Raw genomic sequence first — 50176 nt, 5'->3', positions numbered from 1 at the left:
ATCTCGGGCGGGGCGAGACCTACCGGCTGGTCCTCAAGGAATCGCTGGTCGGCCTGTTGAACGGCGGAAGCTTCCTGCTGGTCGGGCTGGCCACCGCGTTCATCTGGTTCTGGCAGGGCGAGCTGGCCCTGGTGTTCGGCGCTGCGATGCTGATCAACCTCGCGGTGGCCGGCCTGGCCGGTGCCGCGATCCCGCTCTGCCTGCAGCGCATGGGGCTCGATCCGGCCGTGGCTTCCACCGTGTTTCTCACGACCGTCACCGACGTCGTCGGATTCTTCAGCTTCCTGGCCCTGGCGACCCTGGTACTTCTCTGAAAGGAGGTTCCGATGCTCGACCACGACCTGCCTGAAGAGATCCAGGCGCTGCGCGACATGCTGCGCCGCCTGGCCGCCGACGAGATCGCGCCCATCGCCGCGGCGATCGACCGCGACGACCGCTTCCCGCGCGAGCTCTGGCCGAAGCTGGGAGAGCTCGGCCTGCTGGGATTGACCGTGCCAGCCGAGGAGGGCGGCAGCGGGATGGGCTACCTCGCCCATGTCGTGGCCATGGAGGAATTGTCCCGCGCCAGCGCGTCGGTCGGCCTGTCCTATGGCGCGCATGCCAATCTCTGCGTGAACCAGATCCGCCTGAACGGCAGCGTGGACCAGCGTGCGCGCCACCTCCCCGGCCTGATCGACGGGCGGCATGTCGGTGCGCTCGCCATGTCCGAGCCCAATGCCGGTTCGGATGTCGTGTCGATGCGCACGCGCGCGCTCAAGGCCGATGGCGGCTGGCGCCTGACGGGCGAGAAGATGTGGATCACCAACGCGCCCGAAGCCGACCTGCTGGTCGTCTATGCGAAGACCGACCCGGCGGCAGGGCCCAAGGGAATCACGGCCTTCCTGGTCGAGCGCGGCACGCCGGGCTTCACGGTCGGGCCGAAGCTGGACAAGCTCGGGATGCGCGGGTCGCCCACGGCACCGCTGGTGTTCGATCACGCGTTCGTGCCGGACACGCACGTGCTGGGCTCGGTCGGCGGCGGCGTGCGGGTCCTGATGTCGGGACTGGATTATGAGCGGATCGTGCTGGCCGGCGGGCCGCTCGGCATCCATCAGGCAGCCTTCGACCTGGCGCTGGACTATGCGCGCAGCCGGCATCAGTTCGGCCAGCCGATCGGGTCGTTCCAGCTGATCCAGGGCAAGCTCGCCGACCTCTACACCCGGCTGCAGGCATCCCGTGCCTTCGTCTACACCGTGGCGCGCGCGGCCGATTCAGGCCGGACCAGCCGGGAGGATGCCGCCGGCTGCCTGCTGCTCGCGGCGGAGAGTGCGACGGCTGCGGCGCTGGATGCCATCCAGATCCTCGGGGGCAACGGCTATACCCGTGACTACCCGGCGGAGCGGCTGATGCGCGATGCGAAGCTTTACGAGATCGGCGCCGGCACGTCGGAGATCCGCCGGGGGCTGATCGGTCGCCAGCTCACCGGGCTGGGGGGTGCATGAACGAGCCACTCGACTTCTACTTCGAGTTCGCCAGCCCCTACGCCTACCTGGCGTCGCTCAGGATCGGCAGCATCGCAGGCGCCTACGAGCGCGAAGTGCGCTGGCGGCCGATCATGCTGGGCGCCATGTTCAAGCTCACGGGATCGGTCCCGAACGTCCAGGCTCCGCTGCGGGGGCCCTACTTTCTCCGCGACGCGCCTCGCTGCGCCCGGCTGATGGACGCTCCCTTCACCCTGCCGCCGAACCTGCCGATGAACTCGCTTGCCGCCAGCCGCGCCTTCTGGTGGCTGCATGGCGCCGACCCGGACATGGCGCGCGGCTTTGCGGAAGCAGTGTTCTTCGCGCACTGGGCCGAAGGCCGGGATCTGTCGGCCATCGAGCAGGTGGTCGAGGTGGCAAGGACGCTCGGGATCGACGAGACGGCCCTGCGCGAAGCGGTCGCTGATCCCGCGATCAAGGAGCGGCTGAAGGCCGAGACCGATCATGCCATCGAGCGGGGCGTGTTCGGCTCGCCGTTCATCTTCGTGGATGGCGAGCCGTTCTGGGGTGCGGACCGCCTGGACCATGTCGAGCGGTGGCTGGCCAGTGGCGGCTGGTAGGCTGGACTCAGGGGAACCTGAGGTGCCGAGGTCAGGCCGGTGACGGTACTCCGCTCGACGCTGGACGGGCGCAGCGAGACCTTCCGCCGCCGCGCAGCCCATAACCGGGCCCTCGCTGCCAACCTCAGGGAGCGGGTCGCTGCCATCGCGCAAGGTGGCGGTGCCGGTTCGCGCGCGCGGCACGAAGCGCGTGGCAAGCTGTTCGTGCGCACCCGGATCGACCGCCTCCTGGACCCCGGCTCCGCCTTTCTCGAGGTCGGGCAGCTCGCAGCTTTCGGGGTTCATGACGAGCCGGTGCCGGCAGCCGGGCTCGTCGCCGGGATCGGCCGGATCGAGGGGCGCACTTGCATGGTCGTCGCCAACGACGCGACCGTGAAGGGCGGCACCTATTTTCCGCTTACCGTGAAGAAGCACCTGCGCGCGCAGCGGATCGCCTGGGAGAACCGGCTGCCCTGCGTCTATCTCGTGGACAGCGGCGGCGCGTTCCTGCCGGCCCAGGACGAGGTGTTCCCGGACCGGGAGCATTTCGGCCGGATCTTCTTCCACCAGGCACGCATGTCCCGGGACGGCGTCGCGCAGGTCGCGGTGGTCATGGGCTCCTGCACGGCCGGCGGCGCCTATGTGCCGGCCATGGCCGACCTGACCATCATCGTGAAGGAGCAGGGCACGATCTTCCTGGGCGGCCCGCCCCTGGTGAAGGCTGCCACCGGCGAGGTCGTGAGCGCGGAGGAACTGGGCGGTGCGGAGATGCACACGCGGCAGTCCGGCGTGGCCGACCAGCTGGCGAGCGACGATGCGCATGCCCTCCTGCTGGCGCGCGCAGCCATCCGCGACCTGACGCCGCCCGCGGACAGGGTGATCACGCAGGAACCCGAGCCACCGCTCTATCCGGAGGAGGACCTCTACGGGCTGATCGCCGAGGATGTCCGCGAGCCCTGGCCCGTGCGGGAACTCCTGGCCCGCATCCTGGACGGCTCCCGCTTCGAGGAGTTCAAGCCGCGCTACGGCGCCACGCTGGTGACGGGGTTCGGCCAGTTGATGGGCATGCCGCTCGGCATCCTCGCGAATGACGGGATCCTGTTCGCCGAGAGTGCGGCCAAGGGCGCGCACTTCATCGAGCTTTGCTGCCGCCGCCGGATCCCGTTGGTCTTCTTGCAGAACATCGCGGGCTTCATGGTCGGGCGTTCCTACGAGCAGGGCGGCATCGCGAAGGAAGGGGCCAAGCTCGTCCATGCCGTGGCATGCGCCGAGGTGCCGAAGATCACCCTGCTGGTCGGCGGCAGCTTCGGGGCCGGCAACTATGCCATGGCGGGGCGGGCCTATGATCCGCGCTTCCTGTGGTCCTGGCCGAACGGGAGGATTTCGGTGATGGGGGGCGAGCAAGCTGCTTCCGTGCTGTCGACGGTTCGGCGCGATGCGCTGGAGGCACGCGGCGAGCACTGGTCCGCCGATGACCAGGCCGCCTTCGAGGCGCCGGTGCGCGCGCAATATGGCCGCCAGGGTGATCCCTACTATGCATCGGCGAGGCTTTGGGATGACGGGATCATCGACCCGGTGGACACCCGCCGGGTGCTGGCACTTTCCCTGGCAGCCTCGCTTTCGGCGCCGATCGGGGACACCCGGTTCGGCGTGTTCCGGATGTAGGCGATGACGCTGCTGGTCGAGCGGACGGGTTCCGCCGTGCATATCACCCTGAACCGGCTGGCGCAGCGCAATGCGCTGGACGAGGGGATGATCGCGTCGCTGCACGACCAGTTCGTGGCGCTGGCTCATGACGACGACGTGCGGGTGGTCGTACTCAAGGGGGCGGGCCCGGCGTTCTGCAGCGGCGCCGACCTCGCCTGGATGCGCCGTGCTGCCGGGTTCACGCTCGACGAGAACCAGGTCGACGCCGGCCGGCTCTGCGAGATGCTGGTGGCCTTCGACCAGCTGCCGCAGGCCACGATCTGCCTGGCGCATGGGGCGGCCATGGCCGGCGCCCTGGGGCTGGTATGCGCTGCCGACATCGCGATCGCGGCGGAGGGCTGCCAGTTCGGCCTGACGGAAGTGCGGCTGGGCCTGGTGCCGGCGATCGTGGCGCCCTTCGTGATGCGGGCCATGGGCAGCCGGCAGGCGCGCCGCTGGTTTCTGACGGCCGAGCGCTTTGACGCCCATACGGCCCAGCGGCTGGGCGTGGTGCACGAGGTGGTGCCGCCGGACCGGCTGGATGAGCGCGGCGGCGAGTTCATCGACCTCGTGCTGCAGGGAGCGCCCGGCGCCATCGCCGAGGCCAAGCGCGTGATCGACCTCGTCGCCACGAGCCCGCAATCCGGCAGCCTCGTCGCCGCCGCGACCGTGGAGGCGATCGCGGCGCGGCGCGTGAGCGAGGAGGGCAGGGAGGGTATCGCCGCCTTCTTCGAAAAGCGTGCGCCCTGCTGGAAGCCCCCCTCGTGAGAAAGCTCCTGATCGCCAATCGCGGCGAGATCGCATGCCGGATCGCGCGGACCGCGCACCGGATCGGGATCAGGACGGTGGCCGTGTTCGGCCAGCCCGACCGCGACGCCCCGCACGTCGTGCAGTGCGACGAGGCGATCGATCTTGGCGGCGAGACGGCCGCCGAGACCTACCTGGACATCGGCAAGCTGATCGATGCCGCCGCCCGCACCGGCTGCGACGCGCTGCATCCGGGCTACGGCTTCCTGTCCGAGAGCCCGGACCTGGTGGAGGCGGCGGTGGCGGCCGGCTTGGCCTATGCCGGACCGTCGGCAGAGGCGATGCGCCGGCTGGGCTCGAAGGCGGCGGCCCGACAGCTGGCCGTGGACCATGGCATTCCGGTCGTGCCGGGCTATGACGGAGCGGACCAGGAGCGGCTAGAAGCCGAGGCCGCGCGGATCGGGCCGCCGCTGCTGATCAAGGCCAGCGCCGGCGGGGGCGGGCGCGGCATGCGGGTGGTCCGGAACATGGCCGACCTGCCGGAACTGCTGCAGGCGGCAGCGGGCGAGGCGCTGGCGGCGTTTGGGGACGGCACGCTGATCCTGGAACGGCAGGTCGAGCGCCCACGCCATGTCGAGGTGCAGGTGCTGGCCGACAGCCATGGCAGCGTGATCCATCTGGGCGAACGCGACTGCACGCTGCAGCGCCGCCACCAGAAGGTCATCGAGGAGGCCCCGGCGGCCTTCCTGCAGGCGGAGACCCGCGCCGCCCTGGGCGCGGCGGCGGTGCGCCTGGTGCGCGAAGCCAGCTACACGAATGCCGCAACGGTCGAGTTCCTCGTGGCGCCGGACGGCTCCTGGTACCTGATCGAGGTCAATACGCGCCTGCAGGTCGAGCATCCGGTGACCGAGCTGGTGACGGGCCTGGATCTGGTGGAATGGCAGCTGCGGATCGCCCGGGGCGAGAGGCTGGCCATGGGCCAGGAGCAGGTGCAGATCCGTGGCCATGCCGTGGAGCTGCGGATCTGCGCGGAGGACCCGGATCAAGGGCTTCGGCCGACCAGCGGCACGATCCGCAACGTTGCCCTTCCGCCCGACATGCGGGTCGATCACGCCCTGGCGGACGGGATGGTGGTGGGCGCCCATTTCGACAGCTTGCTGGCCAAGCTGATCGTACACGGCCGCGACCGGTCTGCCGCTTTGCGCCGGGCACGTGCCGCCCTGGCCTGCACCAGGATCGACGGCGTCGCGACCAACATGCGGCTTTTGGACCGTGTGCTGGCCGACCAGGAATTCGTGGATGGCGGGATCGACACGAACTGGCTGGAAGGTGCCTTGTCGACGCTCGTGCAGCAGCCGGCGCCGGGCACGGAAGATCTCGTGGTCGGAGCAATCGCCCGCCTGCTCACCCGCCCCGTCGACGGCCGGGACCCATGGCTGTCTTCCCGAGAGCCTTGGCGCCTGAACCTGCCGGCCGAGGAGACGGTCAGTTTTGTGGCGGGCGATGTCCGCGTCCGCCACCTGCATGACGGTTTCGACGTGGAGGCCGCCGGCAGCACGCTCAGGCTCCGGGCGGCCTGGACCTCCACGCCGGACCTGCTGGCGGTCGAGATCGACGGGCATCGCCGCCACCGGCTGGTTCGGGTCGATTCCGCCGGTGTCACGCTGCTGGACCGCCAGATCCACCTGGCGATGAGCCACGTGGCCGATCGACAGACCGAACAGGACGGGGGGCCGGTGCTTCGGGCACCATTGCCCGGCAAGATCATTGCGGTGCCGGCCAGGCTGGGAGATCAGGTGGTCAAGGGTGATGTCCTGGTGATCCTGGAGGCCATGAAGATGGAGCACCGCCTGTCCGCCAGCATCGGCGGCCGCGTCACGGCGCTCATGGTGGCGCAGGGAGACCGGGTCCTGGCCGGCGACGTCCTGGCGGAGCTGGCGCCATGACCGACCTGCTCGCGGCCATCCCTGCCGAGGTCAGGATCGTGGAGGTGGGACCCCGGGACGGCCTGCAGAACGAGGCCACCATCCTCGACGTGGAGAACCGGATCGCGCTCATCCGCGGCCTGGCAGCAGCAGGCCTTCGCACGATCGAGCCCGGCGCCTTCGTCCGGCCCGACCTCGTGCCGGCGATGGCCGGCACGGAAGACGTCCTGGCCGGGCTGCGCGACCTCCAGCAGGTGCGGCTTCCCGTTCTCGTGCCGAACAGGCGGGGGCTGCGCTCCGCGGTGGATGCGGGTGCGACGGAGATCGCCGTGTTCGCAGCGGCCAGCGAGACCTTCTCCCAGCGCAATGGCGGGGCCGGCATGGACGAGACGATGGCCCGGCTGGACGAGGTCGTGGCCAAGGCCAAGTCGCAGGGCCTGGCCGCACGTGGCTACGTATCCTGCATCGCCGGTTGCCCCTACGAGGGAGAGGTGCCGCTGGAGCAGGTGGTGAAGGTCACCGAGGCGTTGATCGGGATCGGCTGCACCGAGATCTCCTTGGGCGACACCACCGGCACCGGCACGCCCCGCCAGATCGCAGGCATCGTCCAGGCCTGTGCGGCAAGCGCCGGCCTGGAGAACCTGGCGATCCATGCACATGACACGATGGGGCAGGCGCTGGCCAACGTGCTGGCCGCCCTCGAACTCGGCGTCCGCACGGTCGACAGCAGCGTGGCCGGACTGGGCGGCTGCCCCTTCGCACCGGGCGCTGCCGGCAACCTGGCGACGGAAGACCTCGTGTTCATGCTGGACGGCATGGGCATCCGGCACGGCGTGGACCTGGACCGTCTCGTGCTGGCTGGCGAGACCGTGACGGCCTTGCTCGGGCACCAGGGTGCGAGCCGTGCTGCCCAGGGTTGGAGGAAGCGGCAGTTGCGCGCATAGGGTTGTGCTAGCGTCGTCGCTGCCATCCAATCCGGGCGCACGACAGGAAATGCTGCCATGGCCCTCGCACCCATTCTGACCGATCTTCCGCCCGTCGATCCGTCGCCGCTGCGCGATGCGATCAGGCGCGCCTACCACGAGGACGAGGACAGGACGGCCGTCCGGCTCCTGGCTGCCGTCTCGTTCTCGGTCGACCAGCGCGAGCGGATCACGGCCTCGGCCCGCTCGATGGCGGAGCGACTGCGGGAAGACGCGACCTCCTCCGGCGGCGTGGAAGCCTTCATGCACGCCTATGCGCTCGACACGGAGGAAGGCGTGGCGCTCATGTGCCTGGCCGAAGCACTCCTGCGCGTGCCGGATGCGGAGACCGCCGACCTCCTGATCAAGGACAAGATCGGCGATACGGACTGGCAGAAGAACCTGGCGTCGTCCGAGAGCTTCCTGATCAACGCCTCGACCTTCGGCCTGATGCTGACCGGCCGGCTTCTGAGCCTGGACGATGACGGGCCGGGCTTCGTCGGCCGCATCTCGCGCATGGTCGGGCGGCTCGGCGAGCCGATTGTCCGCGAGGCGCTCAAGCAGGCGATGAAGGTGCTGGGCCACCAGTTCGTGCTGGGCCAGACGATCGACCAGGCAGCCGCGCGCGCCAGGTCCGCCGAAAAGCAGGGCTTCCTCTACTCCTACGACATGCTGGGCGAGGCCGCCCGCACGGACGACGACGCCAGGCGGTACTTGGCCAGCTACCTGCATGCCCTGGAGCGGGTGGCGGCCAGCGCGCCGCCGTCACGCCAGCTCCTCCGACGCCCCTCGCTCTCGATCAAGCTGTCGGCGCTGCACGCCCGCTACGAATATGCCCAGCACCGGCGCGTGATGGGCGAGCTGTTGCCGCGGCTGGGCCAGCTTCTGGAGCGTGCCCGGCAGCTGGACGTCGCCGTCACCATCGACGCGGAGGAAAGCGAGCGGCTGGAGCCGTCCCTGGACATCATGGAGCACCTGGCCGGCATGGAGGTGCTGCGCGGCTGGAACGGGCTGGGCCTGGCCGTGCAGGCCTACCAGAAGCGCGCGTCGCACGTGATCCACTGGCTGGCCGATCTGGCGACGCGGACATCGCGGCAGATCCCGGTCCGGCTGGTCAAGGGCGCCTACTGGGACGGCGAGGTGAAGAAGGCCCAGTCGATGGGCTACAGCGACTACCCGGTCTTCACCCGCAAGGTCGCAACCGATGTCAGCTACCTCGCCTGCGCCAAGGCGCTGTTCCAGGGCGGCCAGGCCTTCTATCCGATGTTCGCCACCCACAATGCCCAAACACTCGCCGCCATCCTGGAGCTTGCAGGGAACAACCGGAACTTCGAGTTCCAGAAGCTGCACGGGATGGGCGATTCGCTCTATGGCGACCTGATGAAGGCCGAGCGGCTGCCGGTCCCCTGCAGGGTGTACGCGCCGGTCGGCAGCCACAAGGACCTGTTGCCGTACCTGGTGCGCCGGCTCCTGGAGAACGGCGCCAACTCCTCCTTCGTCCACCAGGTTGTGGACCGCTCCGCGTCGCTGGACGATCTGGTCAGCGATCCGGTCGAGCGGCTGCGCAGCCTCCACGTCAAGCGCCACCCGGCGATCCCGAAGCCGGGCGACATCTACCAGCCTACGCGCAAGAACAGCGACGGCATCGACCTGAGCGATCCGAACGAGCTGGCAGCGCTGGCACGGAGCCTCGCCAATGTTCCGGCCATGCATGCCGTGCCAGGCGTCGGCTGCACGGCGGCGCCCCGGCCGGTGCACGACCCGGCCGACCGGCGCCGCGAGGTCGGCAGCGTGGTGTTCGCGGATGCGGATGCAGCAGGCCGCGCCATGGCGTTCGCCCAAGGTGGTCATGCCCGCTGGTCGCGCCGCCCGGTCGACGAGCGGGCATCAGCGCTCGAGCGCGGTGCCGACCTGTTCGGCCGCCACATGCCGGAACTGGTGGCGCTCTGCGTGCGGGAAGCCGGCAAGACGATCCTGGATGCCGTGGCCGACGTGCGCGAGGCCATCGACTTCCTGCGCTACTACGCAGCCGAGGCCCGCCGCCTGCTCGACCGGCCGATCGACCTGCCTGGCCCCACCGGCGAGCGCAACCGGCTCACCCTCCATCCGCGCGGCGTGTTCGTGACGATCGCACCCTGGAACTTCCCGGTCGCGATCTTCACCGGACAGCTGGCAGCAGCGCTGGTGACCGGCAACAGCGTGATCGCCAAGCCGGCCGAGGCGACCTCGCTTACCGGCAAGCTGTGCTGCGATCTGCTCCACCGGGCAGGGGTTCCGGAGGACGCGCTGGTCTACCTGCCGGGCGAGGGCGGCGTGATCGGCCCGGTGCTGGTCACCGATCCCCGCTGCGTCGGCGTCGCGTTCACCGGATCCACCGCGACGGCGTTCGGGATCAACCGGGCCATGGCGGCGACCGAGCATGCCATCCGTCCGTTCATCGCGGAGACCGGCGGCATGAACGCGCTGGTCGCCGACAGCTCCGCGCTGCTGGAAGCCGTGGTCCAGGACACGATCGACGGCGCGTTCCGCTCGGCCGGCCAACGCTGCTCGGCCCAGCGCGTCCTATTCATCCAGGACGAGATCGCCGACCGGACGATCGAGATGCTCAACGGCGCGATGGAGGAGCTTGCGGTCGGCGACCCGGGCGAGATCAGCACCGATGTCGGGCCGGTGATCGACGATCGTGCGAAGGCGAAGCTTGTGGCCCATGCGGAACGGATGGCGCGCGAAGGCAGGATGCTCTTCCGCTGCCCGCTCCCCGATGCTTGCGCCCATGGCAGCTACGTGCCGCCCATGGCATTCGAGATCGACCGGATGGGCCGTCTGACCGAGGAGGTGTTCGGACCGATCCTCCACGTGGTGCGCTGGCGCACGGGCGACCTGCCCAAGGTGGTCGAGGCGATCGAAGCCAGCGGCTTCGGCCTGACCTTCGGCGTGCATTCCCGGATCGACGAGACCGTGGAGACGCTGACCTCGCGGGTGCGGGCCGGCAACATCTACGTCAACCGCAACGTGATCGGTGCCGTGGTAGGCACCCAGCCGTTCGGTGGCGAGGGCCTGTCCGGCACCGGGTTCAAGGCCGGCGGCCCGCACTACCTGCTGCGCTTCCTGACGGAACGTACCCTGACGGTGAACACGGCAGCCGTCGGGGGCAATCTGCAGCTGATGGGAGCCCTCAAGGACGAGGGCTGAGGCAGGGACCCGAGGGGCTGTCCACAAGGGGCGCCGTGCCTATCCGATCTGCTGGCGGAACGGATGGGCCGGGTAGACGCCCAGGATCTCGACGGAGTGGCTGAAGAATCCCAGCTCCTCCAGGGCGAGGTGGACCCCGTCATGCGAGGGGTGGCCCATGATGTCGGCGTAGAACTGCGCCTGGGAGAAGGTGCCGTCGATGTAGCTTTCCAGCTTCACCATGTTGACGCCGTTCGTGGCGAAGCCGCCCAGCGCCTTGTAGAGCGCGGCCGGGCGGTTCTTCACGGTGAAGGTGAAGGTCGTCATCACCGGATCGGTCGCGGGTCCGGGATCCTCCGGCTCACGCGCCAGGACGAGGAATCGGGTCGTGTTGTGCTCGGCATCCTCGATGTTCGAGGCAAGCGACACGAGGCCGTAGAGCTCGCCGGCGAGTTGCGAGGCAATGGCCGCGCGGGTGGGATCGCCCGCCGTCGCGACGTCCTGCGCAGCGCCGGCCGTGTCCGCGACCACCAGGGCCTGCAACTGGTGGCGTCGCAGGAACTGGCGGCACTGGCCGATGGCGTGGACGTGGCTTTCGGCCGAGCGGAGCCTGTCGATGCTGGAGCCGGGCAGGCCCAGCAGATGATGGTTCACCCGCACGAAATGCTCGGCCACGATGTGAAGGCCGCCGCGCGGCAGCAGGTGATGCACGTCGGCGACCCGGCCGGCGACCGTGTTGTCCACCGGGATCATCGCCAGCCTCGCTGTCCCCTCGCGCACGGCGCCGAACGCGTCCTCAAACGAATGGCAGGGCAGCGCCACCATGTCGGGGAAGGCCTGGTGGCAGGCCAGGTGCGAATAGGCCCCGGGCCGTCCCTGGAAGGCGATGGTGTTCGCCGGGTGCGGTGCCACGGGAGCGGTCGGTTCAGGCATTCTTCAGCTTCTGGCCAAGGTCACGATCTGGCGGGCGCGGTCGAGGTCATAGGGGGTGTCGACGCCGAACGGAACCGTCTCCACCAGCTTCACGCCGATCGCGATGCCGTTCTCCAGCGCGCGGAGCTGTTCCAGCCGTTCCCGTCGCTCCAGCGGCGAGGGCGGCAGGGTCGCGAACCGCTCCAGGGTCTCGCGGGTGAACGCGTAGATGCCGATATGGTGCAGGATCGGCCCGTCGCCGGAAGGGCAGGTCGCCCGCGTGAAGTAGAGGGCGCGGCCAAGGCTCGGGTCTGCCGCATCCTGGGAGACCACCGCCTTGACCACGTTCGGGTCGGCCTTCTCGCGCGGATCCTCGGTGGCGCAGGCCAAGGTCGCCATCGGCGTTCCCAGCCGTTCCACCGGCTCCAGGACCTGGCCCAGCACGCGCGGATCGAGCGTCGGCAGGTCCCCTTGCAGGTTGACCACGCGCTGGAACCGGCGCTCCGGGTCGATCGTCGCCAGGGCCTGGGTGATCCGGTCGGTGCCCGAGGGAAGCTCGGGATCGGTCATGACCGCTTCGCCACCGGCCGCCTGGACCGTGGCGGCGATGGCGGGTTCCGCGCAGGCGACGACGACACGCCCGACCCTGGCCTCCATGGCGCGCCGCCACACATGGACGATCATCGGCACGCCCGCGATGTCGGCGAGCGGCTTGTCGGGAAGGCGGGATGCCTTCATCCTCGCCGGGATCAGGACGACCGTATCGCTCAAGGTGCTGCTCCACGCAGACAGGCCAACGGGAACGAAACCTGGTGCCAGCCGCTTGCGACGAAGCGGCGCGGGTGCTGGTCAACTTGACGGCAGCCGATCATGCTCGCTAGAGCCGCACGCGGCCGACGCGGCATCTCGACCAGCCGGCGGCCAGCGCCGCGCGCGGCGACCGGTTGAATGGAAAGGCTCGCTACCTGATGGCATCGTCGCTCGAAAGCAACAAGCTCATGGCGGGCATCCTGACCGCCGGCATCATCGCGCTCGGCTCGGGCGTCATCTCCCGGATGCTGTACAGCCCGGAGATGCCCGAGGAGAACGCTTACCATGTCGAGGTTGCGGATGCGGAGGCGAACGCGCCGACCGAGCAGCCGGACGAGCCGATCGCGGTGCGCCTGGCCTCGGCCAGCGTGGAGGCCGGTGCCACCTCGGCCAAGAAGTGCGCGGCCTGCCATGCCTTCGACGCCGGCAACGAGAACAAGATCGGGCCCGGCCTGTACGACGTCTACGGCCGTCCCGCCGGCGCCCATGCGGGCTTCAGCTATTCCGCGGCCATGACCGAGCACAAGGCGCCATGGGATGCCGAGGAGCTCGACCAGTTCCTGAAGGCGCCCAAGGTCTATATCCCCGGCACGAAGATGGCGTTCGCCGGCATTGCCAAGCCCGATGAGCGCGCCAACGTGATCGCCTACCTCCACTCGCTCAATCCCGCGGCACCTCCGCTGCCGACGGCCGAGGCCGCTCCGGCGGAAGCTGCGCCGGCAGAAGGTTCGGCGGCGCCAGCTGCGCCAGCGGAAGGTGCCGCCCCAGCCGCTCCCGCGCAGGGTGGCTGACGCCGTTCAGGAACTGCTGGCCTTCGGGCACCGGCTGGCCGACGCCGCCGCCGAAGTCCAGCGGCACTGGTTCCGGGCTGAACTGACGATCGAGAGCAAGCTCGACGAGAGCCCGGTGACCATTGCCGACCGGCAGGCCGAGCTGCGCATGCGGGAGCTGATCGAGGCGCAATACCCTGGCCACGGGATCCTCGGCGAGGAGTACGGCCAGCAGGATCTCGGAGCAGAGTTCGTCTGGGTCCTCGATCCGATCGACGGCACCAAGTCGTTCATCTGCGGCCGGCCGCAGTTCGGCACCCTGATCGGCTTGCTGCACCGCGGCCAGCCGCTGCTGGGCCTGATCGACCAGTCGATCCTGCGCGAGCGCTGGGTGGGTGTGTCCGGATCGCCGGCGATGTTCAACGGCAGGACGATCCGGACCCGTCCCTGCCCAGGCCTGGAGCGGGCGGTACTCGCGTCCTATTCCCGTCGGATGTTCGCGCCGGGGCCCGAGCGCGAGGCCTTCGACGCGCTGGAGGCGAAGGTCTATCTCTCGCAGTTCAATACCGACTGCTACGGCTACGGCCTGCTGGCGGCCGGCTTCGTCGACCTGGTGGTCGAGCAGGGACTGCAACCCTACGACTACCTGCCGATCCTGCCGATCCTGGCCGGCGCCGGTGCGATCGTCAGCGACTGGAAGGGCCGCCCGGTCGGTCTGGGCTCGGCTGGCCGCGTGATCGTGGCCGGCGATCCGCGCGTCCATGCCGAGGCCCTGGCCATGTTCGAGCCGCTTTCCGACTGAGCGGCTGGTCCGGACGGCAGTGGCGCGTTAGCTTCATGCGCAAGAGATGACAAAAGCGTCAGGACGGACCGGATGATTGATCGCCGCGGCTTCGCCAAGGCCGGCCTCGGGCTCTTGGGCTCTTCGCTGATCCTGCGGCCCGGGTTTGCAGCCGCACAGCAGGCCACGCCGTCTCACGGCCTGTCCATGTATGGCGACCTCAAGTACCCGCCAGATTTCACTCATTTCGACTATGTCGATCCGACGGCGCCCAAGGGCGGATCCCTGGTCCTCTCCGCGATCGGCACCACCTTCGACACGCTGAACCCGTTCGTCCTGCGCGGCGTGCCGGCGGCGGGCGTGGCCCTGGTGTACGAGACGATCGTCGAGAGCGCGCTGGACGAGCCCTTTACCGAGTACGGGCTCCTGGCCAAGACCATCGCAACGCCCGACGATCGCAGCTTTGTCGAGTACGAGCTGCGCGAGAATGCGCGGTGGCATGACGGTCGCCCGGTCACGGCGGAGGACGTCATCTTCAGCTTCGAGACGCTGCGGACCAGGGGCGCACCGGTCTTCCGCGTCTACTATGCCGACGTCGCCAAGGCCGAGAAGGTGGGGGAGGGCAAGGTCCGGTTCGTGTTCTCCGGGCCGATGAACCGCGAACTGCCCCTCATCATGGGCCAGTTGCCGATCCTGCCGGCGCACTGGTGGGAGGGACGCGACTTCGAGGCGCCGTCGCTCGAGCCCCCGCTGGGCAGCGGGCCGTACCGCGCTGCGAGGGTGGAGCCCGGGCGTTCCATCACCTACGAGCGCGTGGTGGACTGGTGGGGCGCGGACATCCCGGTCGCCAAGGGCCGCTACAATTACGGCCAGATCCGGTACGACTACTACCGCGATGCCAACATCGCGTTTGAGGCCTTCAAGGCTGGCGCGTTCGACTGGCAGGTCGAATCGTCGGCCCAGAAATGGGCCACGGGCTATACCGGACCGGCGGTGGAGAAAGGCCTGATCATCAAGGAGGAGATCCGCCGGGAAAGCGGCGGGGTCATCCAGGGCTACTGGTTCAACCAGCGGCGGGACTTCTTCAAGGACAAGCGGGTCAGGGAAGCGATCGGCTACGCCTTCGACTTCGAGTGGGCGAACCGTACGCTGTTCTATGACCAGTACACCCGCTGCAACAGCTACTTCTCCGGCTCGAATGTCTTTGCAGCGACGGGGCTGCCGCAAGGTCCGGAACTGGCCCTCCTGGAGCCGTTCCGCGACCAGCTGCCGCCGGAGCTGTTCACCGAAGCGTTCAAGCTGCCGGTCACCGACGGCTCGGGCAACAACCGAGAACAGCTGCGCACGGCTTTGGCACTGCTGAAGTCCGCGGGCTGGGAAGTCCAGGACCGGCGGATGGTCGAGGTGGCGACCGGCCGTCCGATGCAGTTCGAGATCCTGCTGGACAACCCCTTGTTCGAGCGGATCACCGGGCCGTTCGTGAAGAGCCTGGAGCGGCTCGGCATCGGCGCGCGCATCCGCACCGTGGACTCGGCGCAGTACCAGAACCGGGTGACCGAGTTCGACTTCGACATGATCGTCGAGATCTTCGGCCAGAGCCTGTCGCCCGGCAACGAGCAGCGGGAATACTGGGGCAGCAAGCCAGCCGCGCAGCCTGGCAGCCGCAACTATGCAGGCATCGCCGACCCGGTGGTGGACGCGATGATCGACAAGGTCATCTATGCGGCGAGCCGCGAGGAACTCGAGACGGCCTGCCGGGCCATGGACCGCGTCCTCCTCTGGGGCCACCATGTCGTCCCGCACTGGTACTCGGGCTACGACCGGCTGGCGCGCTGGGACAAGTTCGGCCGGCCGTCGGTGATGCCGCGCTACGGCATCGACCAGTATGCCTGGTGGATCAACGAGGCGAGGGAACAGCAGGTGGACCAGGCGAAGACCAGCCTGAAGTCCGGCTGACGCTGCGTGCTGGCCTATATCGCGCGTCGCCTTCTGCTGGTCATCCCGACCCTGCTCGGGATCATGCTCGTGAACTTCGTGATCATCCAGGCTGCACCGGGCGGGCCGATCGACCTGATCACCCGGCAGCTGCAGGGACAGGCGACGGAGGCGACGGCCCGGCTGGCGGGAACAGGTGGCGATACAGGGGGCAGTGGCCGCAACGAGGCCATGTCGCGGGCCTCGCGCGGCATCGATCCGGCGCTGCTGGAAGACCTGAACCGCCAGTTCGGCTTCGACCGGCCAGCGCCTGAGCGCTTCCTCAAGATGCTGGGCGACTATGCCCGGTTCGACTTCGGTACGAGCTTCTTCCGCGGCCGCCCCGTCACCGAGCTGATCGTGGAAAAGCTGCCGGTCTCGATCTCGCTGGGCGTGTGGACGACCCTGTTGACCTATCTGGTGTCGATCCCGCTCGGCATCCGCAAGGCGGTGCGGGATGGCACGCCCTTCGACATCTGGTCGAGCACGCTGGTCTCGATCGGCTACGCCATCCCGAGCTTCCTGTTCGCGGTGCTGCTCATCGTCCTGTTCGCCGGCGGCAGCTACTTCCAGTGGTTCCCCCTGCGCGGCCTGACCTCGCAGGGCTTCGAGCAGATGCCCTGGTGGCAGCAGGTGCTGGACTATGCCTGGCACCTGGTCCTGCCGGTGACCGCGATGGTGGTCGGCAGCTTCGCGTCGCTCACGCTGCTCACCAAGAACGGCTTCGTCGAGGAACTCGGCAAGCAGTATGTCCTGACGGCCCGGGCCAAGGGCCTGCCGGAGCGGCGGGTGCTCTACGGGCACGTGTTCCGCAACGCCATGCTGATCGTGATCGCGGGCTTCCCGGCGACGCTGATCGCCATGCTGTTCACCGGCTCGCTGCTGATCGAGATCATCTTCTCCCTCGACGGCCTAGGCCTGCTCTCCTACGAGGCCGCGATCAACCGCGACTACCCCATCATCTTCGGCACCCTGTTCATCTTCACCCTGGTGGGGCTGATCCTGAGCCTCGTCGCCGACCTGACCTATGTGCTGGTCGACCCTCGGATCGATTTCGCGCGGGTGCGGGTTTGAGCAGGCGCGGCTGGTTCAGGCTCTCGCCGATCGGGCAGCGCCGCCTGGCGCAGTTTCGCGCCAACCGTCGCGGCTTCGTCTCCTTCTGGCTGTTCCTCGGGGTCTTCTGCATCTCGATGGCGGCCGATCTGATCGCCAACCACCGGCCTCTGCTCGTTCGCTATGACGGCGCGTTCTACTTCCCGACCTTGGTCTCCTATCCCGAGACAACCTTCGGGGGCTTCTTCGAGACGGAAGCCGACTATGGCGATCCGGCGGTGGTGGAACTGATCGAGGAGAAGGGCTGGCTGCTGCGCGCGCCGGTGCCCTACCGCTACGACAGCGTCGTGCACGGCGTGGAACGTGCGCCCTCGCCGCCGTCGCGCCAGAACATCCTGGGCACCGACGACCAGTCGCGCGACGTGTTCGCCCGGGTGATCTATGGCCTGCGCCTGTCCATCCTGTTCGGGCTGCTGCTGACGGTCTCGGCCTCGGCCATCGGGATCACGGTAGGCGCGATCCAGGGCTATTACGGCGGGGGCATCGACCTGGTCGGCCAGCGGCTGATCGAGGTCTGGAACGGGCTGCCGCTGCTCTACCTGCTGATCATCCTGGCGAGCTTCATCGTGCCGGGCTTCTGGACGCTCCTGTTCATCATGCTGCTGTTCTCCTGGATGGCGCTGGTGGACATCGTGCGGGCCGAGTTCTACCGGGCCCGCTCCCTGGACTATGTCCGCGCCGCGCGTGCGCTTGGGGCCACCGACTTCACCGTCATGCGCCGGCACATCCTGCCGAACGCAATGGTAAGCTCGCTGGCCCTGATGCCGTTCGTGCTGTCCGGCGCGCTGACCACCCTCACGGCGCTGGACTTCCTCGGCTTTGGCCTTCCGCCGGGCTCACCGTCGCTGGGCGAGCTCCTGGCGCAGGGCAAGAACAACCTGCAGGCTCCGTGGCTGGGGATCACCGGCTTCGTGGTGACGGGCGTGATCCTCACCCTGCTGATCTTCGCGGGCGAGGCTGTGCGCGACGCTTTCGACCCACGCCGAGCCTCCCAGGTGCCAATCGAATGACGTTGCTGGAGGTTCGCGACCTCGGTGTGCGCTTCAGGGGCAGCCGCGAGGTGATCGCGGCCGAAGGCGTCTCGTTCACGCTTGACCGCGGGGAGACCCTGGCGATCGTGGGCGAGAGCGGGTCAGGCAAGTCGGTGACAGCGCTGTCGATCCCGCAGCTGCTTCCCTATCCCAAGGCCTATCATCCCAAAGGTTCGATCCGCTTCGAGGGCACCGAGATGATCGGGGCTCGCGAGGACCTGCTCCTGACGCTGCGGGGCAAGCGGATCGGCATGATCTTCCAGGAGCCGCTCAGCTCCTTGAACCCGCTGCATTCGATCGAGCGGCAGATCGGCGAGGTCCTGCAGCTTCACGAGGGACTGAGCGGCGCAGCGCTGCGCCGGCGGATCCTGGACCTGCTGCACGAGGTCAGGATCAAGGAGCCCGAGATGCGGCTGCAGAGCTTCCCCCACCAGCTCTCGGGCGGCCAGCGGCAGCGCGTGATGATCGCCATGGCGATCGCCTGCAAGCCCGACCTGCTCATCGCGGACGAGCCGACCACCGCACTCGACGTCACGGTGCAGGCTGCCATCCTGAAGCTCCTGGGCGAACTGCAGGCGGCCATGGGCATGGCAATCCTGCTGGTCAGCCACGACCTGGCGGTGGTGCGCAAGCTGGCGAACCGCGTCGCCGTGATGCGCCATGGCCAGATCGTCGAGCAGGGGCAGATCCGCGACGTCATGGAGGCGCCGCAGCATCCCTATACGCAACAGCTCATGGCGGCGGAGCCCAAAGGACCCCCGGCTCCCTCCAGGCTCGATGCACCGATCCTGATCCGGACCGAGGGCATCAGTGTCGACTTCCCGATCGGCGGCGGCTGGTTCAGCAAGCCCAAGCGGGTCGTCGCGGCCGTCAGGCACGTCAGCATCGACGTACCGGAAGGGACGACGCTGGGTGTCGTGGGAGAAAGTGGGTCGGGCAAGACCACGCTGGGCCTGGCCTTGTTGCGCCTCGTCGCGTCCAAAGGCCCGATCGTCGTTGCCAGCGAGCGGATCGATCATCTTGCCCGCGACGAGATGCGACGTCTCCGCCGCAAGCTGCAGATCGTGTTCCAGGATCCGTTCGGCTCGCTCAGCCCGAGGCTCAGCGTCGGCGAGATCGTGGGCGAGGGGCTGTTGATCCATCGGATCGGGATGAACGAGGAAGAGCGACGCCAGCGGGTGACGGCAGCCCTGTCCGAGGTGGGGCTCGATCCCGAGGCGATGGAGCGTTATCCCCACGAGTTCTCTGGTGGCCAGCGCCAGCGGATCGGGATCGCCCGCGCACTCATCCTCGACCCCGTCTTTGTCGTGCTGGACGAGCCGACATCGGCGCTGGACGTGTCGATCCAGGTCCAGATCGTCGACCTGCTGAAGAGACTGCAGGTACAGCGCAACCTGACCTTCATGTTCATCAGCCATGACCTGCGGGTCGTGCGCGCCGTGGCGCACCAGGTCGTGGTGATGAAGGACGGCCTTGTTGTCGAGGCTGGGCCTACCGAGCGCGTGATGACCCGGCCAGAGCATCCCTATACGCGGGCCCTGCTGCGCGCAGCCGTCGACCTGGAACCGGTCGACTGAGGCAGCTGGCGCTGCCTCAGTCGTCACGGTCAGTGGTTGCGGCGCGGCGTACCGTAGGTCTCGACGACCTTGAGGTAGAGGGTCGCCGGCTCCATGCAGGCACCGGTCGACAGCTGCCCGACCGTCTGCCGGTAGAGCTCCTGCCAGGGCGTCTGCGACGGCGGCAGCTTGGGCGGGTTGGCCTCGTAAGCCCTGCGCCGCTCCGCCATCTCCTCGGCCGAGATCAGCACGTCGAGCCGGCTCTGGTTCATGTCCAGCCGCACCTTGTCGTTGGTGCGGATGAGCGCGAGGTTGCCGCCCACGGCCGCTTCGGGGGACGCGTTCAGGATGGAGGGACTGTCGGATGTGCCGGACTGCCGGCCGTCACCGATGGTCGGCAGCGCCCGGATGCCCTTCATCATCAGCTTGGTCGGCGGCCGCATGTTCACGACCTCGGCGGCACCGGGATATCCCACCGGGCCGCAGTTGCGGATGAACAGGAAGCAGTCCTCGTCGATATCCAGGCTCTCGTCGTCGAGCCGGTCGTGGTAGTCTTCCGGACCTTCGAACACGATCGCCCGGCCCACGAACACGCCGGGGCTGGCTGGATTCTCCATGTACTTGGCGCGGAACTCCTTGCTGACGACCGAGGTCTTCATGACCGCGGAGTCGAAGATGTTCCCGGACATGATCACGAAGCCGGCTTCCGGCATCATCGGCTCTTCATAGGCCTTGATGACCCGGCGGTCGTGCGAGAACGGCACCGTCTCGTGGTTCTGGCCCATCGTCTTGCCCGTGACCGTAATCACGTCGGTGTGGATCTTGCCGACCTTGATCAGTTCCTTGATGACGGCGGGCACGCCGCCCGCCCGGAAGAATTCCTCGCCCAGGAATTCGCCGGCCGGCTGCATGTTGACCAGCAGCGGCTCGTTCTTGCTGAGCTCCCAGTCCTTGATGTCGAGCTCGACGCCCATGTGTCGGGCGATTGCGATGACGTGCGGCGGACAGTTGGTGGAACAGCCGGCGGCGGCAGCCACCATGATCGCGTTCTCGAAGGCTTGGCGGGTCAGCACCTTGGATGGCTTCAGGTCCTCGTGGACCATGTCGACGATCCGGGCACCCGTCTCGTAGGCCATCTGGCCGCGTTCGCGATAGGGGGCCGGAATCGCCGAACAGCCCGGCAGCGACATGCCGAGCGCTTCGGCCATCGCGTTCATCGAGGAGGCCGTGCCCATGGTGTTGCAATGGCCGACCGAGGGCGCCGACGCGCAGGTCATGTCCATGAACTCTTCGACGCTGATCTCGCCCTTGGCGAGCATCTGGCGCGCATGCCAGACCACCATGCCGGAGCCGGCGAGCTTGCCGTTGTACCAGCCGTTCAGCATCGGCCCGCCGGACAGCACGATCGCGGGCAGGTCTACCGTGCAGGCGCCCATGAGCATGGCCGGCACCGTCTTGTCGCAGCCGGTCGTCAGCACCACACCGTCCAGCGGATAGCCGTACAGGACTTCCACCAGCGAAAGGTACTGCAGGTTGCGGTCGAGCATTGCGGTCGGACGCTTGCCGGTCTCTTGAAGGGGATGGACTGGGAACTCCAGCGGAATGCCGCCGGCGTCGCGGATGCCGTCGCGCACGCGCGATGCCAGTTCCACATGGTGGCGGTTGCAGGGTGCGATGTCCGAGCCGGTCTGGGCGATGCCGATGATCGGCTTGCCCGACTGCAGCTCCCGGCGGGTGAGCCCGAAATTGAGGTAGCGCTCCAGATAGAGCGCGGTCATGTCGGGCTCTTTGTAGTCGTCCCACCAGTCCTGGCTGCGCAGCCGCCGCTTGGGACCACTCATCTCGATCCTCTCCCGATCACGAAGTTGCCGGCGCTTTTTGAAGGATGCACGGGGCTGGTGCAACGGTAAGTACGATGAATTCCAGATTGGTGCGGCAGCTTGAGCGGAATGCTGCAATGCAACCGGTGCATCCCTTATGTTCTGGCCGCGAGGGTGCTGGTTCGGTATACGCCGCCAACTTCAGCCACCGACGGAGATCGGACATGTCCAGCGCCACCTCGCTGCGTCTGCGCGAAGCGCTCACCTTCGACGACGTGCTGCTGGAGCCGGGACTTTCGGAGGTGCTGCCGACCGCGGTGGATGTCCGCACCAGGATCGCCCCCGACATCGAGCTGGGCATCCCGCTCCTGTCGGCCGCGATGGACACGGTGACCGAGGCGCCGATGGCCATCGCCATGGCGCAGCTGGGAGGCCTGGGGATCATCCACAAGAACCTCGAGGTCGAGGAGCAGGCCAACCAGGTCCGGCAGGTAAAGAAGTTCGAGGCCGGCATGGTCGTCAACCCCATGACGGTGACGCCGGACACGCGCTTGTCGGAAGCGCTTGCCATCATGGCGCGCTACGGGATCTCCGGCCTGCCGGTGGTGGACGGTCCGGCCGGCAAGCTGGTCGGCATCCTCACCAACCGCGACGTGCGCTTCGCCAAGATGACCGACAAGCCGGTCTCCGACCTGATGACCGCAAAGGATCTGGTGACGGTCAGGGAAGGATTCGAGCGAAGCGAGGCGCTGGAACTGCTGCACCGCTTCCGGATCGAAAAGCTGCTGGTCGTCGACGACGGGTACCGGCTCAAGGGCCTGATCACGGTCAAGGACATCGAGAAGGCGCAGCGCTACCCCAACGCCACCAAGGACTCCCAGGGCCGCCTGCGCGTGGGCGCAGCAACCGGTGTCGGCGAGGCCGGACTTGCGCGCGCCGAGGCGCTCATCGATGCCGGCGTGGATGTGCTGGTGGTCGACACCGCGCACGGCCATTCGCGTGGCGTGCTCGACGGCGTGAGCGCCATCCGCAAGCTGTCGAACGCGGTGCGCGTGATCGCCGGCAACATCGCCACGCGCGACGGTGCGGCGGCCCTCATCGACGCCGGCGCCGACGCCGTGAAGGTCGGCATCGGTCCTGGATCGATCTGCACCACCCGCATCGTGGCCGGCGTGGGCGTCCCCCAGCTGACGGCGATCCTGGACGCGGCCGATGCATGCGCGGCACGCGGCGTCCCGGTGATTGCGGACGGTGGCATCCGTGCCTCGGGCGATCTCGCCAAGGCGATGGCCGCGGGCGCCGACGCGGCCATGCTGGGCTCCATGTTCGCCGGCACCGACGAGAGCCCGGGCGAGGTGCTTCTGTACCAGGGACGTTCCTACAAGTCCTATCGCGGCATGGGATCGCTGGGTGCGATGGCGCGCGGGTCGGCCGATCGCTACTTCCAGGCCGAAGTCCGCGAGACGCTCAAGCTCGTACCCGAAGGTATCGAGGGCCGGGTGCCGTATCGCGGGCCGGTCGCCAACGTGATCCACCAGCTGGTCGGTGGGCTGCGGGCAGCGATGGGCTATACGGGTCAGGCCGACCTCGCCTCCATGCGCAGCCATGCCCGTTTCGTGCGGATCACCAATGCCGGCCTGCGCGAGAGCCATGTGCATGACGTGGCGATCACGCGGGAGGCGCCGAACTATCAGCAGGACTGGTAGGGGACGGCGGCGCCGGCGTCGTCAACGTTTTCTTTACGGACGGTCGTCTAAGGTCCGGAACAGGCCGCTTTGAGGTAGCACGGCCGGTCAGGACCATCCGTGTGACGCCCCACGCATCCTCGATACTCATCTTGCTGATCGCGATCGCGGGCGGCCTCGCAGGCTGCCTGTTCGTGGTTCAGCGACAGCGAACGAGGCATGCCCAACCCGAGCGTGAGGCGGCCGGTCATCCGCGCGAGGACGGCGGAGTGATGGCGTCACCGGTTGATCCTGGGCGGTCGACCGCCGTGGTCGACGAGCCGGGGACGATGCAACCTCATGCCGGCCTCCTGGAGGTGGACGTCGATGGCTGGATCACGGCGCTGGACGATCAGGCGACGAGGCTGCTGGGTGCCACCGACGGGGAATTGCATGTCAGCCGGATCCTGCCCGACCTGGTGACGGACGAGCATGGTGGCGGATTGCGCATCAAGGCCGGGGAGAGCCGGCTTCTTCGCGAAGGCGGTCATCTCGAGGTGGACGTCATGGTGGCGCCCTGGCGCAATGGCGGATGGCTGGTCGCCATCCGCGATGCCAGCGCGCAGCGCCGCCGTCTCCTCGAACTGGAGCGGCTGGCGCTTCATGATCCGTTGACCGGGCTCGCCAACCGGACCCTGTTGGCGGACCGGGCGGAGCAGGCCATGGCACTGGCAGACCGGCGCGGCGATCCTTTGGCCGTTCTCCTGCTCGATCTGGACCGGTTCAAGCAGGTCAATGACACGCTCGGTCATGAGATCGGCGATCAGCTGCTGCAGGAGGTGGCGCCGCGCCTGGAAGGTCCCCTGCGCCGGACGGACACGCTGGCCAGGATCGGCGGGGACGAGTTCGCCGTGCTCCTGCCGCCACCGACCAGCTCTGCCGAGGCCGTCGAGGTCGCCCGTCGGCTGGTGGACGCGATGAGGCCGCAGTTCCTGATCGATGGGTTCTCCCTTGGCGTGGGCGTGAGCATCGGCATCGCCCTTCGCCCGAAGCACGGCCACGACCTCGATTCGCTGCTGCGCTCGGCCGACCAAGCGATGTATGCGGCCAAGCGCGACGCGCTGGGACTGGTGCTTGCCGGGGACCCGGCGGAACTCGGCGTGATACGTGGTCCGGCACTGCGCGACGACATCGAGCGTGCGATCGCCGAGCGGTCGCTGGCCGTGTATTTCCAGCCCAAGGTCGAAGCCGGTTCACGCCGGGTGGCTGGGTTTGAAGGCCTGCTGCGCTGGAACCATCCATCGCATGGCTGGCTGAAGCCGGACGTGTTCCTGCCGGTGGCCGAGCGGGCCCGCCTGATGGGGCCGCTCACGGAGTTCGTGCTCGACGAGTGCCTGCGCTGGCATGAGTGCTGGCGCGGGCAGGGTCATCGGCTGGAAGTGGCGGCCAACCTCGCATCGTTCTGGCTGCGGGACGACCGGGTCGTCGACCAGATTGGCTCTGCCCTGACCAGGTGGGGAACGCCGAGGGGCGACCTGACCCTGGACGTGACGGAGAGGTCGATCATGTCGGACCCGGTCCGTGCGCGCCAACGGCTGTCGGAGTTTCGTGCGATGGGCTGCCGGGTCGCGATGGACGATTTCGGCACCGGCTATTCCTCGCTGGTCCAGCTTCAGTCGCTCCCGCTCAACGAGGTGAAGGTGCACCGCAGCTTTATCGCGCCACTGGAGGATGGATCCGCATCGGCGCGGATCGTGTTCCGCTCGATCGTCGGGATCGCCCAGGGACTGGGGCTGACGGCAACGGCGGAGGGAGTCGAATCGGAAGAGGTCGCCCGTAGCGTGGCCGAGCTTGGCTGCGAGTGGTTGCAGGGCTTCCTGATCGCGGAGCCCATGCGCGCCGAGGAGACCCTTGCCTGGCTGGACCGTTGCGCGGATGGCGTGCCTCACCAACCCGCTGACCGCGACCGAGCATATCCCACGCCAATGGATGCGTGACGGGCAGCCGCTGGACGGAGGCGCTGCGTGAAGCGGCGGTAACGCTGCTGCTGATCAGGCTGCCTTGCGCGGGCCTTCTTCATGAATTCGACGCAGGAAGGGGTGGTCGTCGTCAGGTTCCGGACAGCCGACCATCCAGCGTGGACAAGCCATCAGGTAGGAAGGTTTGTCATGCAGCGACCATGACAACGGGCACCACAGACGATGGTCGGCCGCCAGGACCTCGTCGAAGGCGCGAAACAGCCAGGCTTGTGCCAGGCCGCCATCCAGCAGCAGGACCTGGTTGCGCACCGGCTCGTACTCGCCGTCCTCGAACCATGCCAGCCGCACGAGGTCCCGTGGCCTCGGCGCAGCGAGTGCCAGTCCCGTCACCTTCGAAGCGGCATCCTCGACCAGACGCGGATAGACCACGCCTGGACTGGCGACGCGACGGAAGTCCGGCAGGATCGCAGGGGCCAGTTCCTCGGAACGGACGTCGCGATCAAGCACCAGGGTCAGCACCTCTTGATCCATGAGGGTGCCGTAGAAGAAGAACCAGTCGGACAGTCTTCGTCTCCACGTCAGAGCCGCCTGCTAGCCTGCCTTGCCAGCCGAACGCAAGGAGACGCCGGCTTCCCGCCGGCCGGCCAGTGAAGATCAGGGGTCGCATTGCCTCGCCTCGCCGGCGCGGCATCGCGCGAAACCGCATTCGCCAGAACTCGGGCGGCAAGGCATCGGCGAGGCACCATCAGGGTCACTCCTCGCTGGAGACGACGGGCATCGGATGCGGTCAGGTGGTCGCGCGCATGAACCGTCGCCAAACGTGGCGGCGCGCGGCCCGCCAGGGAAAGGGCAGCTGGTGCGCAGGCAAAGGGCAGGGCCGCGGTCGAGCCTGCAAGGCATTGCACGGCCTGTGATCGGACATGCTCGCTGAAGAATGCGCCGGCCGGTCTATGCTGCACCGAGTTCGCCCATACTAATGCCTGCAGAAGACCAGGCGTTCCGGCGTACCAGACAGCGGGTGGACGCGGCGACAGGCGGCCGGGTCGATTAAGCAAGCTTGCGCCAGCGACCGACGAACGCCGTTTCAGCCAGGGAACTGCCGTGAACATGTCTTGCCATTCCGCCGCCAGGTGAATGGCTTGTCCGGCACCGATCGCTTCCCTGCCGCCGGCTTGCGACCTTTCTGGCCCGAAGTGCCCGCTGTTGGTCGCCAACGTTACGGCTCGCTGGACGGGTGATGCTACGATCCCAAGGGCCTCCGGGGCCAGGACGGCGAGCGGCCTTGACTGCGGACGCCGTGGCCGCCTGGTTCACTGCTTGGCCATCGTACGGTTCGGCAAGGAGCGCAGGAGGAGCCGTTGCAGGGGGGCGCCTGGTGAGGCCGACCGATACTGGCTACCGTGCCTGCCGTACATTTGGTCGGGACCGTGGCTGCCGAAGAGGGCCTCGGTCCGCCTGCCGGGCCGCCCGGCGGCAGGATGGGCGTCGATTGACAGGTGCAGGAAGGCAGGGGCACCGGCCCTGGTGGCGGTGTCCGTTCAGGCGACATGGACCAAGCCGGTCGAGGGGTAAGGACCAGGAAGAGCCTGCCCTTACGCCGCTTCCGCTTGGGCATGACGCCTTTGCCTGGAGGCCTGCTTGTCGTCCTGTTGCAGGCGGGGGATCTTCCGCCATCCGGCGACCATGGTCAGCAGTTGGCCAGGCTGCGGACCGTTTCTCCCAGCTTGCGGAGCCTGGCTAGATAGGCGGTGCCCTATGGGCCTGGCCGATGATGACCTTCTGCCGCCGTCTGTGCCTCCTACCTGCTGTCAGCGGACGGATGAGCCTGTTACTGGGACGATCCGCTTCCTGCGGCGGGAAACCGGTTGCAGAGGTGAGGGTGTGGCTTTGGCCGGTCCGCAGGCGACTGGCGGGTCCCGCCAGCGACTGTAGCAGGCGCTCTTCGTTCTTGGCGGGATCAGGGCCGGCAGCATTCCGACTGGCGGCTCAGGCCGCCTTCCGTTCCTGCGTGGTCGTGCCGGCGCTGTCTAGCACGCATGCCTGCAGGCCACGCGGTCACGGCCGTCTGGCTGAAGTCCGGCAGGCCCCTAGCCAGCTGCCGACAACTGCACGATCGATGGAGCCCCGGCAGCGCCGCAGCCGTCGGTCATCATTGCCGGCGCGGCCGAAGACGCTTCGACATGGTCGGCTACGGGACGAACTGCTCCTTGAGGATCCGTTCCTCCAGGTGATGCTCGGGGTCGAAGAGGAGCTTCAGGGTGATGGTGCGGTCCTCCCAGATCTCCACTTTCACCACGTCGCGGACTTCCGTGTAGTCGGACACGGCGCTGACCGGCCGCTTGTCCGGGTCGAGGACGCGGATCGTGAAGCGCGCGTCGTTCGGAAGCAGGGCGCCGCGCCATCGGCGCGGACGGAACGGGCTGATCGGCGTGAGCGCCAGCAGGTTGGCGCCAAGCGGCATGATCGGACCGTGCGCGGAAAGGTTGTAGGCGGTGCTGCCGGCCGGGGTCGCTACCAGCACCCCGTCGCAGACCAGTTCCGGCAGCCGGGCCACGCCGTCGATCTCGATCGCTAGCCGGGCGGCTTGGCGGGTCTCGCGGTAGATCGACACCTCGTTGATGGCAATGCCGGACACGCTGGTACCGTCGGCCGCGGTCGCCTCCATGCGCAGGGGATGCAGCGAGACCTCGGTGGCCCGGGCCAGGCGCAGGTCGAGGTCGTCGATGCCGAACGAGTTCAGGAGGAACCCGACTGTGCCGAGGTTCATGCCGTAGATCGGCAGGCCGCGCGGCATCTGGCCGTGCAGGGTTTCCAGCATGAACCCGTCGCCGCCCAGGGCAACCACCAGCTGCGCGTCGTCAAGCCCTACGGTCGGCCAGCGATCCTCCAGCACGGCCATGGCACTGTCGGCCTCGGCCGTGTCGGCGGCCAGGAGCGCGATCTTCGGCATGGTCGTGACGTTGGCGGCCATCGTTCGGTCCGACCTCCCGGCGCTCGATGTACATGCTGGTTCGCCGCCCAGCTTTTGATCGCCGAGGCGGTTCACTTCCCGGCCCCGAGTGATTAAGTACCCTCTCAGAAGCATAGACAGGTGCTAGCCACGTGACCAGCGGCGCCGGTCGTGGCAATAACGTTCGCCGATGTCGGCCGATGCTGGGAATGCGATGCTGATCGATCCGTTCGCTCGGAAGATCTCCTATGTCCGCGTGTCGGTCACCGACCGGTGCGACTTCCGCTGCGTGTACTGCATGGCGGAGAACATGACGTTCCTGCCCAAGGCCGAGCTCCTGACGCTGGAGGAGCTCGACCGGCTCTGCTCGACCTTGGTGGAGATGGGCGTGCGCAAGCTGCGGCTGACCGGTGGCGAGCCCCTGGTCCGGCGCGACGTGATGTGGCTGATCCAGCAGTTAGGACGCCATCTGCAAAGCGGTGCCCTGGATGAGCTGACCGTCACGACCAACGGCAGCCAGCTCGCAAAGCACGCCGAAGGATTGGCAAAGGCCGGCGTGCGGCGGATCAATGTGTCCGTGGATACGCTGGACCCGGTGAAGTTCCAGGCGATCACCCGGTGGGGCAAGTTCGACAAGGTCATGGCCGGGATCGAGGCCGCCAAGCAGGCGGGGCTTGCGATCAAGATCAATGCCGTGGCGCTCAAGGGCGTGAACGAGGACGAGATCGACGGCATGGTCGACTGGTGCGGCCGGCAGGGCTTCGACCTGACGCTGATCGAGACCATGCCGCTCGGCGACATCGACGGCGACCGGACAGAGCAGTACCTCCCGCTCTCGCTCGTGCGCGCGCGGCTCGAGAAGCGATGGACGCTCAGCGATCTCGACTACCGGACCGGCGGCCCCGCCCGCTATGTCAGGGTGGCCGAGACGGGCGGCCGGATCGGGTTCATCACCCCGATGACCCACAATTTCTGCGAGAGCTGCAACCGCGTGCGCGTCACCTGCACAGGCACCATGTATATGTGCCTTGGCCAGGATGATGCCGTGGACCTGCGCACGCCGCTTCGCCTGTCGGAGGGCAATCAGGCCCTGGAGCAGGCGATCCGGGACGGGATCGCGCGCAAGCCCAAGGGCCACGACTTCATCATCGACCGTCGCCGCAACGTGCCTTCGGTCTCGCGCCACATGAGCGTGACCGGCGGCTGACGGCTCACCGCCGCGTCTCCCGCTCCAGCAGGGCGGGCAGGTCCTCGACGATCGTGAAGTGGTCGCGGTCCCCGCAGGTCGACCGCTCGACGCGGTTGCCGCAAGCCCGCCAGACCGCCTCGAACAGGCCGGCCTGTGCGTGGAAGGCCGGGCTCTCCAGCTGGCCAGCCGCCAGGATTAGGCTTGTCGCCTGCGTCTTGACCTGGCGGACCGGGCTCAACTGCTCGATGTCGTGATGGTCCAGCTGCAGGACGGGCTGCAGCCAGCTATAGGCGAACGGCGCCAGGTCGTAGAGGCCGCTCAACGCCACGGCCGCCGCAACTGGTTCGGCCGGCATGCTGCGCCAAGCCGACCAGTCGGTCGCCAGCATCATGCCCACCAGATGGCCACCTGCGGAGTGGCCGGAGATCGTGAGGCGCCGGATGTCGCCGCCGTGCACATCCGGATGATGGATGGTCCAGTGCAGGGCCGCACGGACCTGGCGGACGATCTCGCCGATCCGGACGCGCGGGCAGAGGGCGTAGTTGGGCACGACCACCGTGTAGCCCTGGGCCACCAGCGGCTCGGCCACGAACGAGAAGTCCTTGGCCGTGAACCTGCGCCAGTAGCCCCCATGGATGAAGACGTGGAGCGGGCCGCCCACTGGCCCGGGGAAGACGTCCAGATACTCGTCCAGGCTCGGTCCGTAGGCCACGTCCAGGCGGCCGTCGAGCCTGGCACGGGCCTGACGGCTGCGCTCGGTCCACCCGGCCATGCGGACGGCGCTGTCGGGCACGGCACGGCCGGCATCGTAGAGCCGGTCAACTTCCGCCGGCTCCATGGCCAGCCTGGGCAGGTGCATGGACTCCCGCTCCGTCATGGCATCGCGCCGCCATAGATCCCGCGGTGGCGCAGCAGGTGGTCGGCCAGCACCACCGCCATCATCGCTTCCCCGACCGGGACGGCCCGGATCCCGACGCACGGATCGTGCCGCCCCTTGGTCAGGATCTCGCTCTCCGCGCCGAAGCGGTCGACCGTGTGCCTGGGTGTCAGGATGGAGGAGGTCGGCTTTACCGCGAAGCGCACCACGATGTCCTGGCCGGTCGAGATGCCGCCCAGGATGCCGCCGGCGTGGTTGGAGGTGAACACGGGCTGCCCGGCCTCCATGCGCATCTCGTCCGCATTCTCCTCGCCGGAGAACCCGGCCGCCTCCAGTCCGGCGCCGATCTCGACCGCTTTCACGGCGTTGATGCTCATCATGGCCTTGGCCAGGTCGGCATCCAGCTTGTCGTAGATCGGTTCGCCCAGACCCGCTGGGACACCGCGTGCCACGACCTCGATCACCGCGCCCACCGACGATCCGGCCTTGCGCACGCCGTTCAGCAGGTCCCCCCACCGCGCGGCAGCCTTGGCGTCCGGGCAGAAGAACGGGTTCCGGTCGATCTCGGCGTCATCGTGCAACGCGTTCTCGACGTGGTCCTTGCCCATCTGGACCATGTAGCCACGGATGCTGACAGCGCTGCCCAGCACCTTGCGGGCAATGGCACCCGCGGCCACGCGGCTGGCGGTTTCCCGGGCCGACGACCTGCCGCCGCCTCGATAGTCGCGGATCCCATACTTCATCTCATAGGTGAAGTCGGCATGGCCCGGACGGAACTTGTCCTTGATGTCACCATAATCCTTCGAGCGCTGGTCCTGGTTGCGGATCAGCAGCTGGATCGGCGTTCCGGTGGTCTGTCCCTCGAAGACGCCTGAAAGGATCTCGACCGTGTCCGGCTCCTGCCGCTGGGTCGTGAACTTGGACTGGCCGGGCTTGCGCCGGTCGAGCCATCGCTGGATGTCGGGAGAGTCGAGGGGGAGCCTGGATGGAACGCCATCCACCACGCAGCCGATGGCGGGGCCATGGCTCTCGCCCCAGGTCGTGAAGCGGAAAAGCTCGCCGAAGCTGCTGCCTGCCATGATCTCCGACCGCGCCGTCCGATGCACTCCTCGGCCGCAGGTGCCGGAAAGCTCGATCTCGGGTCAAGAGGTGGGATGATCGTGAGACCACAAGAGTCCCGGAACAGGAAGGCAGGACCCTGCCTTCCTGTCTACCAGATCGGATTCGTTACGGGTTGGTTGCCGGTGCGGTGGTCGCCGGAGGAGTGGCCGTTCCGGCGGGCGCGGTCGGCGTCGTGGCCGTCGTCGGCCAGAACATCCACGCGAGCAGGATCACGATGATCACCGCGATCACGATATACCAAGTTCTCTTGTCCATCTTTTTCATCCTCCCTGCGAACACAGCAGATCGACATCATGGCCGACGTATAACGTGACGTCGACCATCCCGCACGTAAGCGGAAGTTTCCGGCACGGCAGCCGGTTCCTGGCAGGCGGGTCACACCACGGAAATGTCGGGAGCGTCCGCGGCCTTCATGCCGACCACATGGTAGCCACTGTCGACGTGCACGACCTCGCCGGTCGTCCCGCTGGCCAGGTCCGACAGAAGGAAGACGGCAGCACCTCCGACATCCTCGATGGTCGTGTTGCGCTTGAGCGGCGCGTTGTACTCGTTCCACTTCAGGATGTAGCGGAAGTCCCCGATGCCGGAGGCGGCCAATGTCTTCACCGGACCGGCCGAAATGGCGTTGACCCGGATCTTGCTGCCGCCAAGATCCACTGCCAGGAACCGGACCGACGCTTCCAGGGCTGCCTTCGCCACGCCCATCACGTTGTAGTGGGGCACGACCCGCTCGGCGCCCAGATAGGTCAGCGTCAGGAGCGAGCCGCCATCCGTCATCAGCGGGGCCGAGCGGCGGGCAAGATCGGTGAAGCTGAACACCGAGATGTTCATCGTGTTCTGAAAGTTCTGGTAGCTCGTGTCGACGTAGCGGCCCTTCAGCTCCTCCTTGTCGGAGAAGGCGATCGCGTGGACGACAAAGTCTAGCTTGCCCCATTTGGCCCCGATCTCGGCGAACAGGGCATCCATGGAAGCCGGATCCGTCACGTCGGCGGGCAGAACCAGTGTCGCCCCGGCGCGCTCGGCCAGCGGCATCACCCGCTTGCGCAGCGCCTCGCCCTGGTAGGTCACCGCCAGTTCGGCCCCATGCGCGGCGACGGCCTCGGTGATGCCCCAGGCCAGCGAGCGGTCATTGGCGATGCCCATGACAAGGCCGCGCTTGCCGGCGAACAACGGGCCTGCCGGCGTTGGCTTGGTCGCGCTCATGAGCAACTGTCTCCAAATGAAAAGCGCTGGTGCCGCGGTTCTTAACCGTGCACCCCCGGTGCAGGAAGAGGGCTGGGTGAACTTGCCCGGTCCACGGCGGCCGCGATCTGCGCGCCCAGCAGGAAGATCACCGCCGAAAGCCAGAAGAAGAACATCGTGACCATCACGCCGCCAAGGCTGCCATAGGTGACGGTCATGCTGCTGATGTTGCTCATATAATACGAAAAGCCAAACACCAGCACGTTCCAGACCACCGTCACGAACAGGGCGCCGACGGCAAGGCGGGTCATGGGGATTTGCCGCCCAGGCAGGAGCCGGAACAGGGTCATCGAGATCACGAACAGGATTGCGACGCCGACCATATGGCTGGACCAGCCGGTGACGATGCTGGTCGCGTCGGGATCCTGAAGCAGCTTTGCTGCGACCTGCAGACCGAGCGGGAGGATCACGGTGAGCGTGGTGAGCGCGATCGCGCAGAAGCCCGCGAAGAAGGTCAGCATCAATCCCTGCAACCGCCGCATCGGCCATCTTCTTGCACTGACCGTGGCGTCGAAGATGCGGTTCAGCGCGTTGCGGACGGCCTCGATGGCGCTGGAGGCCACCCAGAGCGTTCCGATCATGGACACGGTGAGCAGCCCTGGATGCGCCGCCCGCGTCACCTCGTTCACGACCGGCTTGACCCAGCCGGCCACTTCCGGCGGCAGCAAAGTCAGGATGAGCTCGATCGATTCGTTGGCGGCATCGCTCTGGCCGACCCAGCCGGCCAGCGTTACCAGGAAGATCAGGAAGGGCACCAGCGCGAAGAGCGTGTCGAAGGCGATGGCGGCGGCGTGGGTGAGGCCGTCGTCGATCAAAAAGCGCGTGACCGCCCGCTCCGTGATCTTGCGGAAGGAAAGGGCGGGCCGCGGGGCTAGGTCATGCGCAAGGGCCATGGAACGGATGTCGCATTCTCGCCGCCACGGAACAAGTCGCGCGCTGGCCTGCCCGTAGCCCGATCACCGGAATCGTTCCACTGGCCACGCCGGAACGTGCTGACTATGGTCCGCGCCATGCAACCGCAGGGGGGTCGCCGCTCTCACGAACCGCCCCACGGGAACGAGGAGGAGCAGGCGACGTGGCGCGTGTAACAGTTTTCGACAAGACCAACCTGCCGTCGCGCTACACCACGAGCGGGCCCCAGCGCGCACCCCATCGCTCCTACTACTTCGCGATGGGCCTGACCAAGGACGACATCGGCAAGCCGTTCGTGGGCGTGGTGACGACCTGGAACGAGGCCGCACCCTGCAACATCGCGCTCGGTCGACAGGCTCAGGCGGTCAAGCGCGGCGTCGCCAAGGCAGGCGGCACGCCCCGGGAATTCACGACGATCACCGTGACCGACGGCATCGCCATGGGCCATGAGGGCATGAAGTCGTCGCTGGTCTCACGCGAGGTGATCGCCGATTCGACCGAACTCACGGTGCGTGGCCACGCCTATGATGCGCTGGTCGGGCTCGCGGGCTGCGACAAGTCGCTGCCGGGCCTGATGATGGCGATGGTGCGGCTCAATGTGCCCTCGGTGTTCATGTATGGCGGCTCCATCCTGCCGGGGCGCTTCCGCGGCAAGGACGTGACCGTCCAGGACGTGTTCGAGGCCGTGGGCAAGCACGCCGTGGGCGCCATGTCCGACGAGGATCTTGAGGAACTCGAGCGGGTGGCCTGCCCGTCGGCCGGTTCGTGCGGCGGCCAGTTCACCGCCAATACGATGGCCTGCGTGTCGGAGGCCATCGGCTTGGCGCTGCCTGGTTCGGCCGGAACGCCCGCCCCCTACGAGGCTCGCGACGCCTGGGCCGAGCAGTCCGGCGAAGCGGTCATGGCCCTGCTCGCCAGCAAGCTCCGCCCGCGCGACATCGTCACCCGGAGATCGCTCGAGAACGCTGCGCGCGTCGTGGCCTGTTCCGGTGGCTCCACCAACGGCGCCTTGCACCTGCCGGCCCTGGCGCACGAGGCCGGCATCCCGTTCGACCTGCACGACGTCGCGGAGATCTTCCGGTCGACGCCTTACATCGCCGACCTCAAGCCCGCCGGGCAGTATGTGATGAAGGACCTGGCCGATGTCGGCGGGGTCCCGCTGATCATGCGGGCGCTGCTGGATGGCGGCTATCTGCACGGCGACTGCATCACCGTCACCGGCAAGACGATCGCGGAGAACCTGGAGAGCTTCCCATGGCGGCCCGATCAGACGGTCGTGCGCCCCACCAGCAATCCCATCACCGAGGTGGGCGGCGTTGTCGGTCTCAAGGGCACGCTGGCGCCGGAGGGAGCGATCGTGAAGATCGCCGGCCTGCCCAGCCTCAAGTTTCGCGGTCCCGCCCGCTGCTTCGATTGCGAGGAAGACGCGATGCAGGCGGTCCAGGAACGCAAGTACCAGGACGGCGAGGTGTTGGTGATCCGCTACGAGGGGCCGAAGGGTGGCCCCGGCATGCGGGAGATGCTGGGGGTGACCTCGGCGCTCTATGGGCAGGGCAAGGGTGACGCCGTAGCGCTGATCACGGATGGCCGCTTCTCCGGTGCTACCCGTGGCTTCTGCATCGGCCATGTCGGGCCGGAGGCCCAGGTCGGTGGGCCGATCGGCCTCCTGAGGGACGGCGACATCATCGTGATCGACGCCGAGGCCGGCCGGATCGACGTGGAGCTGTCGGAAGAGGAACTTGCGTCGCGCCGGGCTTCCTGGAAGCCTCGTTCGTCGTATTACACGTCCGGAACGCTCTGGAAGTATGCCCAGACGGTCGGTTCGGCCGAGAAGGGTGCGGTCACCCATCCGGGCGGAGGAGCCGAGGTGCACACCTACGCGGACATCTGATGGGGTCACCCCACCTGCCCGATCTCCGGACAGGTGGGTTGAGGATATCACATCGAGGTATTCGTCTCCGTCATCGAGGGCATCACCCTCTCGGCGATGGAGTCGATCTCGACCAGGTGGTTGTAGACCTCCTGCTTGTTGTCCTGGGCCAGCTCCTGGAAGTTCGACTCGTCGCCGCGATCAGAGAACGCGTTCAGCAGTTCGTAGGTGTCCTTGTGGGACTGCCGCATCTGCATGATGTAGAGCTGGTCGAACTGCGCGCCGGAGGCCGCGTTCAACTGGTCGATCATCGCCTCGTGCTTGGCATCGAGCGTCACAGGCACCGTGTATTGCGGACCGGCCAGCACAGCCTTGTTGTTCATGGCGAGGCCCATCATGGTGTGATCGGCGACCATGCGACGGCCATAGGCCTTCAGCAGCGGATCCTGTGCCTTCTGCTCGGCGATGGTGCCGGCTGCGATCTCGAAGTTGTTGGCGCGCGCTGCCATTTCGACGAACTGCCTGGACGAGACCGTGTCGCCCGAGATCACCTGCAGCACGTCGGAAGACGTCTCGACCGGCGGAAGGTTCGAAGGAACGACGACATCCGTAGCCGTGGTAGACGTACTTCTTTCCATTCTTCCGCAAGCTGCCACCGTCGTGGCCAGAAGCAGCGCCGCAAGTGCAGCGACTACGGGCTTCTTCATCGATCATCTCCCATGCCAGAAAACACGTCGATTGGACAACTGGCCAATCCCTGTTCGTGGTCTAGAACATGGTCCCGCGAGGGTCGGTTCCTATAGCGCTGTATTTTACGGCGCGCGCCGGCAGGGCGCCGCGATGCCTCAACTGGCCGGCGCCGGCAGCTGCGTGGCGCATGGATGAGGGGTCTGCTAAACCGAACCCGACCGACACACGGGGGAATGGCGTGACGATGGACTGGTTCACCGAGACGCTCTGGCCGCACTGGGCGCAGAAGATCAAGGTGCGGGAGGTCCTCTATCACGATCAGACCGAGCACCAGGACCTGATCGTCTTCGAGAGCGATGCGTGGGGCAGGGTCCTGGCCCTGGACGGCGTGGTGCAGACCACCACCGGGGACGAGTTCGTCTACCACGAGATGCTCGTGCACACGCCGATCCTGGCCCACGGCCAGGCCCGTCAGGTGCTGATCATCGGCGGGGGCGATGGCGGCTGCCTGCGCGAGGCCATCAAGCACCCGGGCGTGCAGCAGGTCACGCAGGTCGAGATCGATGCCGGCGTGATCGAGTTCTGCAGGAAGTACCTGCCGAGCCTTTCCGATGGTGCCTTCGACCACGAGAAGGCCCGCGTGCTGATCGCGGACGGCGCCCGCTACGTCGCCGAGAGCACCGACCGCTACGATGTCATCATCGTGGATTCGACGGATCCGCACGGGCCGGGTGCCGTGCTGTTCACGGAGGAGTTCTACCGCAACTGCCGGCGCCTGCTGAACCAGGGCGGCATCATGGTCACCCAGTGCGGCAACCCCTCCATCCATCCGGACGAGCTGGAGTTCACCCAGGCCAGGCAGCGCGCGGCGGGCTTTGCCGACGTCACCTATTACTTCGCGGCCGTTCCGACCTATATCGGCGGCAGCATGGCGCTGGGCTTTGCCAGCGACTGGTCGGACCTCCGCACGATCACGCCGGAGATCATCGAGTCTCGCGGGGTGCCGGCGGATCTTCGCTACTACACGCCCGAGATCCACCGGGCAGCCTTTGCCCATCCCGCCTGGATGAAGCGGCGGGTAGGTTACTGAACGGATGGCGCGGATCGGCATCGGCGGCCTTCATCACGAGACCAACAGCTTCGCGCCGCTGCCAGCCGACTGGGACGCCTTCGACCATGGCGACGGCTGGCCGGCCCGCCAGCGCGGGCCGGCCATGTTCGAGGGCATCGCCGGGATCAACCTTGCCATCACCGGCTTTGTCGATCGGGCGCGCCTGGCAGGCCACGAACTCGTGCCGCTGACATGGGCGAACGCATGTCCCTCTGGCCCGGTCACCACCGACGCCTATGAGCGGCTGGCAGGCCAGATGCTGGACGACCTCGCTCATGCCGGGCCGTTGGACGGGCTGTTCTTGGACCTGCACGGTGCGATGATCACCGATGCCCTCGATGATGGCGAAGGGGAGCTTTTGCGCCGGATCCGCTCGCTACGCCCGGACATGCTGATCGTGTGCGCCCTGGATCTGCACGCCAATGTCTCGGATGCCATGGTCGAGCATGCCGATGTGCTGGTCGCCTATCGCACCTATCCTCATGTCGACATCGCGGAGACCGGCGGACGGTGCCTGCCGTTCCTGGAGCGCCGGATCCAGGGCAAGCCGCAGGCCAAGGCGCATGTGAAGCTCGACTTCCTCATCGGGCTGCCCTGGCAGTGCACCACGATCGAGCCGGCCCGGGGCCTGTATGCCCTGGCGGACGAGCTTGCGCGCCGGATCGACGGGACCGTGTCGATCGCGATGGGGTTCCCGGCCGGCGACACCAGCTGCGGCGGGCCTTCGGTGATCGCCTACGGACCGGTGGCGGATCGTGTCGAGGCTGCCGCCGCCGAGCTTGCCGCCGCCTTCAAGGCGGCCGAGGCCAGGTTTGCGGGAACACTCTGGACGCCAGAGGCTGCGGTCGCCGAGGCGCTTGGTCGATCCCGGGATGGCCGGCCCGTCGTCCTGGCCGACACGCAGGACAATCCCGGGGGAGGCGGCACCTCCGACACGACCGGCCTGCTGGCCGCGCTCGTCGCTGCGAAGGCGCCGGACAGCGTGCTGGCCCTTCTGGCCGACGATGAGGCTGCCTCGGCAGCGCAGGCGAGTGGTGCCGGTTCCTGGCTGAGGGATCTGGCCCTCGGAGGCCGACATGGCCCGGAGCCGGTCCAGCCGGTAAAGGGCGACTGGTATGTCCAGCGGACCGGCAACGGGCGCTTTACCGCAACGGGACCCATGTATCGCGGCGCGCGCATGGAGTTGGGGCCGATGGCGCTGTTGCGGGCCACTCACCCGGACGGGCCGGGCGTGCTCGTGTCGACCCGTCGCGTTCAGGCGGCCGACCGGGCGATCTTCCATCATCTGGGGGTGGAACCCGGCAGGCAACGCATCCTGGCCTTGAAGAGCTCGGTTCATTTTCGGGCGGATTTCGAGCCGTTGGCCGCCGATGTCCTGGTTGTCGTTGCGCCTGGGGTGAACACGGCCGATCCCGGCCTGATGCGGTTTCGTCGTCTTCCTGCCCATATCAGGCGGCGGCCCCGCTCCGGCTAGATGTACGAGAGTGCGCGAACTGTCGGGGCAGGCGAGGAACCCGTCGATCGCGCCGCCGATCAGCTTGTCTTAACCCGGCCTTAACCATATCAGTTCAAAAACACTGGCATGGAGCCATGCTCTTGGGCGCTTGCGGTCGTCAGGAGGTGGGGTCCGGGACTTTCTTCGGCAGGACATCGTCATGAGCAATGCAGCAACCAAGTGGTTGCCGGCCGAACTGGACATGGGACCGCTGGAACTTGTCGGTGACGAGCAGGGCTTCGTCTTCGGCGAGCCTCCGGAGGTCGAACTGGCACTCAGCGACCTGATGCAGGACGCCGGCGGCGAGATCGTCCTCTACAATGACAGCGGACTGCGTGCCCTGGGCCTGGTGGCGGATGCCCCCGTCGTGAGCGAGGGCGATGCCAGCGCGCATGTCACCGCGTCGGGCGACGATGTGACCGGCTTCAAATATGTCAGCTTCGCGAACGGCCTGACGCTCTATTACCAGGACGGGCTCGACCTGATCGTGCGCTCGGCCTGATCGCAAGCGGCGCGCCGGCTGAGCTGGCGCGCCGATCGTGCGACGGTTCTAGATCGGTTCGCATTGCCGCTTGTATTGGGCGAACTCGTCCACCGACAAGCCGTGCAGAAATTCACCGAGTCCCATGTCCTGGCCGGATCCCCTCTGCTTGCGGCTGGCGGCAGACAGGTCCAGCAGCTCGCTCAGATGGACGAGGAAGCGGGTGTCGAGCTTGTCGGCGGCTTTCGCCCGGGCCTCGAACGTATGGAAGGCCAAGCGCCACAACCAAGTCCTCCGCGCCGACACGTCGTCGATGGAAAATGGCGGCTCCGGCAGGCCCGACTGGGACCCTCCCTGGAGCAATGGATCGGTGTTGGTGCTGTTCAGGTCTTGCGGATCGGTGGGCATGGCGTTGCTGCTCATTCTCGTTGTTCCTTGGCGGGCCGGTTCTCTGCCGGTGATGGGAATATAGTCAGATATATGATCCGCTATCAACAGGTCTTTCTGTAGTTCTTCTACCCGGACGCGAGTTCGGTTATCGTCGCACCGGCACAGCGATCAGCGTGGCGGTTGGCATGAGGCGCATGACGGGCATCGACGGCAGGACCCATGCTTGGCGCTGGTGGCGGCGTCGTCGCACGCCGCGGACCAGCACGACGCTCAATTTCGCCATGATGAGCCACGAATTGCGGGAGCCGATGAATGGCGTGCTCGGCATGGCGCGCCTTCTCGCCGACACCTCGTTGTCCCAGGATCAGCAGACCCTTGTCGACACCATTGTCGAGTCCGCCGAGGCGCTGCTGACGGTCTTGAACGATCTGCTGGACCTGTCGCGTCTTGCTGCCGGCCGTTTCGATCTTCGCGCCGTTGCCTTCGATCCGCGCCTCGTCGCCGGGCGCGCCATGGCTACCTTCGAGCAGAAGGCGAATGGCAAGAACATCCGCCTCGAACTGGAGGTCGACAAGCATGTGCCGACGGCAATCAGCGGCGATCCTGGCCGGCTGAGGCAGATCCTGGTGAACCTCATGGGCAATGCCGTGAAGTTCACGGACGACGGGACGGTGCGGCTGGTCGTGCGGCCGGCCCCCTTGGCGGACGCGCCTGCCGTCCTGTTCCAGGTGCAGGACACAGGCCGAGGATTCGACCAGGACGGGTCACGGCTGCCGGCCGATCCGTTCGCCAGGCAGTCCACCGGCACCCTGCCGATGTTCGGTGGCAGTGGCCTCGGGCTGACCATTTGCAGCGCTCTGGCAAGTGCGATGGGTGGAAGGCTGGAGATCGCATCACGGGCCGGCGCTGGAACCTGCGCGATACTGCTGCTGCCGGCCGTTCCTGCCGACGGCGTGTCGGGCGAACTCCATCCGGTCAGTCTGGCCGGACTTCACCTGCTGATCGTCGAGGCGCTGCCGGATCTTCGGGAACGGCTGCGCCGGGCTGCCTCGGCCTGGGGCCTGCTCGTGCGAGGGGCCGCCGGGCTGGATGATGCGCTCCGCGAGATTCACGAGGCGCGCACGCGGGGCACGGTCTTCGACCTCGCGATCATCGGTGCCACGCTCGATGATCGTTCGGTCGCAGCCTTGGTCGCAGCCCTGCGCCGCGAAGCAGGCCAGGCCCTCCGCGTCGTCTGCCTTGCGACATCGGGCCTGCGTGGCGACGCGGCACGGGCTGGCTCCCTGGGGCTGGACGGGTACCTGGCCACGCCGTTCTCGGACGAGGATCTCATGCAGATGTTGATCCGCATCGTCCAAGACACGGAAAGAAATAGGGTTTGGACCCGCCATGATGTCCAGGAAGGTATCGAGCGCGGGTTGCGGATCCTGGTCGCCGACGACAACCCGGTGAACTGCAGGTTGGCCGAGTTGCTGCTCGCGAAGGCTGGTCATGCGGTCACGACCGTGCCGGACGGGGCAAGGGCGGTCGCAGCCGTCGAGGCGGGCGACTTCGACCTCGTGCTCATGGACGTGCAGATGCCGGTGATGGACGGGCTCCAGGCCACCCGGGCCATCCGCCTGCTGTCCGACGAGCGTCGCAGCACTATCCCGGTCGTGGCGCTGACGGCCGAAGCCATGAGCGGGGACGAGAAGCGGATCCTCGCTTCTGGCATGGATGGATATCTCACCAAGCCGATCGATCGCCCGAAGCTGCTGTCCACGGTGCAGTTCTGGGCGACCAAGGGTCGATCCACCGGCTCGGCAGCGACATTTAACGCATAGGTTGATAAACCAGAATTTAACTCTTGCCTCGCGTGAGATAGCCGGCATATTTAACCGCAGGTTGAATTAGGACTGCGGACGTGCTCCGCGGCTGTCAGGAGATCGGTCATGCAGCGCGCAGCGTCATGGCTGGCAGGGGGGCTGGCCGGCACGGCCTTTGTCCTCGCACCCAGCCCCGCCCCGGCACCGACGACCACCGGCACCCTGGCGGTGTCCGCCGTGGTGCAGTCTAGCTGCTCGCTCACCGGCGGTACCATGAGCTTTGGGACTTACACGTCGGGCCAGACCAGCAACCTGGATGCCGATGGCCAGCTGACCTTCGCCAACTGCCCTACCGGCAACCTGGTCTTCGAGCTGGATGGCGGCGGTACCGGCAGCACGTCGGCCCGCAAGATGACCTCCGGCAGCAGCAGCCTGAACTACCAGCTCTTCCGCAACGCCAGCCGCTCCAGCGTGTTCGGCACCGGATCCAGCGCCCACACCGAAATCCGCTTGGTGGCAGGGGGCGGCAACATCCCGGTCTACGGGCGGATCGCGGCGAACCAGACGGTCGCTGCCGGCAACTATGCCGACACGGTGAACGTCACCCTGACCTTCCCATGAACGCCGGCACGCTGCTCCGTCACGGCAGACGGCGGTTGGCTTTCCTGGCGCTGATCGGCCTTGCGGTCCTGCGGCCCGACCATGCCGGGGCAGCCGGCAATCTTTCCGTGTCGCCGACCAGGGTGGAGCTGGCCGAGGCCGGAACCGGCACGGTCGCGGTGCGCAACAATGGCGATGGCCCTAGCGTCCTTCAGATCACCGCGATGCGCTGGCTGGATTCGCCGCTGCCCGACGCGCTGGAGCCGGCCCCGGAACTGATCGCGGTGCCGCCGGTCTTCGTTCTCCAGCCGGGCAAGCAGCAGGTCGTGCGGTTGGCGCTGCGCGACCGCAGCCGCGCTTCCACCGAACGCACCTATCGGCTGCTCCTTTCCGAGGTGCCGGCGGCAGGCTCGGGCGGCGAACCGGGTGGCGTCCGCTTCTCGCTCGGCTTCAACATCCCGGTATTCCAAAAAGCGCCGGGGGCGCTGGCCGAGCCGATCTGGAGCATCTCGGCTGGCCCCGGCGGGCCGGTCCTGGCGGTCCGCAATGCCGGACAAGCCCATGTCCAGATGAGCGCCATCCGGATCCGCGACGGCGCCGGGCGGGCGCTGACGGACCTGAAGGAGGCCTTCTACCTGCTGCCCGGCCGCTCGCGCAGCTGGCACCTGCCCGCCGCTGCGAGTGGACAGATCCTGACGGTCGTCGTGGACACGAACCTTGGCACGCTCGAAGAACGCCTGGCCGCTCCGCGCGACTAGGGTCTGGGCGGCCGTTCTGCTCGCGACGGTGTGGTCGGGGCTGGATGCACGGGAGCGTCCGCTTCCACCCTCGACCGGCCCGACCGGGCCCGCCATCCTGCTGCCGGTCCTGGCCGCCCCGCCACCCGCGATGCCAGCGATCCTCCCGGCTCAGCCGCGACCGATGGTGCCGCCAATGGCAAGGCCCAGGGACGTCCAGATCGGCGAAGAGGTGATCGTCCCGATCATCCGGCCAGCGGCACCCCGTCCACCGACGGTGGACGATTTCGCGGTGCGGCGGACGAATGCCGCCGTTCCGGCCACCCGGGTCGAGATGCCGCCCTCGACCGGGACCTGGTCCGGTCCGCCGCCGCGCACCTTTCGGCGCGACCCGATCCTGCCGCCGCTAACACCCGACCAAGCCTGGACCGAGCAGCTCTACCAGGTGATCCTGAATGGCCAGCCGGTCAGCGACGCCGCGATCTTCGCGAAGGAGACCGCCACCGGCAGGCTGGTGGTCGAACTCGCCGAGGCCCGGCGCTGGCGGCTCGTCATCGACGACGCCAGGATCGTCACGCTGAACGGCGAGGATTTCTACCCGATCGACGCGATCGCCGGCGCCAGTGCGACGGTCGACGACGTGGACCTGTCCCTGGCGCTGCAAGTCCCGCCCGAAGCACTCGACCCGCTGGTCATCCGTGGGGAGGTCGACAGCCGGCCGATGGTGGCCAGCGGCTTTGGCGCGTTCTTGGACTATGACGTGCAGTACCTGGCCGGCGACGGCATCGACGGGCGCCTCGATGGGCTGATGGATGTCGGCGTGTTCGGTGCCGGCGGCGTGTTCAGCAACAGCCTGCTGGCCAGCGACGTCCTGTCCGGCGACGGCGAGCTGGTCCGGCTGGAGTCCGGGTTCAGCCGCGACTTCATCGACCGCCGCGCCTCGCTCCGCCTGGGCGATGGCCTGTCGGTCGGCGGCGCGTTCGGCCGGCCGTTCCGCTTCGGCGGGATCCAGTGGGCCAGCAATTTCGCGACCGACCCGTCCTTCGTCACCTTCCCGCTGCCGACAATCGGGGGGCTCGCCGACAATCCCTCCGTGGTCGACGTTTATGTCGACGATCTGCAGCGCTACACGAGCGACGTGCCGGCCGGGCCGTTCCAGATCGACCAGCTGCCGGTGGTGACCGGTGCCGGCGAACTGCAGGTGAGGGTCACGGACCTGCTCGGCCGCGAGCGGATTGTGACCCAGCCCTACTATGTCAGCGCACGCATGCTCCGCGCCGGCCTCCACGACTTCTCCTACGAGGCGGGCGCGCTGCGCGAGGACTATGCCGAAGAGAGCTTTGCCTACGGCGATCTGTTCGCCGCCGCCACCCACCGCTACGGCTTCAGCGACCGCTTCACCGGCGAGTTCCATCTCGAGGCCTCGCAGGACACGCAGAACCTGTCGGCCGGCGGTACCCTGGCACTCGGACGGTACGGCACGCTTTCGGGCGGCATCGGCATCGGGCGCAACGAGCAGGGCGACATGGGAACGCTTGCCCAGCTCGACTACGAGTACCAGGGACAGCCGTTCAGCCTGGGCGTCGGTACCCGCCTCGCCAGCCGGGACTGGCAGGAGCTGGGGGACGACGAGAACGGTGTGGAGCCTGCCCGCATCGACCAGGCGAGGCTCGGGCTGGATCTGGGCCGCTTCGGCAGCCTCGGCCTCTTCCTCGTCCATCGCGACGAGCACGACGCCGACGACACGCTGTCGACGGCCGCCTCCTGGTCCACGCGGCTGGGGCCGGGCTCGGTCGTACTGACGGCGGCCAAGCTGATCGAGCCGTCCGAACAAGGCGCCTTCTTTGTGAACTATGTGCTGCCGATCGATGCCACCGACAGCGCCAGCATCGGCGCGTCCCATGACGGGAGCGGCACCTACGCCGACGTCCAGTACCGCCGATCCAAAGGTGCCTCCGACCTCGGCGCGGACTGGCTCGTCGCGGCCAGGGCAGGCGGTGACCAGAGCCGGCTCAGCGGCAGCCTCGGCTATGACTGGAGCAAGCTGTCGGCGCGTGTCGATGCGGAGCTGCAGGAGGAGGGGTCGGCCATCCGGCCGAACCTGTCGGGCTCGCTGGCCGTGGTCGACGGCCGGTTCGATGCCTCGCGCCGTCTCGGCCGTGCCTTCGGGATGGTCGACCTCCCGGGCATGCCGGACGTGCGCGTCTATGTGGAGAACCGGGAAGTCGGCCGGACCGATGCGTCCGGCCAGCTCCTGCTGCCCAGCCTGCTGCCCTACCAGGCCAATCAGGTTCGCGTGGAGGTCGAGGACCTGCCGCTGGACGCCCAGGTGGGGGATCCGCAGGTGACGGCCGTGCCGGCCGACCGGAGCGGGATGGTCGTCGACTTCGGGATCCGCCGCGAGCGCCAGGGCACGATCCGCCTGGTCGACGCTGCCGGTCGGCCCCTGCCGGGCGGGCTGCAACTGGTCGGGGCCGACGGCATGCCGGAGGTCCTGGTCGGCCGCGATGGCGCCGCGCATGTGCGCGGCCTGTCCGGCCGGCCGCAGGAGGTCGTAGGTCAGCTCGGCGACATCATCTTCCACTGCAGCCTGCCGGGCTTCGACGGCACCGATCCAATGCCGGACCTTGGGAAGGCAGCTTGCCAATGAGAATCCTGGCCGGTGTGGCCGTCCTGCTCCTGGCATGCGGCACGGCGGAAGTGGCCAGGGCGGCCTGCGACGTCCAGCTGGGCGCCTTGTCGTTCGGCGTGATCGACATCACCCGCACCAATCGATCGGCAAGGTGACGATCCGCTGCGACAGCGAGCAGAGCGTGCAGGTCGGCCTGACCGGTGGGGGCGGGGGCGCCGAGCGGCGCCTGGCGGGGGTGGGCAAGGACGTGATTCCCTACTTCATCTATACCGGGCCCGACCTGTCGCTGCCCTGGGGAGACGGCATGGAGATCGGCCCGCCCGTTGCCGTCACCCTCGACGGCGTCCGTCCGGTCGACCTGCCCCTCTACGGCGTGATCCCGCCAGTACCCGGCACGCCACCAGGTACGTATGCCGACACGCTGCTGGTGACGGTCATCTTCTGAACGAATGCCGGCAACCTGTTGTGACGGATGAGTTTTAAGGCATTGGGCAGCCTCGCTGGACAATGCTCAGCGTGAACGTCCGTTGACACACGGACAGCCGGAATGCGCTAACAATCCTCTCACGGTCCCACGCGAAGGACCGAGAGGAAACGTCCATGAGGAAAGCCTTTCTGCCGCTGGTGCTCCTGGCGGTGGTACCAGTCGGCGCGATGGCCGAGCGCGCGACCGGCAGCCTTCAGGTCGGCGTCACCGTCGTGGCGGCTTGCCCGCCCGGCAGCGGCAAACCCTGTGCGCCCGCTGCGCCACCCACGGCTGTGCAGGCCCCGGCCGCGGTGGAAGACCGGCCGATCATGGTCCTGCGCAACGAGGAGGCGCGGACGGTGACGGTCGTCTACTGAGCCCCTGGCATCGCGGCCGGTCTGTTCGTAGAAGCCAGCCGTGATCTACCGCCGGGCATCCCGCCATCGGCGGGACGGGGAAGACGACGTGGCGGCTGCCGATCGACAGGGACCAACGAGAAGACTCGTGCTGGCAGGTGCTGCCGCGACGCTGGGGACGGGGCTGGCCGGTACCAGGCCGCTGGGCGCGGCCGAACAGTCCTGGTCGGCCTTCTTGGACCAGCTGTCGGTCGAGGCGCGCCGGCTGGGCATCTCTCCGGCGACCACGAAGCAGGCTTTGGCCGACGCCGAGCTGCTCGACCAGGTGATCGAGCTGGACCGCAAGCAGCCGGAGGGGCGGCTCACCTTCGCGGAATACAAGGCCAACGTGATCAGCGAGACCAGAATTCGCCGTGGACGCGAGATGCTCTTGCTCTATGGCGATCTTCTGGAGAAGATCCGGTTCCGGTACGGTATTCCTGTCCAGGTGATCACGGCGCTATGGGGCGTGGAAAGTTCCTACGGTGCGAGGACCGGCAACTGGTCCGTCGTCTCCTCGCTGGCGACGCTCGCCTATGAAGGCCGTCGCTCCGAGTTCTTCCGTGGCGAACTGATGGCCGCGCTCAGGATCCTCGATGCCGGCGACGTGGCGCTGCCCGACATGAAGGGCTCGTGGGCGGGTGCCATGGGCCAGCCTCAGTTCATGCCGACCACCTACCTGGCTTATGCGGTCGACTGGGACGGGGACGGGCAGCGCGACATCTGGACGTCGCTGCCGGATATCTTCGCGTCCATGTCCAACTTCCTGGCCCGCTCGGGCTGGCGGCAGGGCCAGCTCTGGGGGCGGCCCGTCCTAGCGCCCTCGCATCTGCCGAGCGGGCAAAAGGCAACGGTCGCGGAGTTCGCGGAGGCCGGCGTCCGTGCCCAGGACGACGGCCCCCTGCCGCGCTCGGCGATGCCGGCCTCGCTCCTGCGCATGGACGGTGCGGATGGACCAGCCTTCTTGACCTACCACAATTTCAATGTGTTCAAGATCTGGAACAGGTCCGATTACTTCGCGCTGTCGGTCGGCCTGATCGCCGACCAGCTGAAGGTGGACTGAGGCGCGTGGGGAAGGATCCTGGATCTCGACGGCCAAGCCCCGGCCTCTCCCGTACGCGACGGCTGCTGGCCGTTCCGGCGCTGGCGGTTCTCCTCGCGCTGACCGCCTGCTCGTCGGACGATCCGCCGCCGGCTCCGACCGCCTATGCGGGTTCGTTGCCGTCGGGAACCTACAAGCTCGGCAAGCCGTACAAGGTCGCGGGGCGCTGGTACCGGCCGGCCTACGACCCGACGTACAACAGGGTCGGCACCGGCTCCTGGTATGGCGAGCAGTTCCAGGGCCGACTGACCGCCAACGGCGAGATCTTCGACAAGGAACTGGTCTCGGCCGCCCATCCGACCCTGCCGCTGCCGTCGATCGTCCGGGTCACCAATCTGGAGAACGGCCGCAGCATCGACCTGCGGGTCAACGACCGCGGGCCGTTCGTCGACGATCGGGAGATCGACCTCTCGGAGGCGGCCGCGCGCAAGCTTGGCTACCATGGCAAGGGCCTGGCCAAGGTGCGGGTCCAGTTCCTGCGCATCGCGCCGGATGCACTTGGCGCTCCGGATGAGGTCATGGTGGCATCAGCCAAGCCCCTGCCCAGCGAGGCGGCGGCGTACGAGGCGGCAACGTCGAAGGCTTCGGTGACGGCTAGGCGCGAGGAGGCCGCCCCGTTCCGTGCGACCACCGTCGAGGTGCGCGAAGCACTCGAAGTGGCATCGGTGGAAGCGCGCTGCGCGTCGCTCGGCGACCCGCTCTTCGTCCAGGTCGGCGCGTTCTCCGACCAGCAGCGTGCCGAGCGTGCCAGGCAGGCGCTGGCGAAGCTGGGCAAGGCGAGGCTGGAACCGGTGTTCGTGCGCGGCGAGGCCTTGCTGCGCCTGCGGATCGGCCCGGAGATCGACCCCGGCCGGGCCAAGGCCCTGCTCGCGAGGGTGAAGTCGGCCGGGCATCCGCAGGCCTTCCTGACCGAGAATAACGGCCCGTCCAAGCCGGCCGTCATCTGCAATACATGAGCGCCGGTCCGTCCGCCCAAGGAGGGCACACTCGATGAAGGTTGGAGCGATCTATGTCCTGCTGGCGCTGATCGGGCTGCTGGCGGTGCCAGGCCGGCCGGCCGTCGCCCAGCCGCTGGCGTTCGAGACCAAGGCCCGCGCCGCGATCATGATCGACCACCGCTCAGGGGCAGTGCTGTTCGCCAAGAACCCGGACGAGCGGCTGCCGCCGGCGTCGATGAGCAAGCTCATGACGGCCTACATGGTGTTCGACGCGATCCGCGCGGACCGGCTGAGCGAGGACGACGAGCTCCCGGTCAGCGAGAAGGCCTGGCGCACGGGCGGCTCGAAGATGTTCGTGAAGGTGGGCGACCGGGTGAAGGTGCACGACCTGATCCGCGGCGTGATCATCCAGTCCGGCAACGATGCCTGCGTCGTGCTGGCCGAGGGGCTGGCGGGTTCGGAAGAGGCGTTCGCCCGCCGCATGACTGACAGGGGACGCGAGATCGGCCTGACGGGCTCCAACTTCGCCAACTCGAACGGGCTGCCGGACCCGAACCACTGGATGACCGTCCGTGACCTGGCAACGCTCGCCAACCGCCTGATCGCAGAGTTTCCCGAGCAGTACCCGATCTACAGCGAGGAGGAGTTCACCTACCAGGGCATCCGGCAGTTCACCCGCAACCCGCTGCTGCGTGGTGGCGTGCCGGGCGTGGACGGCCTCAAGACCGGCCATACCGAGGAAGCCGGCTATGGACTGGTCGCGTCGGCAGCCCGCGACGGACGGCGGATCATCCTGGTGATGGCCGGGCTCGAATCGGAAAAGGAACGTTCCCAGGAAAGCGCGCGGATGCTCGAATACGGCTTTCGCGAGTTCGAGGAGTACATCCTGTTCCGCAAGGACCAGCAGGTCGAGGCGGCGACGGTCTGGCTGGGCACGCAAGCGACCGTGCCGCTGGTGCCGGCGGCGGATGTCGGCATGACGATGGCCAGGGATGCCCGCCCGTCCATGTCCGCGAAGGTACTCTGGGACGATCCCGTGCCGGCACCCGTCACCAAAGGCCAGCCGCTCGCCAACCTCGTGATCTCCGTGCCCGGCAGCGAGCCGGTGACGGTATCGCTGGTGGCGGGCTCGGACGTGCCGGCGGCCTCCTGGTTCGCGCGGATCTGGAGCCTTGGCCTCTATTACGCCCATGCGGCCACGGGCGTCTGACGGCATGGGCCCTGGCAGGCTGATCACGTTCGAAGGGGGCGAGGGAACAGGGAAGTCCACCCAGCTCCCTCTCCTGGCCGACCATTTGCGGGCCGCCGGGCTGAACGTGGTGACGACACGAGAGCCCGGCGGGACGGAGGGTGCCGAGCGGATCCGCGAGCTGGCCGTGCTCGGCGCCACCGACCGCTGGTCGCCCGTGACCGAGCTCCTGCTGATGACAGCGGCCCGGACCGACCATGTCGAGCGGGTGATCATGCCGGCCCTGCAAGGGGGAAGCTGGGTGCTCTGCGACCGGTTCATCGACAGCACCCGGGTTTATCAGGGCGTGGCCGGCGGGCTGGGCCTGGCCAAGGTCGACGCGCTGCACGACCTCCTGCTGCCAGCACCCCGGCCCGACCTGACGCTGCTCCTGGACCTGCCGGTCGAGGCAGCGGCGGCGCGCCGGGCGGCAGCGGGCGGTGGTGGCCGCTTCGAGGCGAAGGGCAGGGCGTTCCATGAGCAGGTCCGCGCAGGCTTCCTTGGCTTGGCACGCGCCGAGCCGGCGCGGATGGTGGTGGTCGATGCGTCCCTGGACACGCCATCGGTCGCCCGGGCCATCGCCCAGGCCGTGAGGCACCTCGTCGAGCCGGCCCGTTGACCGTCCTGGAGCCGCGTCTCGCGGTCGAGCTGCATGGCCATGACGAGGCGGCAGCGCGTCTGGCCCGGATCGTCGCCGGGGGGCGCATCCCGCATGGCTGGCTGTTCAGCGGCCCGCGCGGGATCGGCAAGGCGACGCTGGCCTGGCGGTTCGCCCGTGCGCTCCTGGGCGCCCGTACCGACGGGCTGCTCCGCAGCGAACCGGGTGACCGCATCTACCGCATGCTCGCCAGCGGCGGCCATCCAGACCTGCATGTCCTGGAAGTCGAGCCGTCGCGCGGCAAGCGTGCGTCGATCAAGGTCGACCAGGCCCGCGACCTGAAGGAGGCGTTCGGGATCACATCTGGCCTGGGCGGGCGGCGCGTG

At 67.9% G+C, this 50176-nt stretch carries 44 protein-coding genes and 1 pseudogene; 33 read left to right on the top strand and 12 right to left on the bottom strand.

Annotation, left to right across the window (positions count from 1 at the left end; translation table 11 throughout):
• The 8 genes from VHL31_RS24290 to putA all read left to right on the top strand — a co-directional run.
• A partial coding sequence (locus tag VHL31_RS24290; protein WP_329663832.1) for a magnesium transporter occupies window positions 1-314 on the top strand: 314 nt, incomplete at its 5' end.
• 12 nt (window positions 315-326) lie between these two features.
• The gene (locus VHL31_RS24285) at window positions 327-1481 is read left to right on the top strand and encodes an acyl-CoA dehydrogenase family protein (protein ID WP_329663831.1); all 1155 of its coding nucleotides are present in this window, start codon (window positions 327-329) and stop codon (window positions 1479-1481) included.
• Entirely contained in the window at window positions 1478-2080 is a 603-nt protein-coding gene (locus VHL31_RS24280; RefSeq protein WP_329663830.1) for a 2-hydroxychromene-2-carboxylate isomerase, read from the top strand. The genes VHL31_RS24285 and VHL31_RS24280 overlap by 4 nt, the downstream gene beginning before the upstream one ends.
• Window positions 2081-2119: 39 nt before the next feature.
• Complete coding sequence (locus VHL31_RS24275; protein WP_329663829.1) at window positions 2120-3724, top strand: carboxyl transferase domain-containing protein; 1605 nt, start codon at window positions 2120-2122, stop codon at window positions 3722-3724.
• Window positions 3725-3727: 3 nt separating this feature from the next.
• Window positions 3728-4513: an enoyl-CoA hydratase-related protein gene (locus VHL31_RS24270; RefSeq protein ID WP_329663828.1), complete on the top strand. Its 786-nt coding sequence runs from the start codon at window positions 3728-3730 to the stop codon at window positions 4511-4513.
• Window positions 4510-6438 (top strand): acetyl/propionyl/methylcrotonyl-CoA carboxylase subunit alpha, encoded by a 1929-nt coding sequence (locus tag VHL31_RS24265; protein WP_329663827.1) that lies wholly within the window; start codon window positions 4510-4512, stop codon window positions 6436-6438. Before VHL31_RS24270 ends, VHL31_RS24265 begins: the two co-directional genes overlap by 4 nt.
• Window positions 6435-7361, top strand: coding sequence for a hydroxymethylglutaryl-CoA lyase (locus tag VHL31_RS24260; RefSeq protein ID WP_329663826.1), 927 nt, complete (start codon window positions 6435-6437; stop codon window positions 7359-7361). The genes VHL31_RS24265 and VHL31_RS24260 overlap by 4 nt, the downstream gene beginning before the upstream one ends.
• Before the next feature lie 57 nt (window positions 7362-7418).
• Window positions 7419-10571 (top strand): bifunctional proline dehydrogenase/L-glutamate gamma-semialdehyde dehydrogenase PutA, encoded by a 3153-nt coding sequence (gene putA / locus VHL31_RS24255; RefSeq protein WP_329663825.1) that lies wholly within the window; start codon window positions 7419-7421, stop codon window positions 10569-10571.
• A 39-nt stretch (window positions 10572-10610) separates the two neighbouring features.
• Here the strand turns inward: putA and VHL31_RS24250 are convergent, their stop codons facing one another.
• Both VHL31_RS24250 and VHL31_RS24245 read right to left on the bottom strand, forming a co-directional pair.
• On the bottom strand, window positions 10611-11483 hold the full coding sequence (locus VHL31_RS24250; RefSeq protein WP_329663824.1) for a prephenate dehydratase: 873 nt from the start codon (window positions 11481-11483) through the stop codon (window positions 10611-10613).
• A gap of 3 nt (window positions 11484-11486) precedes the next feature.
• A complete protein-coding gene (locus tag VHL31_RS24245; protein ID WP_329663823.1) occupies window positions 11487-12233 on the bottom strand; it encodes a 3-deoxy-manno-octulosonate cytidylyltransferase in 747 nt (248 codons plus the stop codon).
• Between the two features lie 197 nt (window positions 12234-12430).
• On the opposite strand from VHL31_RS24245, the gene VHL31_RS24240 reads away from it, so the two are divergent.
• The 6 genes from VHL31_RS24240 (at window position 12431) to VHL31_RS24215 (ending at window position 19518) form a co-directional block, all read left to right on the top strand.
• Entirely contained in the window at window positions 12431-13063 is a 633-nt protein-coding gene (locus VHL31_RS24240; protein WP_329663822.1) for a cytochrome c family protein, read from the top strand.
• Window positions 13056-13844 carry an inositol monophosphatase family protein gene (locus VHL31_RS24235; RefSeq protein WP_329663821.1) on the top strand — a complete coding sequence of 263 codons (789 nt, stop codon included), beginning with the start codon at window positions 13056-13058 and terminating at the stop codon, window positions 13842-13844. Before VHL31_RS24240 ends, VHL31_RS24235 begins: the two co-directional genes overlap by 8 nt.
• A 72-nt stretch (window positions 13845-13916) precedes the next feature.
• Window positions 13917-15779, top strand: a complete 1863-nt coding sequence (locus VHL31_RS24230; RefSeq protein WP_329663820.1) for an extracellular solute-binding protein — start codon at window positions 13917-13919, stop codon at window positions 15777-15779.
• 6 nt (window positions 15780-15785) lie between these two features.
• Window positions 15786-16871, top strand: a complete 1086-nt coding sequence (locus VHL31_RS24225) for a microcin C ABC transporter permease YejB (protein ID WP_329663819.1) — start codon at window positions 15786-15788, stop codon at window positions 16869-16871.
• Window positions 16868-17920 (top strand): ABC transporter permease, encoded by a 1053-nt coding sequence (locus tag VHL31_RS24220; protein ID WP_329663818.1) that lies wholly within the window; start codon window positions 16868-16870, stop codon window positions 17918-17920. The genes VHL31_RS24225 and VHL31_RS24220 overlap by 4 nt, the downstream gene beginning before the upstream one ends.
• On the top strand, window positions 17917-19518 hold the full coding sequence (locus VHL31_RS24215) for an ABC transporter ATP-binding protein (protein ID WP_329663817.1): 1602 nt from the start codon (window positions 17917-17919) through the stop codon (window positions 19516-19518). Before VHL31_RS24220 ends, VHL31_RS24215 begins: the two co-directional genes overlap by 4 nt.
• A gap of 29 nt (window positions 19519-19547) precedes the next feature.
• Here VHL31_RS24215 and VHL31_RS24210 read toward each other — a convergent pair whose 3' ends face one another.
• Window positions 19548-21338, bottom strand: coding sequence for an IlvD/Edd family dehydratase (locus VHL31_RS24210; RefSeq protein WP_329663816.1), 1791 nt, complete (start codon window positions 21336-21338; stop codon window positions 19548-19550).
• Between the two features lie 203 nt (window positions 21339-21541).
• Here VHL31_RS24210 and guaB point away from each other — a divergent pair, with 203 nt between their 5' ends.
• A complete protein-coding gene (gene guaB, locus VHL31_RS24205) occupies window positions 21542-23023 on the top strand; it encodes an IMP dehydrogenase (protein WP_329663815.1) in 1482 nt (493 codons plus the stop codon).
• A gap of 131 nt (window positions 23024-23154) precedes the next feature.
• Window positions 23155-24978 carry a putative bifunctional diguanylate cyclase/phosphodiesterase gene (locus VHL31_RS24200; protein WP_329663814.1) on the top strand — a complete coding sequence of 608 codons (1824 nt, stop codon included), beginning with the start codon at window positions 23155-23157 and terminating at the stop codon, window positions 24976-24978.
• Between the two features lie 54 nt (window positions 24979-25032).
• Here VHL31_RS24200 and VHL31_RS24195 read toward each other — a convergent pair whose 3' ends face one another.
• Both VHL31_RS24195 and VHL31_RS24190 read right to left on the bottom strand, forming a co-directional pair.
• The gene (locus VHL31_RS24195) at window positions 25033-25524 is read right to left on the bottom strand and encodes a gamma-glutamylcyclotransferase family protein (RefSeq protein ID WP_329663833.1); all 492 of its coding nucleotides are present in this window, start codon (window positions 25522-25524) and stop codon (window positions 25033-25035) included.
• A gap of 1624 nt (window positions 25525-27148) precedes the next feature.
• Entirely contained in the window at window positions 27149-27931 is a 783-nt protein-coding gene (locus VHL31_RS24190; protein WP_329663813.1) for an NAD kinase, read from the bottom strand.
• 193 nt (window positions 27932-28124) lie between these two features.
• Here VHL31_RS24190 and moaA point away from each other — a divergent pair, with 193 nt between their 5' ends.
• Complete coding sequence (gene moaA / locus VHL31_RS24185) at window positions 28125-29117, top strand: GTP 3',8-cyclase MoaA (RefSeq protein ID WP_329663812.1); 993 nt, start codon at window positions 28125-28127, stop codon at window positions 29115-29117.
• Window positions 29118-29121: 4 nt separating this feature from the next.
• Here moaA and VHL31_RS24180 read toward each other — a convergent pair whose 3' ends face one another.
• The 5 genes from VHL31_RS24180 to VHL31_RS24160 all read right to left on the bottom strand — a co-directional run bounded on the left by VHL31_RS24180 (window position 29122) and on the right by VHL31_RS24160 (window position 33233).
• Window positions 29122-29976: an alpha/beta hydrolase gene (locus VHL31_RS24180; RefSeq protein ID WP_329663811.1), complete on the bottom strand. Its 855-nt coding sequence runs from the start codon at window positions 29974-29976 to the stop codon at window positions 29122-29124.
• A complete protein-coding gene (aroC, locus tag VHL31_RS24175) occupies window positions 29973-31055 on the bottom strand; it encodes a chorismate synthase (protein WP_329663810.1) in 1083 nt (360 codons plus the stop codon). Before aroC ends, VHL31_RS24180 begins: the two co-directional genes overlap by 4 nt.
• 148 nt (window positions 31056-31203) lie before the next feature.
• Complete coding sequence (locus VHL31_RS24170) at window positions 31204-31353, bottom strand: hypothetical protein (RefSeq protein ID WP_329663809.1); 150 nt, start codon at window positions 31351-31353, stop codon at window positions 31204-31206.
• 120 nt (window positions 31354-31473) lie between these two features.
• Window positions 31474-32301: an enoyl-ACP reductase FabI gene (gene fabI, locus VHL31_RS24165; RefSeq protein ID WP_329663808.1), complete on the bottom strand. Its 828-nt coding sequence runs from the start codon at window positions 32299-32301 to the stop codon at window positions 31474-31476.
• 41 nt (window positions 32302-32342) lie between these two features.
• On the bottom strand, window positions 32343-33233 hold the full coding sequence (locus VHL31_RS24160; RefSeq protein ID WP_329663807.1) for a YihY/virulence factor BrkB family protein: 891 nt from the start codon (window positions 33231-33233) through the stop codon (window positions 32343-32345).
• Between the two features lie 182 nt (window positions 33234-33415).
• Between VHL31_RS24160 and ilvD the strand changes: the two genes are divergently transcribed.
• Window positions 33416-35143 (top strand): dihydroxy-acid dehydratase, encoded by a 1728-nt coding sequence (gene ilvD / locus VHL31_RS24155; protein WP_329663806.1) that lies wholly within the window; start codon window positions 33416-33418, stop codon window positions 35141-35143.
• A 47-nt stretch (window positions 35144-35190) separates the two neighbouring features.
• Here the strand turns inward: ilvD and VHL31_RS24150 are convergent, their stop codons facing one another.
• Window positions 35191-35829: a DUF4142 domain-containing protein gene (locus VHL31_RS24150; protein ID WP_329663805.1), complete on the bottom strand. Its 639-nt coding sequence runs from the start codon at window positions 35827-35829 to the stop codon at window positions 35191-35193.
• Between the two features lie 227 nt (window positions 35830-36056).
• Here VHL31_RS24150 and speE point away from each other — a divergent pair, with 227 nt between their 5' ends.
• The 3 genes from speE (at window position 36057) to VHL31_RS24135 (ending at window position 38920) form a co-directional block, all read left to right on the top strand.
• The gene (gene speE / locus VHL31_RS24145; RefSeq protein ID WP_329663804.1) at window positions 36057-36902 is read left to right on the top strand and encodes a polyamine aminopropyltransferase; all 846 of its coding nucleotides are present in this window, start codon (window positions 36057-36059) and stop codon (window positions 36900-36902) included.
• A gap of 4 nt (window positions 36903-36906) precedes the next feature.
• Window positions 36907-38397: a M81 family metallopeptidase gene (locus VHL31_RS24140; protein ID WP_329663803.1), complete on the top strand. Its 1491-nt coding sequence runs from the start codon at window positions 36907-36909 to the stop codon at window positions 38395-38397.
• A 181-nt stretch (window positions 38398-38578) separates the two neighbouring features.
• Window positions 38579-38920: a hypothetical protein gene (locus VHL31_RS24135; protein ID WP_329663802.1), complete on the top strand. Its 342-nt coding sequence runs from the start codon at window positions 38579-38581 to the stop codon at window positions 38918-38920.
• A gap of 48 nt (window positions 38921-38968) precedes the next feature.
• On the opposite strand, the gene VHL31_RS24130 is transcribed toward VHL31_RS24135, so the two are convergent.
• The gene (locus VHL31_RS24130; protein ID WP_329663801.1) at window positions 38969-39322 is read right to left on the bottom strand and encodes a hypothetical protein; all 354 of its coding nucleotides are present in this window, start codon (window positions 39320-39322) and stop codon (window positions 38969-38971) included.
• Window positions 39323-39483: 161 nt separating this feature from the next.
• Between VHL31_RS24130 and VHL31_RS24125 the strand changes: the two genes are divergently transcribed.
• The 12 genes and pseudogenes from VHL31_RS24125 to VHL31_RS24070 all read left to right on the top strand — a co-directional run.
• The gene (locus VHL31_RS24125; RefSeq protein WP_329663800.1) at window positions 39484-41112 is read left to right on the top strand and encodes a response regulator; all 1629 of its coding nucleotides are present in this window, start codon (window positions 39484-39486) and stop codon (window positions 41110-41112) included.
• Window positions 41113-41220: 108 nt separating this feature from the next.
• Entirely contained in the window at window positions 41221-41715 is a 495-nt protein-coding gene (locus VHL31_RS24120) for a spore coat U domain-containing protein (protein ID WP_329663799.1), read from the top strand.
• Entirely contained in the window at window positions 41712-42452 is a 741-nt protein-coding gene (locus VHL31_RS24115; protein WP_329663798.1) for a fimbrial biogenesis chaperone, read from the top strand. Before VHL31_RS24120 ends, VHL31_RS24115 begins: the two co-directional genes overlap by 4 nt.
• On the top strand, window positions 42412-45081 hold the full coding sequence (locus VHL31_RS24110) for a fimbria/pilus outer membrane usher protein (protein ID WP_329663797.1): 2670 nt from the start codon (window positions 42412-42414) through the stop codon (window positions 45079-45081). The genes VHL31_RS24115 and VHL31_RS24110 overlap by 41 nt, the downstream gene beginning before the upstream one ends.
• Window positions 45072-45218, top strand: a complete 147-nt coding sequence (locus VHL31_RS24105; protein ID WP_329663796.1) for a hypothetical protein — start codon at window positions 45072-45074, stop codon at window positions 45216-45218. The genes VHL31_RS24110 and VHL31_RS24105 overlap by 10 nt, the downstream gene beginning before the upstream one ends.
• Window positions 45215-45508, top strand: coding sequence for a spore coat protein U domain-containing protein (locus VHL31_RS24100; protein ID WP_329663795.1), 294 nt, complete (start codon window positions 45215-45217; stop codon window positions 45506-45508). Before VHL31_RS24105 ends, VHL31_RS24100 begins: the two co-directional genes overlap by 4 nt.
• 155 nt (window positions 45509-45663) lie before the next feature.
• Window positions 45664-45906 (top strand): hypothetical protein, encoded by a 243-nt coding sequence (locus VHL31_RS24095; protein WP_329663794.1) that lies wholly within the window; start codon window positions 45664-45666, stop codon window positions 45904-45906.
• Between the two features lie 88 nt (window positions 45907-45994).
• On the top strand, window positions 45995-46987 hold the full coding sequence (locus VHL31_RS24090) for a lytic murein transglycosylase (RefSeq protein ID WP_329663793.1): 993 nt from the start codon (window positions 45995-45997) through the stop codon (window positions 46985-46987).
• A 5-nt stretch (window positions 46988-46992) separates the two neighbouring features.
• Window positions 46993-47982 (top strand): septal ring lytic transglycosylase RlpA family protein, encoded by a 990-nt coding sequence (locus tag VHL31_RS24085; RefSeq protein WP_329663792.1) that lies wholly within the window; start codon window positions 46993-46995, stop codon window positions 47980-47982.
• Between the two features lie 34 nt (window positions 47983-48016).
• Window positions 48017-49174 carry a D-alanyl-D-alanine carboxypeptidase family protein gene (locus tag VHL31_RS24080; RefSeq protein WP_329663791.1) on the top strand — a complete coding sequence of 386 codons (1158 nt, stop codon included), beginning with the start codon at window positions 48017-48019 and terminating at the stop codon, window positions 49172-49174.
• Between the two features lie 4 nt (window positions 49175-49178).
• On the top strand, window positions 49179-49811 hold the full coding sequence (gene tmk / locus VHL31_RS24075) for a dTMP kinase (protein WP_329663790.1): 633 nt from the start codon (window positions 49179-49181) through the stop codon (window positions 49809-49811).
• A pseudogene (locus VHL31_RS24070) lies at window positions 49808-50176 on the top strand (DNA replication protein DnaC); the annotation flags it as partial. The gene tmk and the pseudogene VHL31_RS24070, both read left to right, overlap by 4 nt.

The organism is Geminicoccus sp., assembly GCF_036263595.1.
Lineage (GTDB): Bacteria > Pseudomonadota > Alphaproteobacteria > Geminicoccales > Geminicoccaceae > Geminicoccus.
The sequence above is the reverse complement of the archived record's forward strand: the minus strand, read 5'-3'. Positions and strand labels throughout refer to the sequence as shown.

Excerpts from the sequence above, each read along its gene's own strand:
- VHL31_RS24285 (WP_329663831.1), top strand. The coding sequence starts at position 327 with ATGCTCGACCACGACCTGCCTGAAGAGATCCAGGCGCTGCGCGACATG.
- VHL31_RS24280 (WP_329663830.1), top strand. The coding sequence starts at position 1,478 with ATGAACGAGCCACTCGACTTCTACTTCGAGTTCGCCAGCCCCTACGCC.
- VHL31_RS24270 (WP_329663828.1), top strand. The coding sequence starts at position 3,728 with ATGACGCTGCTGGTCGAGCGGACGGGTTCCGCCGTGCATATCACCCTG.
- VHL31_RS24260 (WP_329663826.1), top strand. The coding sequence starts at position 6,435 with ATGACCGACCTGCTCGCGGCCATCCCTGCCGAGGTCAGGATCGTGGAG.
- putA (WP_329663825.1), top strand. The coding sequence starts at position 7,419 with ATGGCCCTCGCACCCATTCTGACCGATCTTCCGCCCGTCGATCCGTCG.
- VHL31_RS24250 (WP_329663824.1), bottom strand. The coding sequence starts at position 11,483 with ATGCCTGAACCGACCGCTCCCGTGGCACCGCACCCGGCGAACACCATC.
- VHL31_RS24240 (WP_329663822.1), top strand. The coding sequence starts at position 12,431 with ATGGCATCGTCGCTCGAAAGCAACAAGCTCATGGCGGGCATCCTGACC.
- VHL31_RS24230 (WP_329663820.1), top strand. The coding sequence starts at position 13,917 with ATGATTGATCGCCGCGGCTTCGCCAAGGCCGGCCTCGGGCTCTTGGGC.
- VHL31_RS24215 (WP_329663817.1), top strand. The coding sequence starts at position 17,917 with ATGACGTTGCTGGAGGTTCGCGACCTCGGTGTGCGCTTCAGGGGCAGC.
- VHL31_RS24210 (WP_329663816.1), bottom strand. The coding sequence starts at position 21,338 with ATGAGTGGTCCCAAGCGGCGGCTGCGCAGCCAGGACTGGTGGGACGAC.
- guaB (WP_329663815.1), top strand. The coding sequence starts at position 21,542 with ATGTCCAGCGCCACCTCGCTGCGTCTGCGCGAAGCGCTCACCTTCGAC.
- VHL31_RS24190 (WP_329663813.1), bottom strand. The coding sequence starts at position 27,931 with ATGGCCGCCAACGTCACGACCATGCCGAAGATCGCGCTCCTGGCCGCC.
- moaA (WP_329663812.1), top strand. The coding sequence starts at position 28,125 with ATGCTGATCGATCCGTTCGCTCGGAAGATCTCCTATGTCCGCGTGTCG.
- VHL31_RS24180 (WP_329663811.1), bottom strand. The coding sequence starts at position 29,976 with ATGACGGAGCGGGAGTCCATGCACCTGCCCAGGCTGGCCATGGAGCCG.
- aroC (WP_329663810.1), bottom strand. The coding sequence starts at position 31,055 with ATGGCAGGCAGCAGCTTCGGCGAGCTTTTCCGCTTCACGACCTGGGGC.
- VHL31_RS24170 (WP_329663809.1), bottom strand. The coding sequence starts at position 31,353 with ATGGACAAGAGAACTTGGTATATCGTGATCGCGGTGATCATCGTGATC.
- fabI (WP_329663808.1), bottom strand. The coding sequence starts at position 32,301 with ATGAGCGCGACCAAGCCAACGCCGGCAGGCCCGTTGTTCGCCGGCAAG.
- VHL31_RS24160 (WP_329663807.1), bottom strand. The coding sequence starts at position 33,233 with ATGGCCCTTGCGCATGACCTAGCCCCGCGGCCCGCCCTTTCCTTCCGC.
- VHL31_RS24150 (WP_329663805.1), bottom strand. The coding sequence starts at position 35,829 with ATGAAGAAGCCCGTAGTCGCTGCACTTGCGGCGCTGCTTCTGGCCACG.
- speE (WP_329663804.1), top strand. The coding sequence starts at position 36,057 with ATGGACTGGTTCACCGAGACGCTCTGGCCGCACTGGGCGCAGAAGATC.
- VHL31_RS24140 (WP_329663803.1), top strand. The coding sequence starts at position 36,907 with ATGGCGCGGATCGGCATCGGCGGCCTTCATCACGAGACCAACAGCTTC.
- VHL31_RS24135 (WP_329663802.1), top strand. The coding sequence starts at position 38,579 with ATGAGCAATGCAGCAACCAAGTGGTTGCCGGCCGAACTGGACATGGGA.
- VHL31_RS24130 (WP_329663801.1), bottom strand. The coding sequence starts at position 39,322 with ATGAGCAGCAACGCCATGCCCACCGATCCGCAAGACCTGAACAGCACC.
- VHL31_RS24125 (WP_329663800.1), top strand. The coding sequence starts at position 39,484 with ATGACGGGCATCGACGGCAGGACCCATGCTTGGCGCTGGTGGCGGCGT.
- VHL31_RS24120 (WP_329663799.1), top strand. The coding sequence starts at position 41,221 with ATGCAGCGCGCAGCGTCATGGCTGGCAGGGGGGCTGGCCGGCACGGCC.
- VHL31_RS24115 (WP_329663798.1), top strand. The coding sequence starts at position 41,712 with ATGAACGCCGGCACGCTGCTCCGTCACGGCAGACGGCGGTTGGCTTTC.
- VHL31_RS24095 (WP_329663794.1), top strand. The coding sequence starts at position 45,664 with ATGAGGAAAGCCTTTCTGCCGCTGGTGCTCCTGGCGGTGGTACCAGTC.
- VHL31_RS24080 (WP_329663791.1), top strand. The coding sequence starts at position 48,017 with ATGAAGGTTGGAGCGATCTATGTCCTGCTGGCGCTGATCGGGCTGCTG.
- tmk (WP_329663790.1), top strand. The coding sequence starts at position 49,179 with ATGGGCCCTGGCAGGCTGATCACGTTCGAAGGGGGCGAGGGAACAGGG.